Source organism: Nocardia sp. NPDC060249, assembly GCF_042728755.1.
GTDB lineage: Bacteria > Actinomycetota > Actinomycetes > Mycobacteriales > Mycobacteriaceae > Nocardia.
Genome location: NZ_JBHXAQ010000011.1, coordinates 55515 through 113185 on the forward strand (window position 1 = coordinate 55515; position 57671 = coordinate 113185).

Consider the following 57671-nt stretch of genomic DNA (forward strand, 5'->3'; position numbering starts at 1 on the left):
CTGGCTGTCGATCACCCTCGCCTACATCGCCGCGTTCGGGCTCAGCTTCCTGCTCAATCGCACGTTCAACTTCCATTCCCACGCACCGATGGGCAAGCAAGCCGCGGTGTATGTGGTGGTGGTTCTGGTGAACTACCTGGCGTTCATCCTCGGCGTCGGCTCGGGTCTCACCGCGCTCGGCCTCGACTACCATCTGGCCAGGCTGCTCGCGGGCGGCTGTGAGGCTGTGTACATGTACTGCGCGATGCGCTGGATCGTCTTCCGCCGGGCACCCGCGCCGCTCGCTGTGCGCGGGTCAGCCCCGTAGTACCTCGGTGCGATCGCCGTCGACCAGGACGACGTCGTCGTCGGTGAGTGCCCAGTGCGGGATGCCCTCGGCGACACAGTGGGCCAGCATCGCGGCGGACTCGCCGTCCGGGTCGGTGGGGGAGTCCAGGTGGACGACCAGGCGACGATCCACCACACCCAGTCCGTCCCACCGTGGTTCGATGCCGGTGGCGGGCAGCACCTCGGCGGGGTCGTCCATGGTTTCCAGCCCGTGCAGGTCGGGTCCGAGCAGGCACGCGCCGGCACTATAGCCCGCGTAGACCAGCGCGTCCTCGCGCAACAACGCGGGCAGCACGGAATCGGCGCCACTGCGGGCGAACTGGGCGCGCAGCACGAAGGTGTTGCCGCCGCGTACCCAGACCATCGGGAACCCACGCAGATGCCGTTCCAGCCGCTGCGGTTGCCCGGCGTACTCGCGCAGATCCAGCACATCCGGCGAATAACCCTGCTGCTCCAGCGGTTTCACATCGCTCATCACCGCTGACGACCAGGCATCGGGCCACGCGTCACACGCGTTCGGAATCACCGCGACCCGTCCCGGCGCGCCGACGAGCCCGGCGAGCCGGTCGGCGAAACCGCCGAACCGGTACGACGCCAGGAAAAGCCGCATCAGATGGTGAACGCCAGATTCCGCACGAGCCGCTCACCGAGCGCGGTATCACCCTCGACGACGACCTCGCCGGGGTGGCGGTCCGCGGTGGTGCGGCCACCGCGCAGGCGCGCGAAAAGCCCGGAGTCCATGCGGATCACGGTCGTCGGCTCGTCGGATACCTCGTCGAGAACCGACCCGCGGCCACCGGCTACCGACAGGTGCACCTGCCTGGTCACCGGACCGGTCAGATCCAGCGTGATCAGCGAACCATCCGGCGCCTTGGCGCCTTTCACCACCGCACGGCCGAGACCGAGGGTCAGTTCGGTGAACGCGGCCTCGGCCCGCGCGCCACCCTCGGGCACGCTGCGCCCGATCCCGTCGGCGAGGTCGTGTTCGTGCATCCAGCAATCGAACAGCCGCACCCGCATGAACCGGCCGTAGGGGACCTGCCCCACCGGCGAGACGGTCGGCGCCTGCCAGGCGTCGTCGTCCATGGCGGCCAGTGCCGCCCGGCGACGCTCGGTGGTCTCGTCGAACAGCGCGAGCAGCCGCTTGCCGGAGAGCGGGCGCAACCGGTCGACCCAGATCTCGTTGAGCACGGCCACTTCGTTGCGCACATGCGGCAGCGTCCGCACGTCGGTCTTGGGGCGCAGGGGATCGTGCGGCGGCGGTGTCTCGCCGAGCAGCCACGACTCGGTGCCGATCACGTGCGCGACCACGTCGAACAGGGTCCAGCCGGGCAGCGGAGATGTTCGGCGCCACGCCTTTTCGTCGAGGTCGGTGACCAGCAGCGCGATGGCTTCCCACTGCTCGGCGAGCAGATCGGTGAGTTGTTCGCGCCCCGGCGTCTCGATCATCCCTGTGCTCCTTCTGCTTCGCTCTGGTCGAGCGCGGTGAGGCCGGCGCGGATCGCCGCTGCGGTCGAATTCGGTTCGTGCGGGCGACGCAACAGGAAACCCTTGGCGAAGGTGAGTTTGTCACCGTGTTTGCGGGGCACCACGTGCAGGTGGACGTGGCCGACGGTCTGGAACGCGGCGGTGCCGTCGTTGAGGATGAGATTGGCTCCGTCGCTCGCGAGCCCGCTCAGGCGCAGGGCACGGGCCAGCCGGTGGCCGGTGCGGAAGATCCGGGCGCCGAGGTCGGGGTCGAGATCGTCGAGCTCGGTCGCGTGGACCTTGGGAACGATCAGGGTGTGGCCACGGGTGATGGGACGGATGTCGAGGAACGCGCAGACCGCGTCGTCGGAGTAGACCATGGTCGCCGGTGCGGCACCCGCCACGATCAGACAGAAGGCGCAGTCGTTCACGGCCTCGACCCTACGGTGTGATCTGGGTCGCGCAACAGCCCGAAGGGGCCACTACCATGACGCGCATCACGTCTGGCCGGATGTGGGGGCGTCCGGCCTCGGTCCGGACGTCGAGGTAAGTAACCGACTTCGATGTGCGGTCTTGTCGTCCTCACCTGCGGCGACGAATCTCGGTGCGGGCGCCGACCGGTGTCTGCCGGGCCGGGAGCTCGTTGTCACCGCTGACGAGGGCCGTGGTGTCCGTTTTGTGGTCGTCAGTCCAGTTCTCCGTTGTGACGGGCATCTCCGCTAGGCTCACCGCGAGCCGAGTACAGTTGCCAGGATTTCAGTCGAACTTACTCACAGGTAACTTCGGCTGCCCCGTTGTTCCCAGGCTCGAAGCCAGCACGAAAAGGAAGTCTGACTAGTGGAGACAACGCAAAACGTGGGCGAGGGTTCGCCGCGCGGAGCGCGTGTCGGAGTCGTTCGCGAGTCCGGCCCGGGTGAGCGGCGGGTCGCATTGGTACCCAAGATCATCCCCGCCCTGTCCAAGCAGGGTGTCGAGGTGATCGTGGAAGCCGGTGCCGGCCTCGGCGCACTCATTCCCGACGCGGCCTATGTCGCGGCAGGCGCGACCATCGGTGACCCTTGGTCGGCCGAGGTCGTCGTCAAGGTCGCCCCGCCCAGCGATGCCGAGGTGGGCAAGCTGTCCTCCGGGCAGACCCTGATCGGTTTCCTGGCGCCGCGCAATGCCGAGAACCAGATCGGCGCGCTGAAGTCCGCCGGTGTGCAGGCTTTCGCCGTCGAGGCGATTCCGCGTATCTCGCGCGCCCAGGTGATGGATGCCCTGTCCTCGCAGGCGAACGTGGCCGGATACAAGGCCGTGCTGCTCGCCGCGTCGGAGTCGACCCGGTTCTTCCCGATGCTCACCACCGCCGCGGGCACCGTGAAGCCGGCCACCGTGCTGGTGCTCGGTGTCGGCGTCGCCGGTCTGCAGGCGCTGGCCACGGCCAAACGTCTCGGCGGGCGGACCACCGGTTACGACGTGCGGCCCGAGGTCGCCGATCAGGTGCGCTCGGTCGGTGCGCAGTGGCTGGATCTGGGGATCGACGCCGCCGGTGAGGGTGGGTACGCCCGCGAACTCACCGATGAGGAGAAGGCCCAGCAGCAGCAGGCGCTCGAAGACGCCATCAAGAGCTTCGATGTCGTGATCACCACCGCGCTGGTGCCGGGTCGCCCCGCACCGCGCCTGGTCACCGCCGCCGCGGTCGAGGGTATGAAGCCAGGCAGCGTGATCGTCGACCTGGCCGGGGAGACCGGCGGCAACTGCGAGCTCACCGAGCCCGGCGAGGTCGTGGTCAAGCACGAGGTGACCATCGCCTCGCCGCTGAACCTGCCCGCCACGATGCCTGAGCACGCGTCCGAGCTGTACTCGAAGAACATCTCGGCGCTGCTGGAACTGATGCTGGTCGACGGCAAGCTCGCCCCCGACTTCGAAGATCAGGTCCTCGCGGATTCCTGTGTCACTCGTGAGGTGGAAGCCTGATGTACACCGAACTGCTCGCCAATATCGCGATTCTCGTTTTGTCCGGCTTCGTCGGCTTCGCGGTGATCTCCAAGGTCCCCAACACCCTGCACACCCCTCTGATGTCAGGCACCAACGCCATCCACGGCATCGTCGTGCTCGGCGCGCTGGTGACCCTGGGCAATGTGAAGGACCCCTCGCTGCTCGTGCAGGTGATCCTGTTCGTCGCGGTGGTGTTCGGAACACTGAACGTCATCGGTGGCTTCGTGGTCACCGACCGCATGCTCGGCATGTTCAAGGGTAAGAAGAAGGCGGCCGAGTGATGCACGCAGTCGACAATATGACCTACCTGGTCAACGGCCTCTACATCGTGGCCTTCTCCATGTTCATCTACGGCCTGATGGGCCTGACCGGGCCCAAGACCGCGGTGCGCGGCAACCAGATCGCCGCTGTCGGTATGGGTATCGCGGTGGTCGCCACCTTGATCTCGGTGCGCCACGCGGCCCTGCTCAACTGGATTCTCATCGCCGCCGGTCTGATCGTCGGTGTGGCACTGGGCGTTCCGCCCGCCATCCGCACCAAGATGACCGAGATGCCGCAGCTGGTCGCGGCGTTCAACGGTGTCGGTGGTGGCACGGTCGCGTTGATCGCGTGGGCCGAATTCGTCGACAGCTCGGGCTTTTCGCAGCTGCACGAGGAACCGACCATCCACATCATCATCGGTTCGCTGTTCGCCGCGGTGATCGGCTCGGTCTCCTTCTGGGGCTCGATCATCGCCTTCGCGAAGCTGCAGGAGATCCTGTCCGGCAAGCCGATCGGCATCGGCCGCCTGCAGCAGCCGCTGAACCTGCTGCTGCTCGTCGGCGCGATCGTGTGCGCCGTCGTGATCGGCCTCGGCGCCGACAACGGCGGTGTCTCGCAGCTGTGGATGATCGCGCTGCTGGTGCTCGCCGGTGTGCTCGGCCTGATGGTCGTGCTGCCCATCGGTGGCGCGGACATGCCGGTCGTCATCTCGCTGCTCAACGCCCTGACCGGGCTGTCGGCCGCGGCCGCGGGCCTGGCGCTGAACAACACCGCGATGATCGTCGCGGGCATGATCGTCGGCGCTTCGGGCACCATCCTCACCAACCTGATGGCCAAGGCCATGAACCGTTCCATCCCCGCGATCGTGGCCGGTGGCTTCGGTGGCGGCGGCGCGGTCGCGGGTTCGGGTGACGGCGAGGCCAAGACGGCGAAGGCGACTTCGGCCGCCGACGCCGCGATCCAGATGGCCTACGCCAACCAGGTGATCGTGGTCCCGGGCTACGGCATGGCCGTGGCGCAGGCCCAGCACGCGGTCAAGGAGATGGCGCTGCTGCTCGAGGGCAAGGGTGTCGAGGTCAAGTACGCGATCCACCCGGTCGCCGGTCGCATGCCCGGTCACATGAACGTGCTGCTGGCCGAGGCCGAGGTGTCCTACGACGCGATGAAGGAAATGGACGACATCAACGGTGAGTTCAACCGCACCGATGTGGTCCTGGTCATCGGCGCCAACGACGTCACCAACCCGGCGGCCCGCGACGACAAGTCCAGCCCGATCTACGGCATGCCGGTGCTCAACGTCGACCAGGCCAAGAGCGTCATCGTGCTCAAGCGCTCGATGAACTCCGGTTTCGCCGGTATCGACAACCCGCTGTTCTACGCCGACCACACCTCGATGCTGTTCGGCGATGCGAAGAAGTCCGTCGGTGCGGTCACCGAGGAACTGAAAGCGCTGTAAGACAGCCGAATACATCCGCACGAGGCTCCGCTGTTCTCGCCGAACAGCGGAGCCTCTTGTCGTTGTGCCGACCCCGCGACTCGCAATCAGACAGTCATGTCCGTGGGGAGCGGGTGTGGGTATGCCCCAGCTGAGGTGACCCGACAACGAGAGGAGTTCGGTCTCGTGGAGGAGATATTACGGCCGATCATCGTGCTGCTCGCCACGGCGGCGATCACGGTTTCGGTGGGCCTGCTGGTGGAGCGCCTGCTGCGCTACGCGGCGCGCCGCGGTTCCGGCGTCCATCTGCCATCGCTGCGGCGACTGCAACTGCCGCTGCAGGTTCTGCTCGGCACGGTCACCTTGCACGCGGTCTACCCGCTCGCCGAGCTCGACCTGCGCCAGGACGTGGTGATCCGGAACTTCCTGGCGACGGCGGCCATCATCGCCGCGGTGTGGTTGGTCATCCGGGCCACCGATGTGGTCGCCGAAAGCCTGCTGGGCCGCTACGCGCAACGCGCCAGCGAGATTTCGCGCGTGCGCCAGTTGCGCACCCAGCTCGGACTGGTGCGCCGCATCATTACCTCGGTGCTGGTGGTCACCACCGCCGCGGTGGCCATCATGTTGCTGTTCCCGAGTCTGCGGACCCTCGGCACGTCGATGCTGGCCTCGGCGGGCGTGATCGGCATCATCGTCGGCGTTGCCGCCCAGTCGACGCTGAGCAATCTCATGGCCGGGTTGCAGATCGCCTTCGGCGACTCGGTCAAGATCGGCGATACCGTGGTGGTGGAAGGGGAGTGGGGAACCGTCGAGGAGATCACGCTGGCCTTCTTGACCGTGCGGATCTGGGACGACCGCAGGCTCACCATGCCGGTGTCCTACTTCAACAGCAAGCCCTACGAGAACTGGTCGCGGGGCGGCTCGCAGGTCACCGGCACAGTACTGCTGCACCTGGACCACAGCACCCCGGTGCCCGCGCTGCGCGAGCACCTGCACACCTACCTGCGCGAGTGCCGGGAATGGGACGGCCGCAACTGGAATCTGCTGGTGACCGACAGCACGCCGACCGACATCGTCGTGCGTGCGACGATGTCGGCCGCCGACGCCGACGATGCGTGGGCCCTGCGCTGCGCGGTCCGGGAGGAGCTGCTGACCTGGATCGGTCGCCATCACGCCCACGCGTTTCCCAAGATCCCGACGTCGATCACCCACTCCGGTGAGGATGACCGCGCAGGGTTGTTCGACGCGACGAAGACGTCCGTCGGTGCGAATACCTGACGAGAGGCCCCGCCGTTCCGTAGAACAGCGGGGCCTCTTGTTCCTTCGCCGGTCGGTTCCGCTACGTCAGGGCTTCTTCTTGCCCAGCAGGGGAGCAGCGGCGACAGTCGTCAACACAACGAGAACCAGTACCGACAGCCCATAGACGACGAGAGCGGTTCCGGGAGCGAAGAATTGGCCGACCACACCGGCCACCATGGAACCGACGGCCGTGCCCGCGACGGACTGCACCATGAGCAGGCCGGACAGACGCCCGCGCAGTTCCTCGGGCGACTCCTGCTGCAGAATCGCGTAGCGCAGCACCATGTTCAGTGCTCGGGCGAGGCCGAATCCGGCCAGGCCGAGGAAGGCCAGTGCGGCGTGTGGTGCGAGTCCGGCGGCGATGACCCCGATCGGCATGAGCGCCAACGAGATCAGCAGTGCCAGGCCCGGGCGCTTGCTGCGGCCGATCCACCCGCTGGTGAGCGAGCCGAGTACCGCGCCCGCGCCCGGTGCGGCGTAGAGCAGGCCGAGAGTGGTTTCACCCGCGCCGAGCTCGTCGCCGGCGAACGCGGGCAACAAGACCAGCGGGCCGCTCACCATCATCGCCACGGCGCCGGTGAGCAGTGCCGCGCGGATGACCTTGTGCCGAGCCGCGAACCCGATGCCGATGGCCAGTTCGCGCAGCGGATGGGCGATGTCGCGCACCGGCGGCGGCTGCGGCCCGATTGAGCGGATCAGCCCGACGGTGGCCACGGTCGCGCCCGCGCAGAGGAAGAACGGCACCGCCACCCCGGTTTTCGCGATCAGCAGGCCGGCGACGGCCGGTGTGATCATGGTGCCGAGGTCGGTGGTGAGTGAGGTCAGCGCACCGGCGGCGGCCACCTTCTCCCGTCCGACGAGCATCGGGATGAGCGCCATGAGCGCCGATCCGCTGACCCCGCCCGCCAGGCCGTCGACCAGGCCGGCGGCGTAGATGACGCCCAGCGACGGATGCGGCAGCAACGCGTTCACGCCGAGCGCGAGAAAGCCGAAACCGGCCGCGCTGCGCGCCCATTGGATGACATCGCGCCGGTCGTACCGGTCCGCGATCACCCCGCCCGCCAGACTTCCGGCGAACAGGGCGATCGCGGTGACGGTGGTGACGCCGGCGACATGCAGGGACGAGCCGGTGGCTTGATAGATCTGCACGGGCAGAGCCACCATGAGCAGTCCGATACCGAGGACCGAGACCAGCCGGGCCGCGAAGGCGTTACGGAACTCCCGGCTGGAACGCAGGGGCGAGGTATCGATCAGCAGGCCGCCGACGGCTATCACTTGAAGCGCTCCGCCAACAGGTCGAGGGTCGCCATGGAAACCCGGTAGTCCGGGCGCTTGGTGTCCGCGGGCAGCTCGTAGGCCTGGTTCTTCTGGAACGCGGGCAGCAAGGACAGCGCCGGGTCCTGCTTCAGACCGGCGATGTCACGACCGCCGTCGAGCTTGATCACGAACAGCACCGGAGCATCGGCGACGGTGCTCAGCAGCTCGGGGCTGAAGGTCACGAAGTCGGCCGCCGCGGGACGGGTCGGGTTGCCCGCCTTCTGCTCGATCTTGTCGTCCATGGTGAAGCCGACCGCGGTCAGCAGTCCACCGAGCGGGGTGTTGGGCAGCAGCATGATCGGCTTGCCGTCCGCCTGGGACTGCATCACCGCCGCTGCGCCCTGCGGCAGCTTCAGCTTGGCTTTCACCTTCGCGACTTTGTCGTTGTAGGAGGTGATCATCGCGTCCACCTTGTCGGTGCGGTTCACGATGTCGGCCACCGACTTCAACAGGTCCTGCCAGCTGGTGGCGTCCGAGGGCACCAGCGCGGTCGGGGCGATGGCGGAGAGCTTGTCGTAGGCCTTGATCGACTGCAGGCCGGGGAAGCCCGGTCCGCCGCCGATGATCAGGTCCGGCCGCTGGGCGGCGATGAACTCCAGGTTCAGATCGTCACCGGAGGGCACGGCCTCGGTGCCCTGCTCCTTGGCGTCCGCCGACCACGACGGCGAGAACTCGCCCGGCTTCAGTGTGAGGCCGAGGATGCGCGGATCCGTGGCCTTCACCTTGGCGTCGAGGTCGTAGAGGTATCCGGCGAGAGCGCCGTTGAGGACCACGATGCGCTGTGGATCGGAGGGCACCGTCACGGGCCCCTTGACGGTTTCCACCTGGCGAGTGCCGGTGTCGGCCGCCTGCTCGGAGGTGGAGCTGCCGCAGCCCGCTGCCGTCGCGGCCACCGCGACGATCAGGAGTGCGACGCCGGCACGCATGCGTGCCGTCATTCGGTGAACTGACATGGAAGTTGTTCCTCTTTCTCTTTCTTCTACGGGAGGTTCAGGTGCGGATCGCTGGATCCACATCGAGGAGCGCCGCGACTTCGACCCAGCCGGTGGGCATCGCGATGTCGTTGTGCGAGTAGGGGAGCCGGCGGATCACCAGCTGGGCGCCGGCTGCCTTCCACCCGGTCAGCTGGGCGTGCACGCGTTCGGGTTCGTCACCGGCGTCGGCGCAGTACAGCGCCATCGGGCCGCTGTAGTTCGGCGATTCGGAGTGCGTGACCATGCGCAGCAGCTCGGTCGCGGCATTGCGGACGACGACCGCCAATTCCGGCGCGTATTCCGCGATTTCGGGCAGCAGCGCGTCCATTCCGGACGGGTCGGCCAGGGTCGCGGCGGCGCGATCGGTCAGATTCGACAGCGGGTGCGAGTCGAGCAGCCCCACATAGCCGATCTGCTCGCCCTCGGCTTCCAGGATGGCGGCCATCGCGTGGGCGAGATTGCCGCCGAGGGAGTAGCCGAGCAGATGGTAGGGCCCCTGCGGCTGGATGCGGCGGACGGCGTCCAGGTAGAACCGGGCCAGCTCGTCGAGCGTGCGGGTCTGCTTGTCGGGCTCGGTGAGCTGGGGCATCTGCAGGCCGATGATCGGTCGTTCGGCCCGCAGCAGCCGGGCCAGCGGCGCGTATTTCCATGCGGTGCCGCCGATCTGATGGATGCAGAACAGCGGTGGGACCGACCCCTCGGCGCGTAGTTCCAGCACCGGGTCGAGGCGGCTGCCCAAGCTGGCGAGACCGTCTGCCGCCGGTCGAGGCGTGCTGGGATCGACCGCGCCGATCCGTGCCGCGAGCGCGCGCGGCGTGGGAGCGGCGAAGACGTCGTCGAGGACCACCGGCAGTTCGGCGCGGGTCAGGCGCCCGACCAGCCGCACGGCCAGCAGGGAGTGTCCGCCCTTGTCGAAGAAGTCGTCGTCCGCACCGATCTCGGCGACCGACAGCACCGCTGCCATGGCCTGACAGACCGTGTCGAGCAAGCCTGAATCCGGTTCCCACGCGGGATCACTCGACACGGAAGCGGCGGTGATGCGGCCGGGATCCGCGACCGTCTCGCCGGACGGCGCGGGGAGCTCTCGCCGGGCGATCTTCTCGGTCGCGGTGCGCGGAATGTGATCCAGCTCGACGAAGGCGGCGGGAATCATGTACGCGGGCAACGCTGTTCGCAACTGCTCACGTACCGCGTCGATATCGAGCACGGTCGCGGACTTGGCGATGAGATAGGCGACCAGGCGCTGATCACCCGGTGTGTCCTCCCGGAGCAGCACCACCGCGTTGGCCACACCGGCACAGGTGAGCAGGGCGGATTCGATATCGCCCAGTTCGATGCGCTGGCCGCGCAACTTCACCTGGCTGTCGGTGCGGCCGACGTAGTCGAGTTCGCCGCGCGAATTCAGTTTCACCAGATCGCCGGTGCGGTACATCCTTTCGCCGTGGCCGTCCGGATCGGCCACGAAGGCGGCGGCGCTCAGATCGGGACGGGCCAGATAGCCGCGGGAGAGCCGGACACCGGTCATGTAGAGCTCGCCGATGGTTCCCTCGGGGACCGGTCGCAACTGGTCGTCGAGGATGCGGACCGCGTCGGCGGGTGCGCCGACCGGCACCGAGGCGGTATCGGCGTCGACGGTCTCGTGGAAGGTGAAGCCGATGGCGGCTTCGGTGGGACCGTAGAAGTTGTAGACGGCCGTGCCGGTCAGTGCGCGCATGCGCTGCGCCGTCGCGGGCGGCAGCACCTCACCGCCGGTGAGGACCACGCGCAGATCCGCGCACCCCGACAGGTCGGCCTCTTCGGCGAGCACGGTCAGCATGGAGGTCGTCATCCACATCGCGGTCACCCGCTCCGCGCTCATGAGCCGCGCCTGATAGTAGGGGTCGCGATGACCGCCGGGCCGGGTCAGCACGATCCGGGCGCCGACGTGCAGCGGCAGGAACATCTCCATGAGCGAGGCGTCGAAGATCGGTGGGGTGCGGAAGAGCATCGCGTCGCCCGGACCGAAGCGGCATTCGCGGTGCAGCCACTCGAACGTGGAGATGATCGCGGCGTGCGACAGGCTCACGCCCTTGGGCACACCCGTGGAGCCCGAGGTGAACAGCAGGCAGGCGGTGTTGGCGGGGCGCAGCGGCGCGAGCCGGTCGGCGTCGGTGAGCCCGGCATCGGCGAGTCCGCTGGTGTCCACGTCGTCGAGCGAGCGCAGAACCAGGGCGGGTGCGGAGGCGTCGAAGATCTTCTCGACCCGCTGCTCGGGCTGTTCGGGGTCCACCGGCAGGTACACGCCACCGGCGCGGCAGATGGCGTGCGCGGTGACGACCGAGTCGATGGTGCGCGGCATAGCCACGGCCACCACGGTTTCTGGACCGACGCCGCGCGAGATGAGCCACCTGGCCAGGCGATTGGCCCTGGAATCGAACTCCCGGTGGTCGATCGTGACGCCTTCGGCCGTGATGGCGGGCGCCGCCGGATCGATGGGCGTGCCCCAGACCGCCAGGGTCTCGCCCCGCGGGTCCGGCTGTTCGGCGCCGGTGGATCGTGCGATGGCGGCGGCCGATTCGGCGACGAGCGGGTCGAGGAACATCGCGGGGGTGGGATCCGTGGCGGCCGTGACGGCGGTCAGGATCGCGCCGATCCGATCGGAGATCCGGGCGAGCGTGGTGTCGTGGACGGCGGCGCGGTCGTACCAGATCACCAGTTCCAGCCGGTCGCCCGGCGGAGCGATCAAGGTCATCGGATAGTGCGTGGTGCCGTGATTGTGGAAGTCACCACGGCGCAATTCGTGCGAATCAGGTTGCCCAGGACCGGAATTCGGGAAGTTCTCGAAGGCCACCAGAGTGTCGAACAGGGTTCCGGTACCGGCGATCCGTTCGATCTCCGCCAGTCCCGCGTAGTCGAACTCCTGCATGGCGAACTGGTTGTCCTGCAGTTGCGCCAGCTGCTCGAGCAGCGGGCGTTCCGGATCGAAGGCGCAGCGCACCGGCACGGTGTTGGCGAACAGGCCGACCATGCCCGCCACGCCGGGCAGTTCCGCGGGCCGACCGGAGACGGTGGCGCCGAACACGACATCGGTGCGTCCGGTGAGTGAGGCGAGCACCAGTGCCCAGGTGCCCTGCACCAGGGTGTTCATCGTCAGGCCGCGCCTGCGGCCGAGCTCGGTCAGCGCCGTGGCGAGCGCTGCGGGCAGCGGAACCTGCCACTGCCGGAACTCGCGTTCGCGCGAGGTTTCGGTGCGTACCAGCGTCGGCTCGGCGAGGCCGTGCAGTCGCCGCGACCAGGCCGCGCGGACGGCCGCGTGGTCGCGGGTAGCGATCCACGCCAGGTAGTCGCTGTAGGGGGCGGCCGACGGCAGTTCGTCGCCGTGGTAGGTGGCGAGCACCTCGCGCAGCACGATCGGCGTCGACCAGCCGTCGATCACCAGATGGTGGGTGTTGAGGACCAGCCGGTGCGCCGCGCCGGGCATGCGAATCAGGGTGGCGCGCAACATCGGCGAGCGGTCCACCGCGAACCGGTGCCGGGTCGCTTCGGCTTCCAGCCGGTCGGCGGCGGCCTGCGCGGCGCGCAGCGGCAATCCGGACAGATCGATCTCACGCCACGGCATGCCGACCGACCGGGGAACCGCCTGTACCGGCTGGTCGAGGCCCTCGAAGTGGAAGGCCGCGGCCATGGTGGGGTGTCTGCCCACGACGGTGTCGAAAGCCGCCGACAGGCGGGGGCCGTCCAACGGTCCGTGCAGGTCGACGCGGGCGCTCAGGGCGTAGACGTCGTCGTCGCCGTCGCGAATCGCGTGGAACAGCAGCCCTTCCTGCAACGGCGACAGCGGCAGCAGCTCGGCCAGTGGGCCGTGCGACGCCTCCAGCGTGTCGATGGTCTCCTGGGTGACGGCGAGGCCGGGGGAGTCCGACGGCGTGAGTCCGCCGGGGAACAGCATCGCGTGCGCGGCGAACGCTTCCAGCGCGAGTTCGAAGTGCCGCTGGATCTGCGCGACCTGGTGCGCGCCGAGAACGCGGCTCGCCGCGGTCCACTCCACGGCCAGCCGGGCGGGACCCGGCTGCGCGGTGGTGGGTTCGTGCACGAAGACGTTGAGCGACAGCACTTCCGTGAGTGCCTTCTCCGGTGGTTCCGTCACCGCGAACGCGTCGTGTTCGGGCAGGCTCCAGCCGGCCGCGCCACCACCGCCGAAGCGGCCGAGGTAGTTGAGCAGCACCTCGGGTGCGCGGCGTCCGCGCAATCGCGGCGCGGTCTCCGGGTCGAGCCCGCGCAGCACGCCGTATCCGACGCCGTTACCGGGGACGGCGCGCTTGGCCTCCTTGACCGCGCGCAACAGCCGTCCGGCCGCCGCGCCGCCGGCCAGTGCCTCGGCCAGCCCGGTCGCGTCGTCGATGCCGGTCGCGGGCGTCCATACCGGGAACTCGCTGGTGAACCAGCCGATGGTGCCGGCGAAATCGGTATCGGCACGCAGGGCGTCGCGCCCGTGTCCCTCGACGGTGACGGGCCGACCGGTCTCTAGCGCCTCGCCGCGCTCGTGCCGCCAGGCGTTGAGCGCCAGCACGAGGGCCGCGAGCAAGACCTCGTCGGTCTTCGCCCGATAGGCGGCGGGCAGCGTGGTCAGCAGGGCCTCGGAGATCTCCGGCGCCGCGAAAGTTCGTGTCTGCTCGGCGCTCTCGACAAGGTCTACGGCATGGTCGAGGGGCCGTTCGCCGAGTGTCGCGACGGTGTCGTCACCGAGAGCACGCTCCCAGTGCGCCAGTTCCCGGCGATGATCGCCCGCCGTCCCCGCCTCGGTGAGCAGGGTCGCGTAGCGCCGCCACGAACTGCCTTTCGCGGACAGCCGGGCCGGTCGCGCGTCCCGCGCCGCCGCACACGCTTCGTACAGCTCGGGGACCAGGATTCGCCAGGAGACCCCGTCCACCACCATGTGATTGGCGACCAGGATCAAGCAGTCGGCGTTTCCCGGCGCGGTGCGTACCAGCGCGGCGCGAATCTCGACACCGGCGGCGGGATCCAATTCCGCTGCGAGCGCGGTCGCCACCGAGTCGATCAGCGCGTCGTCGGCGGACTCCGAGGGTCTCGACTCCGTGCCCGTGGCGTCGATTTCCGCTGTCGCGCCGACGGCAGAATCGGGGGTAAGCGCACGGCTCGAGCGTGATTCGTCGAAGGGCAGCTCGCGAACCAGGTCCGACGCGCGCACGGTTCCAACGCCCGCGACTTCCAGCCGATCCGATTCGTCGAGGATCAGGCGCAGGGCGTCGTGGCGGTCGAGCACCGTTTGCAGGCCGGTGGTCAGGTGGTCGAGCGCGAGATCCTCGTGCAGGGTCAGGGCGGTCCACTGGGCGTATCCGGCGACGGCGCCACGGCTCGGGTTCGCTGCGAGCAGTGCCGCCACCATGGGCGGGACCGGGACGGAGCCGGTCGCCTCGTCCGGAGCCGGGGCGTCGGCCTGCTGGTCCGTCACCTGGGCCGCCGCGGCGATGGCCGCCAGATCACGTTGGGCCAGCAGAGTTTTCGGCTGGACTTCCCAGCCCAGCGCGCGCAGGCGGCTGCTCACGCCGATGGCGGTGATGCTGTCGCCGCCGAGTCCGAAGAAGTCGTCGGTGGCGTTGACCTGGGGTACGCCGAGGACATCGGCGACCACACCGCACAGCGCGCGCTCCTGCTCGGTGCGGGCCGGCCGTCCGGTCGAGGTCAGCTGGGGCGCCGGGAGGGCCGCGCGATCGAGTTTGCCGTTCACGGTGGTCGGCAGGGCATCGAGCACCACCAGCGCCGAGGGCACCAGGTGGTCGGGCACCAGGGCGGTCAGCCGGTGGCGCAGCTGGTCGGCGTCGAGCGTGCGGCCGGTCTCGGGGACCAGGTAGCCCACCAATCGGGTACTGTCGCCGGACTTCCGGATGGTGGCGGCCGCGGCGGCCACCCCGGGCAGTGCGCCGAGCGCGGCCTCGACCTCGCCCAGTTCCACGCGGTAGCCACGCACCTTGATCTGGGAGTCGGCGCGCCCGAGGTAGTCGTAGCCGTGGCCGGGGAGCCAGCGCGCGCGGTCGCCGGTGCGATACATGCGCTCGCCCGGCGTGAACGGATCGGCGACGAACCGGTCCGCCGTCACCGCGACACGGCCGAGGTAGCCGCGCGCCAATTGTGGCCCGGCCAAATACAATTCGCCGATCTCGCCGTCGGGCACGTGTTGCAGCGCACCGTCGAGCAGATAGGCGCGGGTTCCGGGGAGCGGTCCGCCGACATGGGGGAGCGCGCCGGTGACCGGCGCACTGAGCGCGTCGACGGTGGCCTCCGTCGGGCCGTACATATTGCGCGCGGCCACCTTCGACGCGGCGATGACCGACCACAGCGCGGGCGGGGTCGCCTCGCCGCCGAGCAGCAGCAGTTCGGGACGATGCGCGCTGCCGAGCAGTCCGTTGTCGATCAGGGCGGTGGCCATCGACGGGGTGGTGTCGACGACATCGATGCGATCGCCGCGCAACGCCGCGATCTGCGCGGCCGCGTCCTTCTGGATGTCGATGTCGTACAGGTGGATCCGGTGCCCGCACCACAGCCACAGCAGCTGGTCCAGCGCGGCGTCGAAGGCGAAGGAGTACGTGTGCGCGATGTGGAGCTGTCGCCCACCCACGCGCTCGGCGGTGTCGGCGTAGACGGTCGATCGGTGGTGGTGCAGCAGCTGGGCCATCGCCCCGCAGGAGATCTGGACGCCCTTGGGCTTTCCGGTCGACCCCGACGTGTACACGACGTAGGCCAGATGCGCGGGCGAGCGCGGTGCGGCGAGTTCGGCCGAAACCAGTGGACCATCGGGGAGCGCGGCGACGGCGTCCCGGATCCCGCTGTCCGAAAGCCGGATCAGCGCATCCGATCGATCGGCGAACACGGTGTCCGCCACCGCGTCGTCGGTGAGGATCAGCGCCGGGGCGGCATCGTCGACGATATCGGCGAGGCGCTGCGCGGGATGCCCGATATCGAGCATCAGGAAGGCCGCTCCGGCGTGCCGCACCGCGAGCAGGGCGACCACCAGGTCCACGGTGCGCGGCAGGGCGATGCCCACGATGTCCTCGGGGCCGACACCGCGACCGCGCAGGTACCGCGCCAGCCGGTGCGCCCGCGCTCCGAGTTCGGCGGCGGTGAGCCGGTCGGTGCCGCCGACGAGCACGACGTCGTCCGGCTGCGCCGCGACCATCCGATCGAAGATCTCGACCGCGTCCTGCGGGGTGCCGGGCAGTGCCGCACCGGCCCGTTCGTCGGCGATGCGCGCACCGGTCTCGGCCGGGTACAGGGTGATCGCGCCGATGGGCTTGTCCGCCGCGTCGACCAGTTCGGTGAGCAACGCGACCAGCGCGTCCATTCGCCGCCGTACGGTGTCGGCGTCCAGCGATCGGGCGTCGACCTCGAATCCCAGCTGGATCCGATCCTCCGACAGTGGCGTGACCGTCAGGCCCAGGTCTTCCGGCGGACCACCGGCGACATTGCGCAGGGTGCCGGTGGCGCCGTCGAAGTCGAGGGCGAAGTCGAACGCCTTGAGGTTGATGCCGATGCCGTGCAGCAGCGCCCCGGTCTGGGTGCCGCCGAATTCGCGGGCCAGGTCCTCACCGCGGAATCGCTGATGAGCGCGGACCTCCCGGAGCGCGCCCGCCACCCGTTTGCCGAGTTCGTCGAGGCGATCCTGGCTGGACACCGAGATCCGCAGCGGCAGCACATTGACCGCCATGGACGGTGTGGTGAGGGCGGTCTTGCCGACTCGCGCCATCACCGGCAGGGCGATGACCACATCGGTCTCGCCGAGCACTCGGTGCACGAATCCCACATATCCGGCGACGAGCACGTCGGCCCAGGTGATGCCGGCCGCGGTGGCCGCCGCCTTGACGCGTGCCACCAGTTCGGTGTCGAGGACGGCGCGGACCTCGTGGGTCTGTTCGACCACGCCCTCGGGAGCGCGGCCGCGACCGTCCAGCGGCGGCAGCGGTGTGAGCCGGTCGCGCCAGTAGTCGCGGTCGTGCTGATGTGCCTGGCTCGCACGGTATTCCAGGTCTTCGGCGACGAGCGTCTCGATCGAGCCCCAGCGCAGGCGCGGCACGTCACCCCCGCGACGCAGCGCGGTGTAGTGGGCGGCGACCCGGCGCGACACCATCGCCGCGCTGTAGCCGTCGATGATCAGATGATGGTAGAGCTGGATGCACCACACATCGTTGTCGGTGAGGCGCAGCAGCGTGTAGGTGTAGAGCTGCCGGTCGACCATGGCCCGGCAATAGGTGGCGGAGCGTTCGCGTTCGGTCGCGACCAGCCGGTGCGCGGCGGCGACCGGGTCGCTCTCGCCGCGCAGATCGACGAGCGGACGAAGTTCCGGTTCCGTCGAGGTGATCCGCTGACGCGGTCCGTCGGCGGTGTCCTCGAAGCGCAGTCGCATGGTGTCGGTGTCGGCGATGGTGCGGCGAATCGCGGTGTCCAGCGACGCCAGATCGAGCGGATCGGGTCCCGAGATCTCGAGCACCTCACCGACCATGTAGCTGAGCGAGTCGGGGTCGAGGCGCTGGGCGTTCCAGATGCCCAATTGCGCTCCGGTGAGCGGTAATCCGGGATCTTCGGCGCTCACGTCGTCCCGTTCCACCGAACTCACAGCAAAACTCCTTCACCGTTCAACCCTCACCGACCCTCTCGTACCGCTCGGTCTCGAGGGGAGCCCAGCGGAAGAGAGGTGGGGAGAAGGTTAGCCTAACTTCAGTTTCAAATGTAGATTGTGGCCCGCGTCACCGAGCGGCGCTTCCGATGCCGGAACGGCCGGCTTCCGCGAGGTCGCGGGTGAGCGGAATCGCCGGTGGCGCAGCGTGTTCGGTACCGGCACGACGGTGCCCTGCCGTTCACTTGCGACGGCAGGGCACCTCTCGGCGGCACCGATCAGGCGGATCGGCGCTCGGTGGATTCCACGGTCGCGCTGCCCAGCTGGCGGATCAGCTCGTCGGTGCCGGTGACGGCCCCACAGCGACGGGCCACGTAGTTCAGCGCCATGATGTGCTCGTCACGGCTGAAGTCGGCGGTGGCGTCGTGGACGAGGAAGGGGCGCACGTCGCCCATGAAAGCCTCGGCGGCGCTGAGCATGCAGCCCATGTGGGTGTAGACGCCGGTGATGAGGAGTTGGTCGCGGCCGTAGTAGCCGAGCAGTTCACGCAGGTCGGTGCGCTGGAAGGCGGAGTAGCGCCACTTGGTGACCTGGATGTCCTCCGGATCGGGGGCGATGGCGCTGACGACCTCGGTATCGGCGCCTTCGGCCATGCCGGTGCCCCAGAAGTCGGCGAGGATGCCGCGCCGCGACGGATGCTGGTCGCCGGGCTGCATGGTGTAGATGACCGGGATGTCGAGCTGGTGGCAGTGGTCGCGCAGTCTGGCGATATTGGCGATCAGGGTGCGGGCGGGATCGCGGTACAGGTCGTAGGCGTCGAGGAAGTACTGCTGCATGTCGTGGATCAGCAGCGCGCTGCGGCCTGGCTCGGCGATCCAGTCGACCTGGTCGGCGGTGAACTCGTCCGTGGTCGGCATCGGATAGGGCGCGATCGGGGGGATAGGCATGGGAAGTCTTTCGTTGGCGTAGTGGTCGGCAGGGTCAGCCGACGGTGACGGGCAGGTCGGCGATACCGAGCGGCCCGAGGATGCGCTGGAATTTGCCGGTGGTCTCGGCCAATTCGGCGGCGGGGTCGGAGGCGGCGACGATCCCGCCGCCCGCGTGCGCGAGCAAGGTGGTGCCGTCGGCGGACAACTCGGCGCAGCGGATGCTCACCATCCACTCGCCGTTGCCGTCGGCGTCGCACCAGCCGACCGCCCCGGCGTAGAAGCCGCGTTCGCCCTCGAGTTCGGCGATCACGCGAGCGGCCGCGGCGGTGGGGGTGCCGCAGATCGCCGGAGTGGGGTGCAGGGCTACCGCCAGTTCCAGTGCCGATGGTCCGGCGAGCGGGACGGTGGCGGAGATCGGCGTGCCCAGATGCCACATCGCCGGGGTGGCGGTGAGTTCCGGTGCGGGAGTGTGTACGTCGGCGCACCGGTCACGCAGCACGGCGGAGACCTGATCGGTCACGAAGCGGTGTTCGGCGTGGTCCTTGGTCGAGGCGAGCAGGGCGTCGGCCGCGGCGCGGTCGGCGTCGCTGTCGTCGAGGATGCGCCGGGCCGAGCCTGCCAGCGGGTGACTCAGGACCTGACTTCCGTTGCGGCGTACCAGGATCTCCGGGCTGGACCCGACGAGATGATGACCGGGGAACCGCCCGCCCGCGGCGGAGAGGTCGACGAGGAAACCGTTGGACATCGGGTCCGAGGCCACCATCACGTCCAGGATGTCCAGTGCGCGAACCGGTTTCGGCGCACGAGCGCGAACTGCACGAGCCAGCACCACTTTTCGCAAGGGATGCGCGGGGCTACCGAGCAGTTCGACGGCGGCGGCGACGCGCTGGCGGTGTTCCTCCGGCGCGGGCAGCGCGGCGTCGAGTTCGAAACCGGGCAGCGCCCGGGAGCCGGGCTGGTGCGGCGCCTCGGTGATCGTCACCGAGTCCGGCGCCCACAGCGCGGTCGGTGCGCCGGGGGTGAAGGGCAGCGCGCCGACGATGTGGCTGATCCGGCCGCTGCGCAACGCGGTGATGGCGTCGTGTGCCGAGCGAAATACCGTCCCGCCCGCGGTGGCGGACACGGTCCGCTGCGGACGGGACAGTAAGAAGGCGGGGTCTGAGCTGTCGGTACTGATGGTGATCATTCCTCTCGGTCACATGTCGAGCGTTGCGCCACCGTCGACCCGCAGGTCGTGCATCGTGATGTGGCGGGCGTCCTCGGACGCCAGGAAATGGACTGCGCCCGCGATATCGGCGGGGGTGGCGATGCGCCGCAACGGGATTCCGAGGCGGTAGACACTCGGATCGCCGTCGAACAGGGCATTCTCGGCTGCGTCGTCGAGGGCGGTGCCGCCGAACATGTCGCGCAGCATCGGGGTATCGGTGGAGCCGGGCGAGACGAGGTTGACCCGCACGCCCAGCGGTGCCACCTGGAGGGCCAGCGACCGGGTGAACGAGGTGGCGGCGGCCTTGGCGGCGCCGTAGGCGGCCATCGCGACGCGTGGCGTCGCGGCCGCGTTCGAGGAGACGACCACGATCGCGCCGCGACCGGCGCGGGCCATGTCGGCGGCGGCGCGTTGGCTCACGAGCATCGTGCCGGTGGCGTTGACGGTCAGACAGCGTGTCCAGTCCTCGGGATCGAGCTCGAGCGCGGAGCCGCCGACCATGAGTCCGGCCGCGTGCACCACCACATCGGGCGTTCCGTACTCGGCACCGAGGTGGTCGAAGGCCGCCCGCACGGCGGCGCCGTCGCTGACGTCCAGCTCCACGCCGTACGCGGATCGCGCCGGAAGGTCGGCGGCGATCTTGTGTACGGCTGGATCGCGGTCCCACAGGGCGAGCACCCCGGCTTCGTCGGCGAAACGGGCGGCGATGGCGGCGCCGATACCACCGGCCGCGCCGGTGACGACGATGATTCGCCGACTGAAATCACCATTTAACATGAGGTTAGCCTAACCTGATTCTGTCGTCGGATGGTTACCTTCGCGTACTTCAACCGGCGAGACTGTTCGAAGATCCGCTGGAAAGAGGTGCTCGACTTGACCGACCCCGTGCTCCCCGGCTTCACCCCGTGGCCCGCTGACCTCGCACGACGATATCGAGAGCAGAACTGTTGGACGAGTGAGACATTCGGTGCGGTGCTCACCGCGCGCGCGGCCTCGGCACCGGAGCGGATCGCCGTTCTCGACGACGCGAACAGCTGGACCTACGCCGAACTCGACCACCGTTCGAGCTCGCTCGCCACCGGCCTGGCCCGGCTCGGAATCGTGCCCGGCGACCGGGTGCTGGTGCAGCTGCCCAACCGCGCCGAATTCGTCGAGGTGATCTTCGCCCTGTTCAAACTCGGCGCGCTGCCGGTGTTCTGTCTGCCCGCGCATCGCAAGGCCGAGCTGGTGCCGATCGCCGGTGCCGCCGCGGCGACGGCCATGATCACCTGCGGCACACATCAGCGTTTCGACTACGCGGCGCTGGCCACGCAGGTGCGCGAGGAGGTCGAGAGTCTGCGCCACCTGCTGCTCGTCGACAGTGAGTCGCTGCCCGACGGCGCGCACCATCTCGACGAATACCGGGACACCCCCACCGAATTGGCGGGTCCGTCGGCGAGCGATGTGGCGTTCTTGCAACTGTCGGGCGGCAGTACCGGCATCCCGAAGCTCATCGCACGCACCCACGACGACTACCTCTACAGCGTGCGCCGCAGCGCCGAGATCTGCGAACTCGATCACGACACCGTCTATCTCGCGACGCTGCCTGTCGCGCACAACTTCCCGATGAGTTCGCCGGGCATCCTCGGCGCGATCTGGGCGGGTGGCGCGGTGGCGATGACGCCGGATCCGACTCCGGCAACGGCCTTCCCGCTGATCGAGCGGTTCGGGGTCACCATCACGGGTCTGGTGCCCCCGCTGGCCCGGCTGTGGACCGAGCGCGCCGAAGCGGGCGCCACCCCCGACCTGTCCAGCCTGCGAGTACTCCAGGTAGGCGGGGCACGGTGCCAGGACGAACTGGCCCGCCGGATCGGCCCCGCGCTCGGCGTGACCTTGCAGCAGGTGTTCGGCATGGCCGAGGGCCTGGTCTGCTACACCCGGCTGGACGATCCGATCGACGTGGTGGTGAGCACCCAGGGCAGGCCGATGTCGGAGCACGATCAGCTCGCCGTCGTCGACGACAACGGCGTCGAGGTCGCGCCGGGCGGCACGGGCAACCTGATCACGCAGGGCCCGTACACGATTCGCGGCTACTACAACAACCCCGACGCCGACGCGCGCAGCTTCACCGCCGAGGGCTGGTACCGCACCGGCGACATCGTGTCCGTGCGACCCGACGGCAACCTCGTCGTCGCGGGCCGCGCGGGCGACTGGGTGAATCGGGGTGGGGAGAAGGTCTCGGCCGAAGAGCTCGAGGCGCACCTGCTCGAACACCCCGCGGTCCGCGACGCGGTCATCGTCGGTACCCCGGATCCGGTGCTGGGGCAACGTATCTGCGCCTTCGTCCAGCCGGTCGACCCCGCGCAGCGCCCCACGCTGATCTCCGTGCGTTCGTTCGTCCGCTCGCGCGGCGTGGCGGCCTGGAAGATGCCCGACACGGTGGTGGTCATCGACGAATTCCCGGAGACCGGGGTCGGCAAGACCAGCCGCAAGGATCTGCGGCAGGCGCTCGCCGACGGCGCGCACGGCAACTGACCGTGCTGGGGGTGGCACCGATGACCAGCCACCCCCAGCCGCGATCACACGATCAGGCCAGCAGTTCGATCCACGACCCGAGTACGGGATCACCGGCGAGCGTGGGGAAGTCGATATCTGCATGTCCGGCCGACCGCCATTTCTCCACGAGCGACATGATGCGTACCGAGTCGAGCCCCGCGTCGAGGAGATCGGTGTCGGCGGCCAGTTCCGATCGGTCGACACCGAGTGCGGCGGCCACGTCTGTGATGATCTGTTCGTCGGTCATGGTTCATTCCTCTCGATCGAAGTCGGCGACGCCGCGCTTCCAGTAGCCGGCGATCAGCGAATCCTTGGGTCCGATGCCGAGATCGTTGCGGACCACCTTGCGGATTCCCCGCAGGCATCCCGCCTCACCCGCGACCCAGGCGTAAACACGTTCTCCAGCAGGGACTTCCACCCCGCGCACGGCCTTCTCCAGCGCGTCACCGGTGCCCGGCGCCAGGTCGCCGCGATGCAGCCAGCGCACCTCGATGCCCTCGGGCGCGTCGATCTCGATCTCTTCCTCCGGGCCGGCCACCTCGATGAACGCCCAGCCCTGCGCGGTGCGCCGGATCCGTTCCAGCCAGCGCGCGATGGCGGGCAGCGCGGTGATGTCACCGACGAAGAGGAACCGGTCGTAGGACTCCGGGACCACGACGCCCCCGGGCGGGCCCGCGATGTGGATCTTGGTGCCCGGGGTCACCGTGCTCGCCCATTCCGAGGCCAAGCCGCCGGGGTGGATCACGAAATCGATGTCGAGTTCGTTGTCGGCGATGCTGTGGCGGCGCACCGTGTACTCGCGCGACACCGGGCGCGGGTTGCCCCACTCGAGTGATTGGCCGTCGAGCTTGGGCAGCCGCAGCACCCCGTCCTCGCTCGGAAAGACCAGGCGCACATGTTCGTCCGGCACATAGCTGTGGAAGGACGCGATATCGGGCCCGCCGAAGGTGATCCTGAGCAGTCCGGCCCCGACCTGGGCCGTGCGGATCACCTCCACTTCTTGCAGGCCGATCGGATACGGAACCTTGTCACCGTGCTCACTGGCGAGCACTTCCGCGATGCGCGCGGCATAGCCACTTCGATCTGTCATTTCTGTTCCTTTCCGTGCAGCGGCCCGGTGGCGAGCGCCACCGGGCCGATGAGTGCCGAGACCACGCCGTAGGTCACGCGCTGTGGTCGCCGGCCGCGGTCACTTGAAGCGTTCGACGAGCAGATCGAGCGTGGTCATGACCGTGCGGTAATCGGGACGCGAGCTGGTCGCGGGCAGTTCGAAGACGGTGTTGGCCTTGAACGAGGGCAGCGACGCGTACATCGGGTCGGCCCGCAGCTCATCCACGCTGCGGCCGCCGTTGAGCGGGATCATGAACAGCACCGGGGCGTCGACGGCGGCGTTGAGCAGCTCCGGGCTGAAGCTGATGAAGTCGGCGCTGGCTTCGCGAGCGGGGTTGCCCGCCTTGCTCTCCAGCTGCAGGTCGAGGGTGAACCCGACCTCCGACAGCAGTGTGGGCAGTGCGGCGGTGGGCACGAACGCGGTCGGCTTCTGGCTCTTGAGCGACTGCATGACGACGGTGTTGCCCGCGGGCGCCTTGATGGCACTCTTGGCCTTGGCCAGCTTGTCCTTGTAGTTGGCGATGAGCTGGTCGACCTTGGACTGCTTGCCGACCACATCGGCGATCACCCGCAGCTGGTCCTGCCAGTAGGTGGTCTCGGTCGGCACCAGCACGGTCGGGGCGATCGCGCTGAGCTGGTCGTAGGCGTTCACCGACTGCTGGGCCGGGTAGCCCTGGCCGCCGCCGATGATCAGGTCGGGGCGCTGGGCGGCGATGAACTCCAGGTTGATGTTCTCGCCGGTCGGCAGGGCCTTGGTGCCCTGTTTCGCCGCGTCCTCGGCCCAGCCGGTCGGGAACTCGCCCGGCTTGCTGGCGACGCCGAGCAGCCGGGGATCGGCGGCGGCGACCGGCACATCCAGGTCGTAGAGGTAGCCGGCCAGGGTGCCGTTGAGCACGACGATGCGCTGCGGGTCGGCGGGTACGGAGACGGTGCCCTTCGGCGTCTGGACCTCGCGCGGACCGGTGGGCGAGGCGGTGTCGCCCGAGGAGCTGCTACAGCCGGTGAGCGCCGCGATGAGCGCGAGAACCAGCAGGGCGAGGGTGGCGCGGAGCCTGCCCGATGATCGAGTGGTGAACATGGAAGGGGTTGTCCTCATCTTTCTTTTCGAACGGTGAAAAGCGGTGTGCTGTGAGCTCATCCGCTGATCACCGGGTCTGTGTCGAGAAGCGCCGCGACCTCGGCCCAGCCGGCGGGCGACACGATCTCGAAGTGTGAGTAGGGCAGTCGGCGCACCACCGGCCGGGCGTGGGCGGACCGCCAGCCCGCCAGTTGCGCCTCGGTGCGGCCGGGTGTGGTTCCGGTGTCGGCGGCGTAAAGCGCCATCGGGCCGTCGTACTCGGCCGGGGTGGAGGCGGTGACCATGCCGAGCAGTTCGGTCGCGGCGTCGCGCAGTTTCGTCGCCAGTTCTGGTGCGTCGTCCGGTATTTCGGGCAGCAGCCGGTCCAGGTCGGCGGGGTCGGTGAGCGCGCGGGTCGCCTGTTCGGTGAGATCGGACAGCGCGAAGGCGTCGACCAGCCCCGTGAAGGCGACCTGCTCGTCCTCCGCGATCAGTTCGGCGGCCATGGCGTGGGCGATGGTGCCGCCGAGTGAGTAGCCGAGCAGGTGGTAGGGGCCGTGCGGTTGGATTCGGCGGATCGTGGCGACGTAGTGCGCTGCCAGTTCGTCGACGGTCTCGGCGCGGAAGGTGTTGTCGCTCAGGGTCGGCAGCTGCAAGCCGACGATGGGGCGGTCGGCTCGCAACAGGCGAGCGAGTGGGCCGAACTGCCAGGCCGTGCCGCCGACCGGATGGACGCAGAACAGGGGTTCCCGTGATCCGGTGGTGCGCAGTTCGAGGACATGATCCAGTCGCGAACCCCAGGGGTTGTCGGTCCCGGCCGTTGCGCGAGACTCGCTGTCGCTCTGCGTGATTCGCGCGGCGAGGGCACGCGGCGAGGGCGCCTCGAAGATGTCGTCGAGCACGACGGCCAGGCCCGCTCGCCGAAGCCTGCCCATCACGCGAACGGCGGTGAGCGAGTGCCCACCCGCCTCGAAGAAGTCGTCGTCGGCGCCGAGGTCGGCCGTGGACAGCACACTCGCCATCGCCGTGCGAACAGCGTCGACCAGTTCGCCTGTTCGACCATCCCTCTGCGGGCCGACCCCGATCGCAGCCGCCGGCATCGAAGAGTGATCGCGGGTGCCGGGTGACGTCGGCGAATCGTGGTCGCCGACGGTGTCCGCGGAGATGGGCTGCCCTGCGGTGTAGGCCGGGACCGGCAGGGCCTTGCGATCGATCTTCTCGCTCGTCGTGCGAGGGATGTGGTCGAGGACGACGAACGCCGCCGGGACCATGTAGGCGGGCACCCGCGCGCGCAAACCCGAACGAACTGCGGCGAGGTCGATCTCGGTACCCGCTTTAGGGACCAGGTAGGCCGCGAGACGCTGGTCGCCGGGGGTGTCCTCGCGCAGGATCACCGCGGAGTGGGCGACACCGGGGCAACTCAGCAGGGCGGCCTCGATTTCGCCGAGTTCGATCCGCTGACCACGCAGCTTCACCTGGCTGTCGGCACGGCCCACATAGTCGAGTTCGCCGTGCGGACCCCAGCTCACGAGATCGCCGGTGCGGTACATCCGTTCGCCGTCACCCTGCGGATCGGCGACGAACGAACCCGCGGTCCGGGCCGGGCGCGCGAGGTAGCCGCGCGCCAATTGTGTTCCCGTGAGATACAACTCGCCGATCATTCCGACCGGAACCGGGCGCAGCGCGGCGTCGAGAACCCGCACGTCGGCACCGGTGGCGGGCAGGCCGATCGGGACGTTGCCGCTGTCGGCGCCGGAGGTCTCGTGGTGGGTGATGCACACGGCGGCCTCGGTGGGCCCGTACAGGTTGTGGACGCGGGCACCGGTGATCGCTCTGATTCGCGCCGCGGTCGGCGGCGGCAGCGGTTCGCCACCGGTGATCACACAGCGCAGGGCGGCGCAGCCGCTCAGGTCGGCTTCCTCGGCGAGCACGGTGAGCATCGACGACGTGAGCTGGACCATACCCACCCGCTCGTTCGCCATCAATTCGGCGAGGTAGTGCGGATCGCGGTCGAGCCGACCCGACACCGGTGCGGCGACGACGCGCGCACCGACCAGGAGCGGCAGGAACAACTCGAGCAGGGAGGCGTCGAAAGTCGCCGCGGTGCGGTAGAGGACGGTGTCGCCCGCGCCGAACCGGTGCCGTCGCTGCATCCACTCGAAGGTGTTGACGATGGCCTCGTGGGAGACGTTCACCCCCTTGGGTTCACCGGTGGAGCCCGAGGTGAACAGCAGGTAGGCGGCGTTGCGGGGGAGCAGCGGCGCGAGCCGGTCGAGATCGGTGACCGAGGTATCGGCGTAACCGGACAGGTCCAGTGTCTCGACCTGGGCCACGGGTGCGCGATCGGTCTCGAAGCCGTCGGCGGCGGTGGTGAGAACCAGTACGGCGGACGATGTCGCGAGGATTCGATCAACTCGCTGCGCGGGACTGTGCGGGTCGATCGGCAGGTAGACCCCGCCCGACCGGCACACCGCGTGCGCCGCGACGATCGACTCGATGCCGCGCGTCATCGCCACCGCGACCACAGTTTCGGTCCGAACTCCCCGGCCGATGAGCCATCGCGCGAGCCGATGGACCCGGCTGTCGAATTCACCGAACGAGATCGTCACCTCGTTCGCGGTGAGGGCCGGAGCATCGGCGGAGATCGTCGCCGTCGCCGACCACTCGGCGAGGGTGCTGCCGCGTGTTTCCGGCGGCATCGCAGCGGTCATGGCGGCGCCGACGGACCGGTCGAGATCGGCTGCCAGCGTGGACAATACGGCGCCGAGCCGATCACTCAGGCGGGTGGCGACCGGGCCCGGCACCGCAGCCGGATCGTGGTGCAGCATCAGCGCGAACTCGGCTCCGGGCAGTGCGGTCACCGTGACCGGGAAGTCCGTCGACCCGTCCACATCGACGTCCACCACCTGAACCCCACCGGGATCCGGCTGCAACAGGCCGGCTTTCGGGAAGTTCTGGAACACGACGAGCGAATCGAACAACCGCCCGATCCCCAGCGCCCGCTCGATGGTGGCCAACCCGAGGTATCCGCGTGACTGGCCGTCGAAGGACGTGTGTTGCAGCTCGCCGAACTGTGCGGCCACCGGGCGACCGGCCTCCAGACAGACGCGCACCGGCACGGTATTGCTGAACAATCCGACCATCGCGCCGACACCGTCGAGATCGGCGGGCCGTCCGGACACCACGGTCCCGAATACCACATCGGTCCGCCCGAAGTGATCCGCCAGCACCATCGCCCACGCACCCTGTAGCACCGTGTTCATGGTCAGCCCGTGCTGCCTGGCCTTCTCGGACAATGTCGTCGCCACCGCATCGGCCAGCGGAATCCGCAGTCCGGCAGGGCGCTGTCGCCGGGCAGAAGGCGAATCGGACGAGCGCGGCGTTCGCAAACCGGTCGTGGCCGATTCCGGTGGCGAGCCGTTGCCGACGGCCGTTGCCGTCGGAGCGGTCGAGGTGTCGGGGCCGATCGGTGTGAGCGAAGCCGGATCGGTCGCGGAGGTGGGGGCGGCGAACAGGGTCGGTGCGCGCAGGCCGGTGAGGTTGTCGGTCCACCAGCGCAGGGTGGCCGCGGTGTCGCGGGTGGCGAGCCAGGCGAGGTAGTCGCCGAAGTAGGCGGGGGCCGCGAGGGTCTTGCCGGTGTAGAGGGCGAGGGTTTCCCGGACCATGGTCGGCACCGACCAACCGTCGGCCAGGAGGTGATGGGCGATCAGGACCAGCCAGTGCGAGGTGTCGGTGAGGCGGATCAGGAGGCCGCGGATCAGCGGGGGCTGATCGATGTCGAACGGTTCGGCGCCCGCGCGCCGCACCGAAAGCCGGGCTTGCGCCGCGGAATCGGGAGCCGCGCGGAGATCTTCGACCCGCCACGAGGCCGCCGGTGCTCGCGGCACGATCTGCACCGGCTGGTCGAACTGTTCGAAGCTGAACGCCGCACCGAGGTTCGGATGCCGCCGCAGCATGCTCGCGAACGCCGCACCCATCCGCTCCGGATCGATGACGCCGTCGAGGCTGAACCGGGCCGTCATCGTGTACACGTCGTCGGCACCGTCGCGCAGCGCGTGGAACAGCAGTCCCTCCTGCAACGGTGACAGCGGGAGCACGTCGGCGACCGGGCCGTAGGTGGCGCTGAACGCGTCGATGTCGGTCTGCGAGAGCGCGGGGATCAACCGGCCGGGCACTACCGGCAGGGGCGACGCGGTCTGAGTGTTCGATTCCCGAATTGATCCGAAACTCGGCGACGAGTCCCGGGGTTCGGCGGGAGTGCCGCCGGGGAGAAGTCCTCCGGCGGGGGAGATCTCGCCCGTTTCGGCAGCCTCGGCGGCCAGCACGGCGAGGCTGCGGCGGGTCAGTAGTTGCTGGGGAAGCAGGGTCAGCCCCTCGGCACGCAGGGTACTGCTGACGGTGATGGCGGTGATGCTGTCGCCGCCGACGGCGAAGAAGTCGTCGTCCATGCTGACAGCGTCGAGACCGAGGGTGGTCGATATCGCTTGGTGGACAGCACATTCGGCAGCGGTGACCGGTGCGCGTCCGGAGTCGTCGGTTGCCGGGTCCGGCAGCGCCGTGCGGTCGAGTTTGCCGTTGACCGTGGTGGGCAGGGCGTCGAGGACGACGAGCCGCGCGGGCACCATGTGCTCGGGGACCAGGTCGGCCAGCCGGGTGCGCGCGGCCGAGGTATCGAGGGTGCCGCTCGCGGCGACGACGTAGCCGATCAGCGTGGGCCGACCGGCGATCTCCCGGATATCGGCAGCCGCGGTGCGGATCTCGGGCAGGCCGTCGAGGGCCGCGGCGACATCACCGAGTTCGACACGATGGCCGCGGATCTTCACCTGGTTGTCGACCCGGCCCAGGTATTCGTACCCGTGTCCGCGGACCCAGCGCGCCCGGTCGCCGGTGCGATACATCCGCGCTCCCGGCGGGCCGTACGGATCGGCGACGAAAGATTGTGCGGTAGTGGCGAACCGGCCGAGGTAGCCGCGCGCGATCTGTGGACCGGCGAGATACAGCTCGCCCACCTGTCCGTCGGCGACGATCTGCAATCCGTTGTCCAGCAGGTGCACTCGCGAGCCCGCGACCGGCAGCCCGATCCTCGGACCGGCGGCGTCGATCGGCGCCCCGATCACATCCACCGTCGCTTCGGTTGGGCCGTACAGATTGACCGCCGCGAACCCGCCACGATCGATCGCGCCCCAGAGCTGCGCCGAGCAGGCGTCGCCTCCGATCACCAGCATCAACGGTGGTTCGCTGGTCAAGCCGTGTTCCAGCAGGGCGGCGACCAATGACGGCGTGCCGTCGACGATGTCGATGCCGTCCCGGGCGAAGGCCCTGACCAGGGCTGCGGGGTCGCGCCGGGTGTCGCTGTCGTACACGTGGATTCGGTGTCCGGCGGTCATCCAGAGCAGCGGATCGAGCGAGGCGTCGAAGGCGAAGGACGTGGTGTGCGCGATGGTCAGCTGACGGTCGCCCGCACGGGTCGCGGCGGCTCCGTAGATTCCGGCGCGGTGCGCGGCGACGAGCGCTGCCAGGGAGCCGTGTTGTACGACAACACCTTTCGGCGAACCGGTCGAGCCGGAGGTGTAGATGACGTACGCCGCGTGCTCGGGCCGCACCGCGAGATCGACGTCGATGCCGGTGCAGTCGTCCAGCTTCGCGCGGAAGTCGGCGCCGTCGATCGCGACCGCGTCGGCACCGAGCTGGGCCGCCAACTCGCCTGCGCTGAGCACCATCGCCGGCGACGCGTCGGCGATCGTCGCGCGCAGCCGAGCGACCGGATGTTCCGGATCCAGCGGCAGATAGGCGCCACCGGCTCGCCAGACGGCCAGTAGCGCGACCACGAATTCCCCATCGCGAGGCAGTGCGAGGCCGACGATCGAGTCCGGACCGACCCCGGCCGCGCGCAGGAATCGCGCGAGGCGGTGCACCCGGAATCGAAGTTCGGCGGCGGTGTACTCGTGCGCTGCCGAACTCAGCACCACGGCGTCCGGTCGCTCGGCGAGCACCTGTTCGAGAATGCCGGGGACCATCGCGGGCGACGGCTCGTCGAGCGGAGTCCGGGTTTCGCTGCCGGGCAGCCGCATTGCCGGAGATCGAGTGTCCAGCAATCGCGTGCGCTCGGCCGGATCGAGCAGTTCGAGCGCGCCCACCGCGAGCTCGTCCGACCCGGTGAACGCCTCGATCACCCGGACCAACCCGGCGATCCGCCCGCGCACCGTCTCCGCGTCATTGGTGCGCGCGTCGGATTCGAATCCGGCCAGCACCGAGCCGTCGGGCAGCGGGGTGACGGTCAGCCCGAGGTCTTCCGGGGGGCCGCCCGCGACATTGCGCAGAACGCCGCGCGCGCCGTCGAAGTCGAGGGTGAAGTCGAAAACCTTGAGGTTGATGCCGATTCCGTGCAGGAGTTCGCCCGCGCCGTGGCCGTGGAAGTCACGGGCGAGATCGTCGCCGCTGTAGCGCTGGTGCTTGCGGACCTCGCGCAACGTGTCGGCGATGCGGGTGCCCAGCGCGCCGAGCCGGTCACCCGCGCTCACCGTGACCCGAAGGGGGAGCACGTTCACCGCCATGGCGGGGGTGCGCAGGGCGGCGCGGCCGACCCGGCCCATCAGCAGCATCGAGACCACCACGTCGCCGGTGCCGAGGAGCCGGTGCAGGAACGCGGCGTAGCAGGCGACGAGCGCGTCGGCCCAGGTGATGCCGTGCCGGTCGGCGCTCTCGCGCAGTGCGGCGAGCAGTTCGGGGGACAGGATCGCTTCGGCGCGGATCGTCCGCTGCACCGCACCGCCCACCTGGCGACCACGACCGTCGAGATCGGGCCACGGGGTGAGCTGGTCTCGCCAGTAGTCGCGGTCGGCCTCGAATTCGGGACCGGCGCGGTAAGCCTGCTCCTCGGCGATCAGGTCGGCGATGGTGCCGAAAGTTTGTTTGGGCGAGGGCTTTCCGCGTCGCAGCGCGGTGTAGTGAGCGGCGACTCGGCGCGAGAGCAACGCCGCGCTGTAGCCGTCGACGATGAGGTGGTGGTAGAGCTGCACGCACCAGACCACACAGTCGGAGATCCGGATCAGCGTGTAGTTGTACAGTTGCCGGTCGACCATGCCGCGGCACCGTTGCGCGGCCTGCGCGCGCTCGAGCGCGACCGCCTCGTAGGCGAGGGCCAGCGGTTCCGCGGCGGCGCGCAGGTCGACGGTCGGCCGCAGCACGGTCGCGGCCTCGCTCACGAATTGCCGTGGCCCGTCGGCGGTGTCGATGAACCGCAACCGCATGTTCTCGGCCTCGGTGACGGTGCGACGGATCGCCTCGCTCAGCAGGTCGACATCGATCGGCGCGTCCCCGGTGATCTCGAGGACTTCGCCGACCAGATATCGCCCGGACTCGGGATCGAAGCGCTGGGCATTCCAGATGCCGAGCTGCGGTCCGGTCAGTGCCAACTCGCGACTATCTGTCACGGCAACTCCCTCCCTCGTCGCGTTCACATAATTAGGTTAGCCTAACTTAATAAATTTGGGGGACTTCGCTTCCGTCCATGGCATCGCCGCAGGTCTAGCGCACCTTGGCGGCATCCTCGGCGAGGGGAACCACCAGCGGTGTACCGGTTTCCGGGTCGTCGACGATCCGGCACCGCAGCGAGAAGACCTCGTCGACGAGTTCGGCGGTCACGATGTCGGCGGGTGCCCCGGTGGCGACCACCCGTCCGTCACGCATGGCGATGAGGTGATCGGCGTAGCGGAAGGCGTGGTTGAGGTCGTGCAGCACGGCCACCACGGTTCGCCCGGAATCCCGGTTCAGCGACCGGCACAGGTCCAAGAGCTGGATCTGGTAGGCGATGTCGAGGTAGGTCGTCGGCTCGTCGAGCAGGATCAGCGGGGTGTCCTGGGCGAGCACCATCGCGATCCACACCCGCTGGCGCTGACCGCCCGACAGTTCGTCGACCATCCGCGCCGACAGCTCGGTGACACCGGTCGCCGCCATCGCCGACGTGACGGCTTCCTCGTCGGTCTTCGACCACTGCCGCAGCAGCGTCTGATGCGGATAGCGGCCCCGGGCGACAAGATCGGCCACCCGGATGCCGTCCGGTGCGGTCGAGGTCTGCGGTAGCAGGCCGATCTGCCTGGCCACCTGCTTGGCCGGGTAGGAGCCGATCGGTTTGCCGTCGAGCAGTACGGTGCCCGACTCGGGGGTGAGCAGCCGGGCCAGCGCGCGCAGCAGCGTGGACTTGCCGCACGCGTTCGGGCCGATGATCACCGTGAACTTGCCGTCGGGGATATCCACCGACAGCTGGTCGCTGATCGTGGTGCCCTTGTAGCCCAGGCGGACCCGGTCGGCGCGCAGTCGTGAAGTGTCGTTCATCTTTTCGCTTTCCTAGTTCCGTCGCGCCTCGGCGACCAGCAGATACGCCAGGTACAGACCGCCGACCGAGACGGTGACGAGGCCCACCGGCACGGTGGTCGGCGCGAACGCGTGCTGGGCGATCCAGTCGCAGGTGATCAGCAACATCGCCCCCATCGCCGCCGAGGGCGCGAGCGCGATCGACGGCGTGCGGGCCAGTTTGCGCGCCAGATGCGGTGCGGCGAGGGCGACGAAGGCGATCGGGCCCGCGACCGCCGTCGCCACCGCGGTGAACGCGACGCTGAGCACGATCAGCCACAGCATCGCCCGGCTGACATCGAGGCCGAACGCCTTGGCGGTATCGTCACCGAGTTCGAGAATCTGCAAGCGGGGAGCCGCGGGGATCAGCGCGATCGCCAGCAGCGCGAGGATCACCACCGCGGGACCGACCTGCGGCCACGAGAGCCCGTTGAGCGTGCCCGCGCCCCAGGCCGCCGCCGACATCGCCGCGTCCAGGTCGGCGCGCAGGATCAGCCAGGTGTTGATCGAGGCGAGCATGGCGCTGACGCCGATGCCGACGATGATCAGCCGGAACCCGGCCACGTTGTGCCGGAACGCGAGTAGATGGATGACCAACGCGGCGCCGAGCCCGCCGATCACCGCACCGGTCGCGGTCTGCAGGTGCCCACCGCCCAGGGCCAGGATGGCGATCAGCGCGCCGGTGTAGGCGCCGGTGTTGAACCCGACGATGTCCGGGCTGCCCAGCGGATTCCTGGTCACCGATTGCAGAATGGCGCCGCTCACGCCCAGTGCCGCGCCGAGGATCAGCGCGAGCAGGATGCGCGGCAGCCGCCAGTCCCACACCACCAGCCGGTCGAACCGCTCGTCGCCGATCACCAGCGCGCGCAGCACCCGCATCGGCGGGATCAGATAGTCGCCGCTGCCCAGTGCCAGCACCGCTGTCACCACCGAGATCGTGAGCAGGACAGCGCATACCACCAGGGTGCGCACGCCGATCCGGGCGGAGAAACGGGTTCCGCGCGGCCGGACCACCAGCATCGCGCGGCCGAAATCGATCGTCGAACTCATGCGGCGGCTCCTACTCTTGCGCGACGGGCCAGCCAGATCAGTACCGGCGCTCCGAGGAACGCGGTGACCAGGCCGGCGGGAACTTCATCGGGACGAATGATGAGGCGCCCGACGATGTCGGACGAGAGCACCAGGATCGGCGCCAGCAGGAGCGAATAGGCGAAGATCCAGCGTTGATCGGGTCCGATCAGCCACCGCGCCACATGCGGAACCGCGAGACCGACGAACGCGATCGGGCCCACCGCGGCGGTCGCGGTGCCGCACAGCAGCACCACCGCCAGCGCGGTGAACAGGCGCGTGCGCCCCACGTGCACACCCAGCGAGTTCGCCAGATCGTCGCCGAGCGCCACCGCGTTGAGCGAGCGCGCGCACAGCGCCGCGATGATCAGGCCCGCCACGATGAACGGGGTCGCGCCGAGGAGAATGTCGAACCCGCGTCCGGCGAGGTCGCCGGAATCCCATTGGCGCATCTCGTCGAAAGCCTTGGGGTGCATCAGGATCAAGCCTCTGGTGAGGCCGCCGAGAACCGCGGTGGCGGCGACACCGGCCAGCGTCAGCCGCACCGGATCGGTGCCGGATCGCCCGGCGGTGCCCACGCGGTAGACGACCACCGATACCAGGGCGGCGCCGAGGAATCCGAACCAGACATACGATGTGATCTCGCTCACGCCGAACATCGCGACGGCGATGGTGATCGCGAAGGCCGCGCCCGCGTTGACGCCGAGCAGGCCGGGGTCTGCCAGAGGGTTGCGGGTCAGGCCCTGCATCAAGCAGCCCGCGACGCCGAGCGCGAGTCCGACCAGCAGTCCGAGCAGCGTACGTGGCACGCGGTACTCGGTGACGGTCACATGGTCGGGGGTGGTGGTCTCGCCGAACAGTGCCTGCCAGACATCGCTGACAGCAATAGCTTTCGTGCCGACCAGCAGGCTGAGAGCACATACTGCGACCAGCACGAAGACGGCAAGAAGCCACCCGCGCCAACGCGGATTTCTCATCAGGGTTCTCTCTCGCGGCGAAACTGGGTCTACTGGAGGTTAGCCTAAGCAAGGTCTTGATAGGTGAGGCTTGCCTAGCTATGGTCACATCTCGTTCGGTCCGCAGCTTGTGCGCCGCGCATCTCACCACGAGGAACACGAAAGGTTCACCCCCGTGAAAATCACCAAGTTCGCTCTGCTGGCCTCCACCGTCAGCGTTGCCCTCGGCATCGCTGCCGGAACCAGCCACGCAGCACCTGCCGCGGATGAGCCGATCAACTACACGTCCACCACCACCGAGACCTCCACGATCATCGGCACCGACTCGGGCTCCATGGTGGTCGAGGACGGCGTCTTCAAGATCAAGGCTGCCAACGGCACCACCGTAGCGGGCACCGAATTGGCCTTCCGTGTGGACGAATTCGTGTTCCCGATCGCCGCCGACATCTCGGGCCGCAACGCCACGCTGACGCCGCAGTTCGACCTGGCGCACGCCGCCTACAAGCCGGTCGCGCTGCCGTATGAGGACAAGGCGCCGTGGAAGAGCGAATACGACCGTGAGCAGGCGGCGTGGAGCCGTCTGGGCAGCACCATCTCGCTGGGCGCCAGCATCGCCACCCTGGTCGGCGGTCTCGGCGGCGGCGCGATCGGTTGTGTGCTCGGCGGCATCGCCGGCGCCACCATCGCCTCGGCGACCATCGTCGGCATGTTCGGCCCGTTCATCCCGGCCGCGGCCGTCGGCTGCATCGCCGGCATCATGGCGATCGGCGCGCTCGGCACCCTCGCGGGCCAGATCTTCATCACCGCTCCCGTCGCGATCATGGCCGCGGTGCAGTACTTCACCACCATCAACTCGCCGATGCCGAACACCGCGCCGGCTGCCAAGTAGGCGATAGACCTCGGCCGAATCGGCCGAACGAACCTCGCGGAGGGGACAACTCAGCGAGAGACGAATCCCGCCCGATCAGCATCGGGCGGGATTTGTTGTGTCCGAACCACCTAGGTCATTCGGTGCCGGATGTCTTCTCGTTCGGCGCGGGGATCTGCCGGAGCAGACCCATCACCAGTCCGGCGGCGACGGCGGTGAGGCCGATGCCGACCACCGAGTTCACCTGCAGCGCTTGGGTGTAGGCCTCGCGAGCGACCGTGGTCAACTCGGCGCCGAGCGTTTCGGGCAGTGTCGTCGCGACGTGCAGGGCGCCCGCGAGCGTGTCCTCGGCGACCTGCGCGACCTCCGGCGGAAGTCCGGCGGGCAGCTGCTGCGACATCTGTCCGCGGTAGACGGCGGTGCCGATGCTGCCGATCACCGCCACGCCCAGCGCCGCGGACAATTCCTGACCGGTTTCGGAGATGGCCGAGGCGGCACCGGCGCGCGCCGGATCGACCGCACCGACGATCAGATCGAGACCGAGGACGAACATCGGGCTCAAGCCGAGGGAGAACACCACCATGCCGGTGACGATCAACGCCAGGTCGTCGGCCCCGGAGAGCTGCGTGAACAGCGCGTACCCGGCCATGGCGATGATCAGGCCGCCGGCCATCAGGTACGCGGGCCGGATCTTGGGCGCGAGCGCGCTCACCACCCCGGCCGCCACGACCATCGCGGCCGCCTGCGGCACGGTCCACAGACCTGCCTGGAACGCCGAAAGGCCGAGCACCAGTTGCAGATACTGCGCGAGCAACAGGAACAGCCCACCCATGGCCAGCATGGCGACCATCAACGCGACCAGTGACCCACTGAACCGGACATTGCCGAACAGGCGCAGGTCGATCAGCGGATTGGTCAGGCGCTGCTGGCGCAGGACGAACACCGTGCCGAGCACCAGACCACCGACCAGGACGCCGACAGCCTCGATCGACACACCGTCCTTGGCGAGCTCCTTGATGCCGTAGATGACGCCCATCACCGACAGCAGCGACAGGACCGCGCTGAGAATGTCGAGCTTGCCCGGGTTCGGGTCCTTGTACTCGGGCAGCAGGAACGGCCCGGTCGCCAGCAGCAATACCATCGCGGGCACCGCTACCAGGAATACCGAGCCCCACCAGAAGTTCTCCAGCATCGCGCCACCGACGAGCGGCCCGATCACCATGCCGACCATGAAACTGGTCATCCACACGCTGATCGCGGCGGTGCGCTGGCGGTCGTCGTGGAACATGTTGCGGATCAGCGCCAGCGTGGACGGCATCAGCGTCGCGCCCGCGATGCCGAGCAGCGCGCGGGTGCCGATCAGCATGTTCGCGCTGGTCGAGTACGCGGCGATCACCGAGGCGACACCGAAGGCCAAGGCGCCGATCATCAGGAGCTTGCGTCGGCCGATGCGGTCGCCGAGGGTGCCCATGGTGATGAGGAAGCCGGCGACCAGGAAGCCGTAGATGTCGAGGATCCACAGCAATTGGGAGCTGCTGGGTTGGAGTGCTTCGCTGATGCGGGGGATCGCCAGGTAGAGCACGCTCAGATCCATCGAGATGAGCAGTGTCGGCAGGGCGAGCACGGCCAGCCCGACCCACTCCTTGATCCCGGCCTGCGTGGCGGATTCCGGCGGGGACTGGTCGCGCTGGGTGGACGTCACACTACGACCGTACCGACGGATTCGCCTTCGGTGCCAGCGAGTTTTCCGGCGGTGCGCCCCGTAAGTCATTGGACATTCCGGGCCGGGGCCCACGATCATGGGCTCGGTGTCCACACGTAATGAACAGCTCAGGCTCGTCGATTCGCCGCGTCAGCCGCAGGATCAGGGCGAGCCGTTTCCGTGGTCGGCGACCATCGACTCCACCTATTCGACCCGCGATGCGATCGACGCGCTCGCCCTTGCCCCGTTCCTGCGCGGTGACCAGCCGTTCGCCCGCCAGGCCCACCTCGACCGGGTGCGCCCCGACGCGGCGCTGCGGCCCGCCGACTCGCGGATCGTGCGCTCGGTCGCCGACGACGACAGCAGTGCCCTGCTCGCGGCCGGTGACGGCTGGGCGCTACGGGCCGTGCGGTGGGCGAGCGGGTCGGCCACGGTCGAAGTGACCGCCGTGAGCGACGAACTCGCCGTCGACGTGCTGGCTAAGGCTACCGATGGGGCTTCATTGTCACGTGACAGTGAAGCCACGGTCGAGATGGGATTCTGGCACATGGACGTCCGGCGCCCCGCGCGCAGGCGACGCCAGATCGCGGCGCCCGCGTGGGCGGAGATTCGCGGCAACTACACCGGCTCGGTGTCCGCGAGCATGGAGCGATTGATGGGGCTCGGCGTCGCCGATATCAAGGGACGGCTGGTGTTGCTGCACGGTGAGCCCGGCACCGGCAAGACCACCGCGCTGCGTGCGCTCGCACGGTCATGGGCGCCGTGGTGTCAGGTCGACTGTGTCGTCGATCCGGAGGAATTGTTCAGCAATCCCGGCTACCTGATGGAAGTCGCGGCGGGCGCCGATGGCGACGACGAGGACGGCCGCTGGCGGCTGCTGGTGCTCGAGGACTGCGACGAACTGATTCGCGGCGAGGCGAAAGAAGCGGCGGGGCAGAAACTTTCGCGTCTGCTCAATCTCACCGACGGCATGCTGGGTCAGGGTCGCAATGTCTTGATCGCGATCACCACGAACGAAGACCTCTCGCGGCTGCACCCCGCCGTGGTTCGACCGGGCCGTTGCCTGGCTCAACTCGAGGTCGGCCGGCTCTCGGCGACGGAGGCCGATGAGTGGCTGGCCCGCCAGGACGGGGCCATCGCCGAGTCGAGCTTTCCCGACGGCGCGACCCTCGCCGAACTGGTCGCCCACCGCGACGGCGGGATTCAGATCCGGTCGACCATCGACCACTCGGCCGACGTCGGCATGTACCTGTAAGGCACCCGTAGACCGACCTTCCCGGCCTCGCCCGGCGTGCCGGTCACGACGTGCCGACCGGCCGGATGTGTGCCCTGACCAGCTCGGTGAGGTGACGGCCGACGCGATCGAGCGGCTCGGTGCTGTGCTTGGCGAGCGACATCACCACCGCGCCCTCGATCGTGGCGATGACGGTTGTCGCCAGGGAGCTGGCGGTGTCGGGGTCGATGTTCTCCGCGCGTAGCCGGGTCTCCAGGGTCCGCTCCCAGTCGCCGAACGCCTCGCCTGCCGCGTCGGCCGCCGCGGGCGACTCCGAGCGCCCCAATGCCGCGGCCACGATCGGGCAGCCGGCGAGGAAGTCGCTGGACTCGACGACCTGTTTCCACGCGTCGGAGAACGAAGCGATGGTTTCCTCCGGCTTGGCGTTCTTGCTGAAGGTCTCGATCAGCGTGGTCATCGCCCGGCCCGCGACGCGGGTGGCCTCGGTGATCAACTCGGACTTGCCGCCGGGGAAGTTCAGGTAGATCGTCCGGCGGGAGAGCCCACTGTGGTCGAGCAGGTTCGCGACACCGGTCCCGGCCACGCCGTTGCGGCGCACCAGGTCGATCGTGCTCTGGACGAGTCCGTCGCGTGCTGCCATCGACATCCTTTCGGTCGGTCCGATTGAAGTATACCGATCGGTGTACTACCGTCGGGTAAGTACACCGATCGGTGTACTCGACGCGATGCGCGGAGGAGCCGACCATGACAGCCCTGAGCGATCCGCTCGCCCTGCCGTGCGGCCAAGTGCTGCCCAACCGCCTGATGAAGGCCGCGCTCAGCGAGGGGCTCGGCACCTCCGCCGGCGCGCCGGACGAACGGCTCGAGCGGCTCTACAGCCGGTGGGGCACCGGCGGTTTCGGACTGGTGGTCACCGGCAATGTGATGGTCGACCACGACCATCTCGGTGAGCCGGGCAATGTCGTGATCGCCGACGAACGTCACCTCGACGACCTGCGCCGCTGGGCGCGCACCGCCAAGGACGGCGGCGCCCGGCTCTGGATGCAGATCAATCACCCCGGCAGGCAGGCGAATCCGCTCGCGACGCGGTCGCAGCCGGTAGCACCCTCGGCGATCGGGCTTGGTCTGCCCGGTATCCCGGCGCCACGCGCGCTCGCCGACGCCGAGATCGTCGACATCGTGCGCCGATTCGCCACCACCGCGCGGATCGCCGAGCTCGCGGGCTTCGACGGTGTGCAGATCCACGGCGCGCACGGGTACCTCGTGTCACAGTTCCTCTCGCCACTGGCCAACCAGCGCGACGATCGCTGGGGTGGCGACCCGGACCGGCGGGCGCGATTCGTGCTGGAGGCGGTGCGCGCGATCAGGGCCGAGGTATCGACATCGTTCGCCGTCGCGATCAAGCTCAACTCCGCGGACTTTCAGCGCGGCGGCTTCACCGAGGACGAGTCACGCGAGGTGGTGCGCCGCCTCGCCGCCGAGCAGCTGGATCTGATCGAGATCAGCGGCGGCAGTTACGAATCGCCCGCGATGATGGGCAGGCCGGCGGCGCGTTCGGCGAGCACCGTCGCGCGTGAGGCGTACTTCCTCGAGTACGCCGAGTCGGTCCGGGCGGCCGCCGGGTCGGTGCCGCTGGCCGTCACCGGCGGATTCCGTTCGCGCGTGGCCATGGTCGACGCGGTCGAGTCGGGCGAGTGCGATGTCGTCGGCCTCGGCAGGCCCAGCGCCGTGTCACCGAATGCCGCGGGTGAGATCCTGCACGAGCGCACCGCGCGACTGCATTCCCCGCAGATCTCGCTGCGCCTGCCCGCGCGAGTGTCCACCCTGTCCAACGTCAAGAGCCTCGAAGGCGCCCTCGACCTCCAGTGGCACACCGATCAGCTGCATCTGCTCGGGGCAGGCGACGAGCCGGACCCCGGCCGCACACCGTGGCTCACGGTGGCGGCCATGCTGAAACATCACGGCGTAGACGCGTTTCGTAGTAGAAGGGGATCGACAATGAACAACAAGGACCCGAAGCGGCGCAAGTTCGAGGTCGAGCGGGCGGTGGGTCGCTATGTCGCCAACCCGGCGGTCCGCGCGCTGAGCCGGATCGGCATCCGCACCTCGTTCGCGACCGAGCTCGAGACGACCGGACGCAAGTCCGGGCAGGCCAGGGTGGTGCCGGTCTCGGTGGCGTTCGACGACAGCGGCGCGTGGGTGATCAGCCAGCACGGGACCAGGTCGGGGTGGGCCGCCAATATCGGCGCGGAACCGGCAGTGCGGGTCCGCCAGGGGAAGCGGTGGCGGACCGGGACCGCTGAGCTGCGCCCGGCCGACGACGTCGTCGCTCGGGCTCGCACCTTCGCACCCAATCCGGTGTTCGCCGGGCTGACCGCGGCGACCTTCCGCGCGTTGCAGAGCACGCCGGTCTCGGTCCGGATCACCTTCACCGACTGACGACGTTCGCCGTGGCCGCGCAGGCCAGGGTGAGCACCAGCGGAACGGCCAGCGCCGCGGTCAGCGGGATCGCGGCGGTGAGCCAGCCGATCATCGCGGGGCCCGCGAGCAGCCCGAGGTAGCCGATGGTGAAGACGCGCGACATGTCCGTGGCTGCTGTCGTGCCGCCGAGATTGCCCGCGGTGGAGAAGATCTGGGGGACACCGCCCGCCAGGCCGAGGCCGCACATCGCCCAGCCGAGCAGGGTGAACGGCAACCAGGGTGATCCGATGACCACCGCGAATCCCGCTGCGGCGAGCAGACTTCCGTACCGCACGATGGCGACCGGGCCGATCGCCGCGTTCACCCTGTCCGCGAGGAAGCGTCCGAGGGTCATCGTCGCGGAGAAGGCGCCGAAGGCAAGGGCGGCATCGGCTTCGGAAGTATCGAGGCGCTCGCGAACCTGGAGCGCGCTCCAGTCGGCCGCCACACCCTCCGCGAGCAGCAGCACGAACGCGACGGCCCCGAGCGAGAGCACTTTTCGTGCCCGCTGGTGTCGTTCGCTGCGCTGGTCGGTGCGGTATTCGGCGCGGGGCCGAACAGAAGCGGCGGGACCGGCGGTTCCGGTCGGCGAACCTGTCGAGTCGCTCGCGTCGGTGAAGTGCCGCAGGTCCGCCGGTTCGCCGGCTGTCGGCCGCTCTCGCGCGCTGTTCGCGGATCGCGCATCCTCGTTGTCGTAATCTTCGAGGTGCGAGGGTGATTCGGGCTGTTGACGGCCGAGCAGGTGCGGCACCAGGGCGGCGGTGACGACCAATCCCGCGATCCCGGCGCACGTCAACGTCAGCTGCGGCGGCCACTGCGCGTACTGCGCGGCCGCGCCCGCCAACGACCCGACGAACCCGCCCGCTGAGAACATCGCATGGAAGGCGGACATGATCGGCCGGTGATACGCCCGTTCGACGTACACCGCCTGGGTGTTCATCGATACGTCGAGGGCGCCCATACCGAATCCGAAGCACGCCACAGCGATCGCCAAGGTGATCGGGCTGGTCGCCAGTCCCGGGCCGAGCACGGTCACCGAGATCGCCGACGCGGCCGAGGCGACCAGCGTGCGGCTGCCGAACCGGTCGGCAGCCGGGCCGGCGAGCCGCATGCCGACGAGCGCGGCGCCCGCCATCAGCAGCACGAGCACGCTGAGCATCGAGGTCGACACCCCGGCCCGGTCGGTGATCGCCGGGATGTGGACCACCCACATCGCCAGCAGCACCCCGTTCAGCGTGAAAGCCGCGAACACGGCGGCGCGGGCCATCCGAAACCTGCGGTCGATCGTCGCTGAACCCACCACTTCGACGGTACCGCCTCGGCGTGGGGGTACCCGGCAATTCACGATCACCAGGCCCTGGCGGTTCGCCGCTCGGGCGTTGCCTCAGTGCGGGCCCGGTGATCAACTGTCCGGCTACTGCCGAGGCGTCCAGGCGCCGGTGGCGGCGGTCTCCTTGGCGTAGTCGGTGAAATCGCGCGCCTCGCGACCGAGGGCGCGGCGGACACCGTCGGCGGTGGGGGTGTTGCGACCGTCGAGGATGGTGCCGAACAGGTAGTCGAGCAGGCTGATCACGTCATCGGGGACCTGGTATTCACTCAGGGCCGCAACGAATTCCGTCCGGGTCACCGGAATGAAGGCGATCTCGCGACCGGTGGCGGCGGCGATCTCGCCGACCGCGTCGGCGAAGGACAGGGCGCGGGGACCGGTGAGTTCGTAGAGCTGACCCGCGTGGCGCGCGTCGGTGAGCGCGGCCGCCGCCACCTCGGCGATGTCGTCGACGTGCACGAACGGTTCGGGCACATCGCCGTTGGGCAGCGCCACGGCACCGGCGAGTACGTCATCGACGAAGGCGCCTTCGCTGAAGTTGTGCGCGAAGAAGGCGCAGCGCACGATGGTCCAGCTCAGGCCCGAATCCCGCACGATCTCTTCGCATTCCAGCGCTTCGGGTTCGCCGCGCCCGGACAGCAGCACCACCGAGCGCGCGCCCGCGGCTCGTGCGGCGGCGGTGAACGCGCGGATGATGTCCGGGGCGCCGGGCACGGCGAGGTCGGGCTGGAAGGCGAGATAGACGGAGTCGACGCCGGCGAGGGCGGGCGCCCAGGTCTGCCGGTCGGTCCAGTCGAAGGGGATCGCGGCGGTGCGCGAGCCGTGACGGACCGGCAGGCCCGCGGCTTCGAGGAGGGCGGCCACCCGGCTGCCGGTCTTGCCGGTAGCGCCGGTGATGAGGGAAAGCTGCTGGTGAGAAGCGGTGTTTGTCATGAGATAAGTACACCGTCGCGCGGTCCGCGGCAACATCGTCGTGCCGCTCACGAACATGCGCTGTCGTCTACAGGTTGTCGTCTACTGTGGAGAGGTGGATGCGTTAGCCGGTCTGCTCGAAGGTCCACGCGCCCGCGGCGCGTTCCTCATGTGTTCGCTGCTCAACCCGCCGTGGTCGCTGCGCGTGCAGGACGAAGCCCCGCTCACGGTGCTCGCGATGATCCGCGGAAAGGCTTGGGTCAGTACCGATTCCATGCCGCCGCGGCAACTCGGCGCGGGCGATGTCGCGGTTTTCCGCGGGCCGCAGCCGTATACGGTGGCCGACGATCCGGCGACCGAACCCCAGGTCGTCATCCAGCCGGGGCAGGTCACCACCACGCCCGAGGGTGAGATCCTGTGCGAGACACTGAGTCTGGGCGTGCGCCAGTGGGGCACCGATATCGACGGTGAGACGCTGATGGTCACCGGAACCTACGAATCGGCGGGCGCGGTGAGCAGACGATTGCTGCGTGCGCTGCCGCAGGTCGCGGTGCTGCCGCGCGGTGAGCTCGATACCCGGCTGCTCGATCTGCTCGTCGACGAGGCGACCAAGGACCTGCCCGCGCAAACCGCCGTCCTCGACCGCCTGCTCGACCTGCTGCTCATCGCCGCCCTGCGTGCCTGGTTCGCCCGCGACGACGCCCCCGCCTGGTACCACGCCTACAGCGATCCGCTGGTCGGCAAGGCATTGCGCCTGCTCCAGCACAATCCTGCCCACCCGTGGACAGTGGTCGCCCTGGCCGAGGCGGTCGGGATGTCCCGGGCCGCGCTGGCCCGCCGGTTCAGTGAGCTGGTCGGGGAACCGCCGATGAGCTTCCTGACCGAATGGCGGCTCTCGCTCGCGGCCGATCTGCTCGCCGAATCCGACGCGACGGTGGAAGCCATCGCGCACCAGGTGGGATACGGCAGCGCCTTCGCCCTCAGCACCGCCTTCAAACGGCACTTCGGAGTGAGCCCGCGCGACCACCGGCAGGGCAGCGCGGCATGATGGCCCGATGAGCTATCCCGTCCTGTGGCCGATGCCGACCCGGTGGGCCGACAACGACCAGTACGGCCACGTGAACAACGTGACCTACTACTCCTACTTCGACACCGCCGTGAACGCCTGGCTGATGCGCGCCACCGGCACCGACATCACCGAGCTGCCGGCGCTCGGCGTCGTCGCACAGACTTCGTGCCGATTCCACGGCTCGGTGAGCTTTCCCGACCAGCTCCAGGTCGGCCTGCGGATCGCCCGCCTCGGCAACTCGAGCATCACCTACGATCTGGCGATCTTCCGTGCGGGCGACGACGGTCTCGAGCTCGCCGCCACCGGCGAATTCGTCCACGTCTATGTCGACGCCGACACCCGCAAACCGGTGGCGATCCCCGAGGTGGTGCGGACAGCGGCCGCGGAGCTCGTCACCGACTAGCGCTCAGGAGGCGATCACGCCTACCTCCGGCCACTCGCTGCCGCGGCGGGCGCGCAGGATGATCTGGCCCGCGGGCGAGTCGGGTGGTCCGGGTAGGGCGGCGAAGGTCCGCTTGTCGATCACCAGGGACGAGTCGAGTTGTTCTCGGCTCGGCCCCCAGAGGTACTCGACCTCGGTGAGCTCCTCGCGAATCTTTTTGAAGTACATCAGGTGCGCCATCGCCAGATCTCCGCGTAGACCTCCACCGATCAGCGGATCGTGACCGGCGGCTTGGAGACTATCGTGGCAGGAATCGAGCGATCTCGCCGCTACCTCGCCGAATTTTTTCGGGCGCACCTCGGGTTGTTCACGCGCGCAGCATGGTCTGGAACCGGCGCATACCGGAAATCCACCGGTCGTAGTCCGCACCCTTGTTGCGGTACATCTGCAATACCTCGGGGTGCGGCAGGATCAGGAAGTGTTCGGCGGCCATCGCCTCGACGACGGTGTCGGCGACTTCCTCGGGGGAGAGCACCGCGCCCGCCGTCTTCACGGCCTTGATCGCCAGCGCGCCCGCCGCCGGGTCGCCGGGGATGAGCGCACCGGTGAGCAGCTGGGTGTCCACGCCCATCGGGCACAGGCAGCTCACGCGAATACCCTTGTCGCCGTAGGTAACCGAGAGCCATTCGGCGAAGCCGACCGCAGCGTGTTTGGTCACCGAGTAAGGGGCGGAACCGATTTGGGTGAGCAGTCCCGCGGCGGACGCGGTGGAGACGAAATAGCCGCTGCCGCGCTCCAGCCAGCCGGGTACGAGCAGTTTCGCCGCCCGCACGTGGGCCATCACGTTCACTTCGATGGTGTTCGCCCACTGGGCTTCGGTGCTGTCGAGGCCGGGTCCGCCGCCGATGCCCGCGTTCGCGAAATACAGGTCCACTGGGCCGAATTCGCGCTCGGCGGTGGCGATCAATTCCGCCACCACCCGCTCGTCGGCCACATCGCCACCGACCGCGATCGCGTTGTCGCCGAGGTCGGCCGCTACCTTCGCCGCGCTGTCCGCGTCGAGATCGGCGACGACGACCCGCGCGTCACCAGCGACGAGGCGATAGGCGAGCGCGGCACCGATACCCGCGCCCGCGCCGGTGACGACCGCGACCTTGCCTGCTATCTCCATCCCCGCACAGTAACTTTTGGAGCGCTGGCGCGCTCGAGTTCGCGCCCCTGGCGGTCGACGGGACGGGCGCGAACCGCCGACTTCGTCGGCGATCCCTCCTCGAGGTCGGGATGTGCGGGGTTGGGAATGCGGTCATGGCGGTGCCGTGGTTGGTTTATGGCTCGATCAGGTGGCGACGGCGGGGCTCGGGGTGGTGGTCGTTGGTTCGGCTTCGGTGGCGGGTTCTTCCGTATCGGCCGGTTTGACGATCGCGGCGCGGGCCATCGCGCCGAGCGGGGTGTGGTTGAAGGCCAGGTTCAGCAGGAACGCGGTGGCCGCGCCGAGGGTGACGCCGCTGTCGAGAAGGATCTGGGCCGAGGTGGGGAATTTGTCGAACATGTCCTTGGTGAACACCGGCAGCAGGCCGATGCCCAGGGCGGTGGCCGCGACGGTGGCGTTCACCCGGTCCGTCAGGTCGGCTTCGAGCAGCGTGGTGACGCCGACGACGGCGACCGTCGCGAACAGCACCAGCCCGACCCCGCCGACCACCGGCTTCGGAATCACCGCGACCACCTCGCCGATGCGGGGCACCAGTCCGAGCACCACCAGGATCGCGCCGCTCACCGCGGTGACATACCGGCTGAAGACCTTGGTCGTGGCGACCGCGCCGACGTTCTGATTGAAGATCGTGTCGACGAACGCGGTGAAGATGCCGCCGAGCACACCCGACAGGCCGTCGCCCACCAGGCCGCGCGCGAGATCGCCCTTACTGAGCGGTTTTCCGGTGATCTCGCTGATCGCCAGCATGCTCGCGGTCGACTCGGCGAACACCACGGCCATCACGATGCTCATCGCCACCACCGCGGTCACCGGGAACTGCGGCGACCCGAAGTGGAACGGCTGCGGAATCCCGATCCAGTCGGCGGCGCCCACGCCCGCGGTCGTGATCAAACCCATCGGCAGCGCGATCGCGATGCCCGCGACCAGCGCGATCAGCACCCCGAGCTGCGACCACACACCACGCCCGAGACACACGAACCCGACCGCGATCAGCACGACCACCGCCGCCAGCCCGATATTCGACGGCGAGGCGAAGTTCGCCGACTTCGGATCGGTCCCGATGATCAGGCCGCCGGCGACGCCGATCAGCGACACCCCGACCACGGTCAGCACGGTCCCCGTGACCAGTGGCGGGAAGAACCGCACCACCCGCGCGAACGGCCACGCCAGCGCCACCCCGACCACCCCACCGATCAGCATCGACCCGTACACGGCGTCGAGCCCGTATTCCTTGGCGATGAGAATCATCGGATTGAGCCCCACGAAGGTAGCGCCACAGACGATCGGCAACCGCGCACCGGCCAGCTTGCCGATACCGAGGCTCTGCACCAGCGTGATGATGCCCGCGACCAGCAGATCCGCACTGATCAACAGCGCGATCGTCGCGCGGTCCAGCCCCGCGGCCGCGCCGAAGACCAGCGGCACGGTGATACAGCCGGTGTACATGATCAGGACGTGCTGAATGCCGAAAGCCAGTTGCCGAGCGAACGGCAACCGGGTGTCGACGGGATGCGCCTCACTCATGTAACAGGTTGTAGTCCCCGTTTTTTACCGTGAGTGAGCGCCGTGTTTCGTCGGCGTTGCGGGTCGGATATATCACCCGGCGGGTTCAATACTGCTGGTAACCGCCCTGCGGGTAGCTCGGTCGCTGCTGTGCTGCCCGGATCCAGCGCCCGGTCGACGGTGCCGCGGCGAGGCTGAGCATCAAGACCGCGACGGCGGCTTGGACGAGCCCGATGGCCACACCCGCGCCGGATGTCAGGGAGGACGACGCCGGAGTCACGAGGGAGCCGAGGCTGCCGAGTGCGCTGAGCGCCGCCACGATGATGACGATCACCCGGCCCGCCGTCTTGCGGAGGAACAGCAGGATCGAGCCGGTGAAGAGCAGCAGGCCGATCGCGGCGCCGATGACGACAAAGGTCATGATCACCGGTGATACCGAAGTGCTCGCACACCCGAAGGTGCCATCCGACTTCTGGACGAGTTTGCCGGAGCACTCGTACGCGCTCGTGGCGTTGTAGCTGATCACCGCCCCCACAATGGAAACCAGCGAAAGTACAAGGGCTAGAACGGCAGCGATGATTCCGGTAGCGCCGGAGGCCGCGGGCTGGGGATAACCGTAGCCGGGTCCGCCGGGGCCGGGAACCCCATACCCGGGAGCTCCATACCCGGGAGCTCCATACCCGGGAGCTCCGTAGCCGGGTACACCGGGCCCAGGAGCGCCGTACCCGGGAACGCCGGGGCCCGGTGCCGCGTACCCGGGGGCGGCTTGGCCGTACGGGTTGTAGCCTTGCTGCCCGACAGGCGGATAGCCCTGGCCTTGCTGCTGCCCATACGGATACCCCATGACGCCCCCTGTTTCCTCGGATACACCTGCCGACATGCGTTCGCGCGGTGCGCAGTCCGGTCGGACGCGCACCGGCCCGAACTATACGGCCGGGTCCCGACGCGTGCTCAGATGCGGCTGAGCAGCGTCAACGGGTCCTCCAGGAAACCCGCGGTGGTGGCGAGGAAGCGGGCGCCGAGTTCGCCGTCGACCATGCGGTGGTCGAAGCTGAGGCCGAGGGTGGTGACCCAGCGGACGGCCAGTTCGTCGCGGAAGACCCAGGGGCGCTTGCGGATCGAACCGAGGCACAGGATCGCGGCCTCGCCCGGATTCACCAGGGGGACGCCGCTGTCGACACCGAAGACGCCCACGTTGGTGAGGGTGAAGGTGCCCCCGCGCAGGTCGTTCGGGGTGGCGTTGCCGGAGCGGGCCGTGTCGGCCGCCCAGCTGATCTCGCGGCACAGCTCGCGCAGGCTCAGCGACTGCGCCTCCTTGAGATTGGGCACCATCAGGCCGCGATCCGAGGCGACCGCGATCCCCAGGTTCACATAGTGCTTGGTGACGATCTCCTGGTTCTGCTCGTCCCACGCGGTATTGATCCCCGGGTACTCCGCGATCGCCGCCAGCGTGGCTTTGGCGACCAGCGCCAGCGGGGTGAGCGTGAGCCCCTCAAAGGATGTGGTGGTGCGCAGGTGGTCGAGCAGTTCCATCGAGGCCGTGCAGTCGACGGTGACGAAGGTGCTGGCCTGGGGAATCGTGCGCGAACTGGCCTGCATCGCGGCGGCGGTGCGTTTGCGGATGCCCGAGACGGGAGTGCGGACTTCGCGCGCGGTCGGCTCGATGAGGCCGTCGCCGTCGGTGACGTGGCCGTTCGACGGCGCCGGCACGACATCGCCGAGGCGGGCGGGGGTGCGCGGCTGGGTCACCGGCACGGCCGAGCGCACATCATCGACGGTGACCGCGCCCTCCGGCCCCGACCCCGCGACGAACCACAGGTCGATGCCGAGTTCCTTGGCCAGATTGCGGGCCGCGGGGGTCGCGGCGGCGCGATGGGTGCTCGGCGTGCTCGAGGCCATCGACGGCGTGGCTTTCCTTCTCCGCGAGGTCGATTCGGCCTCGGGTCCATAACCCACCAGCACGTTCGAACGGGGCTCCGCGGTCGGCGGGGCCGACACCTCGAGATCGTTGCGCACCCGGATCAGCGGCGCGCCGACCGGCACGGTGTCACCGGGCTGAGCCAGCAGTTCGACCACGACCCCGGAGAACGGCGACGGCAGCGCGACCACCGCCTTCGCGGTCTCCACCTCGGCGATGGTCTGGTTCAGTTCCACCGTGTCGCCGACTGCGACGGCCCAGGACACCAGGTCGCCGTCGGCCAGGCCTTCGCCCAGGTCGGGGAGGCGGAATTCGAGAACATGACCGTCGTCGTCGGCGGCTGGTTCCGGCACGGGGGCACCTTTCGTCACGCGGCTAGACAGCGGTCGACCGCCGCCAGAATGCGGTCGGGGTCGGGCAGGTGGTGCTTTTCGAGCTTAGCCGGGGGGTAGGGGATGTCGTAGCCGCCGACGCGCAGCACCGGTGCCTCGAGGTGATAGAAGCAGCGTTCGGTGACGCGGGCCGCGATCTCGGCGCCGAGCCCGGCGAACACGGGTGCCTCGTGCACGATGACCAGCCTGCCGGTCTTGTCCACCGATTCCGCGATCGTGTCGACGTCGATCGGCGAGAGACTGCGCAGGTCGATCACTTCGAGCGAATGTCCTTCCTCGGCGGCGATCTTCGCCGCGGTCAGCGCGGTGGCGACGGTGCCGCCATAGGCGACGACGGTGGCGTCGGCGCCGCGGGTACAGACCCTGGCCTTGTGCAGGGGCAGATCCGGTTCGCCTTCGAAATCTACGTCGGCCTTGTCCCAATAGCGACGTTTCGGTTCGAAGAAGATCACCGGGTCGTCCAGTGAGATCGCCTGGCGAATCATCGAATACGCGTCGGCGGGCGTACTCGGTGATACAACCCGAAGACCCGCGGTATGCGCGAAATACACCTCGGGCGATTCCGAATGGTGCTCGACCGCGCCGATGCCGCCGCCGAACGGAATGCGGATCGTCAACGGTGCCTTCACTTTTCCGCCGGTCCGGTTGTGGATCTTGGCCACCTGCGAAACGATCTGGTCGAAGGCCGGGTAGACGAAACCGTCGAACTGGATCTCCACCACGGGACGGTATCCGCGCAACGCCATTCCGAAAGCCGTTCCGACGATGCCGGATTCGGCCAGCGGCGTGTCGATGACGCGGTTGTCGCCGAAGTCCTTCTGCAAGGTGTCGGTCACGCGGAACACGCCACCGAGCCGGCCGATGTCCTCGCCGAGCAAAACGACCTTGGCGTCGTCTTCCATCGCGTTGCGCAGGCCGACGTTGAGGGCGGCGGCGAAGGTGGTGATCATGACTGCGCTCCTTCGGCGAGGTAGGCCGAGAGCTGGTGGCGCTCTTCGGTCATCAGTGGGTGCTCGGTCGCGTAGACGTTGTCGAACATCCGCACCGGATCGGGGTCGGGCATCTCGATCGTCGCGGTGCGCAGCCGGCGGGCGACCGCGTCGGCCTCGTCGGTGACCTGCTGGGCGAATTCGGGGGAGAGCTCGCCCTCGCGGTCGAGGAGCACGCGCACGCGTTCGATGGGATCGCGCTGGGCCCAGTACTCGGTGTCGGCGGCGGTCCGGTAGCGGGTCGGGTCGTCGGCGGTGGTGTGCGGGCCCATCCGGTAGGTCATCGCCTCGATGAAGGTGGGGCCGCCGCCGGTGCGCGCGCGTTCGACGGCCTGGCGGGTGACGGCGAGGACGGCGAGCACATCGTTGCCGTCCACCTGCACGCCGGGAATCCCGTAACCATCGGCGCGGCGGGCCAGCGGGATATGACTCTGCACGGCCACCGGTTCGCTGATCGCCCACTGATTGTTCTGGCAGAAGAACACGACCGGCGCGCTCCACGCCGCGGCGAATCCGAGTGCCTCGGCGAGATCGCCCTGGCTCGTGGCACCGTCGCCGAAGTAGGCGATGGTGGCGATATCGGCACCGTCGAGGTGGGCGGCGAAGGCGTATCCGGTCGCGTGCAGCCCCTGGGATCCGACGACGATATTGGCGTTGGTCATCTTGACCTCGGCGGGGTCCCAGCAGTGGTGGGAGACGCCGCGCCACAGGGCGGTGAGCTGCTCGGGCGGGACGCCGCGGCAATAGGCGACGGCGGTTTCGCGGTAGGAGCAGAACACGTAGTCGTCGGGGTGCAGCGCGTGCGCCGAGCCGACCTGCGCGGCTTCCTGGCCGAGCAGCGGCGGCCACAGTCCGAGCTGGCCCTGGCGTTGCAGTGCGGTCGCTTCGACGTCGATCCGGCGGGTGATCACCATGTCGCGATACAGCTGCCGCAATCGCCGCGCATCGATGTCGGCGACCAGCGCGCCGTGCTCCTTGTCGAACACCCGGCGGCCGTCGGGCTGAACCAGCTGGACCGGGTAGGTCTGCTTCTGCGACATCGTGATCGCCTCCTCGCTACCGCGCCTTGTGGGCCGATGCAGGTACGCCACTCCGCTGAGTGCGATGTGTATCACTCAGCATCCACGATAATGCGGTGTGCGCAAGCTGTACACACCCAGCTGAGCAGAATGCATGGTCGCTGAGGGTCGTCCGCTGTCATACTGCGTTGTATGACCAGTCGCGAACCCGACGTGACACTCGACGCCACCGACGCGCGTCTGCTGCGCGAGTTGATCGCGAATCCCCGTGCCACCGGGGTGGAGCTCGCGGCGCGTCTCGGTCTGTCGCGCAACACGGTGCAGGCGCGGCTGGCCCGGTGGGACAGCGGTGGGGTGCTCGGCAGCTTCGAACGCCGGGTGGAACCGCGCGCCCTCGGCTATCCGCTGGCAGCGTTCGTCGCGGTCGTGGTCGACCAGCACCGGCTCGACAGTGTGGTGGACGAGCTGGCCGACGTCGCCGAGGTCACCGAGGTCTGCGGTATGACCGGCGCCACCGATCTCACCGTCCGCATCGTCGCCCGCGACGCCGACGATCTCTACCGCATCGCGGGCCGAATCCTGAAGATCCCCGGCGTGGAGCGCACCAATATGGCTCTGGTCATGCGGGAGCTGGTGGGACCGCGCACCGGACCCTTGCTCGACCGGCTGGCAGGCCCGAACTGAACTCGGCCCCGCCGCGGGGCCCTCAGGTGCCGGTGGGCAGGAAGCGGCGCACGACGAGGCCGGCTACGAGGGCCCAGAAGGCGCCGCCGATGCCGAAGAGGGTGGTGCCGGACGCGGCGACGAGGAAGGTGACCAGCGCGGCCATGCGGTGGGTGGGGTCGCTGAGGGCGCCGGTCAGGGCGGCGGCGAGGGTGGCGAGCAGGGCAAGGCCCGCGACGGTTTCGATGGTGCCCGCGGGCGCGGCGGCGATCAGGGTGACCAGGGCGGCGGAGGCGAGCCCGAGGACGAGATAGCCGGCGCCCGCTGTCGCCGCGGCGATCCACCGGCGCTTGGGGTCGGGGCTCGCGGACGGTGCGGCGGCGAGGGCGGCGCTGATGGCGGCGAGGTTGATCGCGTGGCCGCCCGCTGCCGCGCCGAGGACGGTGCCGATCCCGGTGACGAGCATGGCGGGGCGCCACGGGACCTGGAAGTCGAACGAGCGCATCACCGCGACGCCCGGAATGTTCTGCGAGGCCATCGTGACGATGTAGAGCGGGATGGCGATGCCGATGACGGCTTGCCAATGCCACTGAGGGACAGTCCATTCCACCGTCGGAACCATGGCGGACAATTCCAGGTGCCGGTTGTGCACGACGATGTCGACGCCGGTCCCGACGGCTGCGGTAGCGAAGGCGACGAGCACGGCCCACTTGGGGGCGAACCGCTGCAGGACCAGCCACACGACGATGACCGGGACGACCACGGCGGGCGAGGTGCGCAGCGCCTGCACCGGGGCCAGGCACAGTGGAACGAGGACACCGGCCAGCATCGCCTGCGCGATCGGCACCGGGATCGCGGCCACCAGCGAGCCGAGCCGTTGCCACAGCCCGGTGATCACGATCAGCACGCCGGTCACCGCGAACGCCGCGACCGCGCCGGGCCAGCCGCCCGCGACCAGTCCGGTGCTCGCGAGCAGAGCGGCACCCGGGGTGGACCAGGCCAGCGTGATCGGGATTCGATACCGCACGCTCAGCAGCAGAATGCCGATGCCCTGGGTGAAGCACAGGATCAGCAATCCCGATGCGGCCTGTACCGGACTCGCCCCCACCGCGCGCAGACCACTCAGCACCACCGCGAACGAGCTCGTGAAGCCGACCAGTGCGGTGACAGCGCCCGCGCCGAGCGGCTGGGCGATGCCCGCCGGTTTGCCGGCGATATCGGGAGAAGGGGTGCAGACCTGCGACATTGTGCCGATACTGCCCGACGAAGCGGGGGTCGTCGCCTGCCAGTCCCGTGAAAGTGGACTGATTCATGCGGGATACGGTCCGGTCCAGTTGGGCGATCGGCCTGCGATCGGCTCCACATTCCGATCGGGGCGAGGCCGGCGTGCTCGCACGCGTGCGGTGCTGTCGCCGGATGCGCCGGTGATCGTCGTGCGCCGATAGGTGCCGCGAAGTCGGCCCGGTGCGTAGGGTGTCGGGAAGGTTTCGCAGGCGGGGGCTTGGACGAGGAGTGAGATTGGGCGCGGTGTTGATTTCGTCGGCTGAGCTTCGGGAAGAGCTGGCGGACAAGGCAATTCATCTGCTCGATGTTCGGTGGGCGCTGGGTGATCCCGATGGTCCGCAGCACTATCTCGACGGCCATATTCCGGGCGCGGTGTTCGTCGACCTGGAGACCGAGCTGGCCGCCGCGCCCGCGCCCCTGCGTGGCAGGCATCCGCTGCCCGATCCCGGCACCTTCGAGAAGTGCGCGCGCAGTTGGGGATTGAGCTCGGGCGATCCGGTGGTGGTCTACGACGCGACCGGTGGCATGGCGGCCGCGAGGGCGTGGTGGCTGCTGCGCTGGGCCGGTGTGGACGACGTGCGCATCCTCGACGGCGGGCTGCCCGCGTGGATCGCGGCCGGCGGGGAACTCGCGACCGGTGCCGAATCGGATCCGGTCGGCGGTGACCTGGTGGTGCGACCCGGCGGGCTGCCGGTGCTCGACGCCGACGCCGTCGCGAAATGGCCGGGCGTGCTGCTCGACGCGCGTGCGGGCGAGCGGTATCGCGGCGAGGTCGAACCGATCGACCCGCGCCCCGGACACATCCCCGGCGCTGTCAGTGCGCCGACCGCCGAAAACCTGGACGGCACAGGGCATTTCCGAAACATCGAAGAACTTCGCGCCCGCTTCGCGGGATTCGGCGCAGGCCCGGTCGCGGTGTACTGCGGATCCGGCGTCACCGCCGCCCACCAGATCGCGGCTCTCGCGCTCGCGGGCATCGACGCCGCCCTCTACCCGGGCTCCTACTCGCAGTGGTCGAACGACCCGAAACGGGCCGTCGCTACCGGAGCGTGAGCACGAGTCGCCGACCTCGACTGGGCGAAGCCTCGGGTCGATCGGCTGCGGCCTCACGGGCAGCCACGGGCGATGTCGTGCAGCGTCGCGTTGTCGGCGGCGGTGATGGGTAGGTCGTAGTCGACTGCCACGGTGAGGTACTTGGCGGCGTAGAAGCAGTGGTTGGGTCGCGCGGGCGGCAGCCATTCGGCGGGGGTGTCGTCGCCCTTGGCCTGGTTGGTGGCGGCGCCGGTCGCGAGGAGATTCACCGCGAGGTCGTTGGCGAAGCGGCGGCGCTGGCCGGGGGTCCAGGTGGCGGCGCCCATGTCCCAGGCGGCGGCCAGCGGGTACACATGGTCGATCTGGATCCGGCCGCCATCGGACTTGCTGAAGCGGATATCGGTGGCGGTGTAGGGGTCGGTGAGAATTCCCTCCACCACCACGCAGCGGCCGCGATGCACCACCTCGCGCAACTGCGTCGCCAGCACATTGTTGCGGGTTATCTCTAGTGCCGAACCATGTCCGAGGGACAAGAGAATCGGTGTCACCACCCATCCGTGCCTCGCTGTTATCCGAATGCATTTGTGGCACAGGAGGGACAAGCGATGGGTGGGCTGATGGCGGTCGTTGTCGAGAAGGTGGTATCGCCCACGACGGGGCGAGTGAGCTGGGTGATCGTTGACGAGGAATCGTGTCGGCCGGTCGCGGAGGTGGCCGAGTGGGTGCTGTTCCTGCACGGTGCGGGGCGATCGCCAAACACTGTTCGTGCGTATGTCCCGCGGGTGTGTTGGTTCTTGAACTGGGCTTCGGGACTCGGGTTGGATTGGCGGACAGTACGGGTTGGTGACTTGGCTCGATTCAAGTTCACGGTGGAACAGACGCCGAAGATCCACGGCGGGACACGGGCGGGCAAGTCGGTGAACGCTGTGTTGATCGCAGTGTGTGAGTTCCTGCGGTTCTGCGCTTCCCGGGGGTTCGTCTTGTCCGAGACGATCGCGGGGTTGTCCCAACCGAAATATTTGGCTCATCTCCCCACCGGTTTCGACGTCGGCGAAGGTGGCCAGTTCCGGATGATCCGCAGTCGAGCGCTCAAGGCGCCAGAAGTTGAGGTAGCACCGAAAACTGTTACTCCCGACCAGCTTTCGGCGGCCCTGACGCAGGCGCGGACCGCGCGTGACCGGTTCCTGGTTTTGCTGCTGGTGCGGGCCGGGCTGCGGATCGGCGAGATGTTGGGCCTGCGCCGCGAGGACATGCATCTGCTGCCGACCTCGACGCATCTGGGATGCGCCCATACAGGAGCACACGTGCATGTGGTGCCCCGGCAGAACAACTCGAACTCGGCCCGCGCCAAGGGCGGCCGGGCACGGGTCGTTCCGGTGGAAGGCGAGGTCGTGGCCCAGTATCGGGAGTATCTATTCGAACGTGACCAGGTTCCGGCCGCAATGGACAGTGATCTGGTGCTGGTCAACCTCGTCGGTGCGCAGGCCGGGGCGCCGATGTCGTATTCGAATGCCAAGCAAATCGTCGAACGAATCGGCAATCGGTGCGGATTCCGGTTGCGCCCGCACATGCTCCGCCACACCGCCGGAACAACGTGGACCCGCGCCGGCGTCGACATCGATGTGGTGCAGGCTCTGCTCGGCCACGTCAGCCGGGCCTCGACCGCGATCTACCAGCATCCCGACCCCCAGGATCTGCGCGCGGCTGTGGAACGAGTGGGCGTGTGAGCGCCCCGGCAACGGTCACTACGTGGAGCCCGCCGACGGTTGAGGACCGGCCGAGCTGGCAGCAGTGGTTAGCCGCGCAGCTGGATCCGGATTGGCGCGCCGGGGAGTGGGACTCGCAGCGGCGGGTATTCACCGGCCGGATCGGGAACCCGATGACGTCGGTGTTCGCTTGTCGCGTCGAACGCTGTAACACCCAGGTCGAGAACCACAACCGACGTTGCTCGCGCTGTCGGCGCTACTGCAATCGAAGCGGCGACCAGGACAGTTTCGACCGGACCTTCGACCCGGACGCACATCCGCGCCCCGGCCCGGAGCCTGCCATCGTCGGCCATTTCGATCTCAGCGGAGTCGATGCGGTACTCGCGGAGGAACTGCTCTACGGGCTTTCTCAGCGTGACCGTGACAACCTCGCCCTGGTCCCGGCTCGGGTTCGCCGCATCGTTGTCGAACTGCCGCCCAGCTGCGAGTCCTTGCTGCTGCTGGCCGGTGACGCCGGGTTCGAGAACGCGCTGCCCGCCGACGCACGAGGAGTATTTCGGTCGATCGTCACGCATCTGTTGCGAGCGCACACCGTGTTCACCGGCACCGACCCGACACTGGGCGACATCTGGAATCCGGCGGTGGTGGGCCTGCAGGCTGCAGCAGACCGTCACTACCGCGCGGTTGGTGGTGTCGTGGACTTCCGTGGCATCGACCAGCTCTGGCTGCGCGAGGTGACCAAGCGGTTCGCCCGCGAGATCCGACCACCGGTGACGGTGTTACGGCAGACCATCCACGCCGTCGAAATCGCCTCGCGGCAACTGTCTTTGCGTTCCAACGGCGACCGCCATGACCTGCTGGACATCGGCGACATGAGCGCGGTCATCGACGGTTTCCGCGGCGGCGCCGACCGCAACGGCGTCGCGTACTCGGTCTCGCATCAGCGCGGCCTGCTCGGGTGCTGGCGCCGGATGATCGAGCACTCCCGCCGCAGCGGCGCCATGGACGCCGTTCCCGGCGGGTTCGCGATCGACCCGCGGTTTCATTCCATCGCGCCCGTCGAGATCACCGAGGACGACCTCGGCCGAACGATCCCCGAACACGTCATCGCCCAACTCGACG

Annotated in this window: 45 protein-coding genes (2 of these 45 cut by a window edge); 15 read left to right on the forward strand and 30 right to left on the reverse strand. The window is 68.9% G+C overall.

Going from position 1 to position 57671, the window contains the following annotated elements; translation table 11 throughout:
* A protein-coding gene (locus ACFWFP_RS28220) for a GtrA family protein (RefSeq protein WP_379299955.1) crosses the window boundary here: on the forward strand, positions 1 to 307 show its 3' portion. 200 nt of this gene lie to the left of the window's left edge; only the last 307 of its 507 coding nucleotides appear in the window; its start codon lies off the left edge, out of view; it ends in the stop codon at positions 305 to 307.
* On the opposite strand, the gene ACFWFP_RS28225 is transcribed toward ACFWFP_RS28220, so the two are convergent.
* The 4 genes from ACFWFP_RS28225 to ACFWFP_RS28240 form a co-directional block, all read right to left on the reverse strand.
* On the reverse strand, positions 296 to 937 hold the full coding sequence (locus ACFWFP_RS28225; protein WP_379299957.1) for a Type 1 glutamine amidotransferase-like domain-containing protein: 642 nt from the start codon (positions 935 to 937) through the stop codon (positions 296 to 298). The genes ACFWFP_RS28220 and ACFWFP_RS28225 overlap by 12 nt on opposite strands.
* Positions 937 to 1776: a maleylpyruvate isomerase family mycothiol-dependent enzyme gene (locus ACFWFP_RS28230; RefSeq protein WP_379299959.1), complete on the reverse strand. Its 840-nt coding sequence runs from the start codon at positions 1774 to 1776 to the stop codon at positions 937 to 939. The genes ACFWFP_RS28225 and ACFWFP_RS28230 overlap by 1 nt, the downstream gene beginning before the upstream one ends.
* A complete protein-coding gene (locus ACFWFP_RS28235) occupies positions 1773 to 2225 on the reverse strand; it encodes an HIT family protein (protein WP_378635626.1) in 453 nt (150 codons plus the stop codon). The genes ACFWFP_RS28230 and ACFWFP_RS28235 overlap by 4 nt, the downstream gene beginning before the upstream one ends.
* 151 nt (positions 2226 to 2376) lie before the next feature.
* Entirely contained in the window at positions 2377 to 2508 is a 132-nt protein-coding gene (locus ACFWFP_RS28240; protein WP_379299961.1) for a hypothetical protein, read from the reverse strand.
* 123 nt (positions 2509 to 2631) lie between these two features.
* Between ACFWFP_RS28240 and ACFWFP_RS28245 the strand changes: the two genes are divergently transcribed.
* The 4 genes from ACFWFP_RS28245 (at position 2632) to ACFWFP_RS28260 (ending at position 6745) form a co-directional block, all read left to right on the forward strand.
* Positions 2632 to 3750, forward strand: coding sequence for a Re/Si-specific NAD(P)(+) transhydrogenase subunit alpha (locus ACFWFP_RS28245; protein ID WP_379299963.1), 1119 nt, complete (start codon positions 2632 to 2634; stop codon positions 3748 to 3750).
* The gene (locus tag ACFWFP_RS28250) at positions 3750 to 4052 is read left to right on the forward strand and encodes an NAD(P) transhydrogenase subunit alpha (RefSeq protein ID WP_056818017.1); all 303 of its coding nucleotides are present in this window, start codon (positions 3750 to 3752) and stop codon (positions 4050 to 4052) included. The genes ACFWFP_RS28245 and ACFWFP_RS28250 overlap by 1 nt, the downstream gene beginning before the upstream one ends.
* 17 nt (positions 4053 to 4069) lie before the next feature.
* Positions 4070 to 5488: an NAD(P)(+) transhydrogenase (Re/Si-specific) subunit beta gene (locus ACFWFP_RS28255; RefSeq protein WP_379300120.1), complete on the forward strand. Its 1419-nt coding sequence runs from the start codon at positions 4070 to 4072 to the stop codon at positions 5486 to 5488.
* A 165-nt stretch (positions 5489 to 5653) separates the two neighbouring features.
* Positions 5654 to 6745 carry a mechanosensitive ion channel family protein gene (locus ACFWFP_RS28260; protein WP_379299965.1) on the forward strand — a complete coding sequence of 364 codons (1092 nt, stop codon included), beginning with the start codon at positions 5654 to 5656 and terminating at the stop codon, positions 6743 to 6745.
* Positions 6746 to 6811: 66 nt separating this feature from the next.
* Here ACFWFP_RS28260 and entS read toward each other — a convergent pair whose 3' ends face one another.
* The 6 genes from entS to ACFWFP_RS28290 all read right to left on the reverse strand — a co-directional run bounded on the left by entS (position 6812) and on the right by ACFWFP_RS28290 (position 20578).
* Complete coding sequence (gene entS, locus ACFWFP_RS28265; RefSeq protein ID WP_379299967.1) at positions 6812 to 8041, reverse strand: enterobactin transporter EntS; 1230 nt, start codon at positions 8039 to 8041, stop codon at positions 6812 to 6814.
* A complete protein-coding gene (locus tag ACFWFP_RS28270; RefSeq protein ID WP_379299969.1) occupies positions 8038 to 9036 on the reverse strand; it encodes an ABC transporter substrate-binding protein in 999 nt (332 codons plus the stop codon). The genes entS and ACFWFP_RS28270 overlap by 4 nt, the downstream gene beginning before the upstream one ends.
* 37 nt (positions 9037 to 9073) lie before the next feature.
* Positions 9074 to 17665: an amino acid adenylation domain-containing protein gene (locus ACFWFP_RS28275; protein WP_379299971.1), complete on the reverse strand. Its 8592-nt coding sequence runs from the start codon at positions 17663 to 17665 to the stop codon at positions 9074 to 9076.
* 278 nt (positions 17666 to 17943) lie between these two features.
* Positions 17944 to 18612: an isochorismatase family protein gene (locus ACFWFP_RS28280; protein ID WP_379299973.1), complete on the reverse strand. Its 669-nt coding sequence runs from the start codon at positions 18610 to 18612 to the stop codon at positions 17944 to 17946.
* Between the two features lie 34 nt (positions 18613 to 18646).
* On the reverse strand, positions 18647 to 19780 hold the full coding sequence (locus ACFWFP_RS28285; protein ID WP_379299975.1) for an isochorismate synthase MenF: 1134 nt from the start codon (positions 19778 to 19780) through the stop codon (positions 18647 to 18649).
* Positions 19781 to 19789: 9 nt separating this feature from the next.
* A complete protein-coding gene (locus tag ACFWFP_RS28290) occupies positions 19790 to 20578 on the reverse strand; it encodes an SDR family oxidoreductase (protein WP_379299977.1) in 789 nt (262 codons plus the stop codon).
* Positions 20579 to 20608: 30 nt separating this feature from the next.
* Here ACFWFP_RS28290 and ACFWFP_RS28295 point away from each other — a divergent pair, with 30 nt between their 5' ends.
* On the forward strand, positions 20609 to 22315 hold the full coding sequence (locus ACFWFP_RS28295; RefSeq protein ID WP_379299979.1) for a (2,3-dihydroxybenzoyl)adenylate synthase: 1707 nt from the start codon (positions 20609 to 20611) through the stop codon (positions 22313 to 22315).
* A gap of 52 nt (positions 22316 to 22367) precedes the next feature.
* Here ACFWFP_RS28295 and ACFWFP_RS28300 read toward each other — a convergent pair whose 3' ends face one another.
* From ACFWFP_RS28300 to ACFWFP_RS28330, 7 genes are all read right to left on the reverse strand, one after another.
* A complete protein-coding gene (locus ACFWFP_RS28300) occupies positions 22368 to 22583 on the reverse strand; it encodes a phosphopantetheine-binding protein (protein ID WP_379299981.1) in 216 nt (71 codons plus the stop codon).
* A gap of 3 nt (positions 22584 to 22586) precedes the next feature.
* Entirely contained in the window at positions 22587 to 23426 is an 840-nt protein-coding gene (locus ACFWFP_RS28305) for a siderophore-interacting protein (protein WP_379299983.1), read from the reverse strand.
* A 99-nt stretch (positions 23427 to 23525) separates the two neighbouring features.
* On the reverse strand, positions 23526 to 24524 hold the full coding sequence (locus ACFWFP_RS28310; RefSeq protein WP_379299985.1) for an ABC transporter substrate-binding protein: 999 nt from the start codon (positions 24522 to 24524) through the stop codon (positions 23526 to 23528).
* Positions 24525 to 24580: 56 nt separating this feature from the next.
* A complete protein-coding gene (locus ACFWFP_RS28315) occupies positions 24581 to 31936 on the reverse strand; it encodes an amino acid adenylation domain-containing protein (RefSeq protein WP_379299987.1) in 7356 nt (2451 codons plus the stop codon).
* A 94-nt stretch (positions 31937 to 32030) separates the two neighbouring features.
* Positions 32031 to 32837 (reverse strand): ABC transporter ATP-binding protein, encoded by an 807-nt coding sequence (locus ACFWFP_RS28320; RefSeq protein ID WP_379299989.1) that lies wholly within the window; start codon positions 32835 to 32837, stop codon positions 32031 to 32033.
* A gap of 12 nt (positions 32838 to 32849) precedes the next feature.
* Positions 32850 to 33905, reverse strand: a complete 1056-nt coding sequence (locus tag ACFWFP_RS28325) for a FecCD family ABC transporter permease (RefSeq protein WP_379299991.1) — start codon at positions 33903 to 33905, stop codon at positions 32850 to 32852.
* On the reverse strand, positions 33902 to 34900 hold the full coding sequence (locus ACFWFP_RS28330) for an iron chelate uptake ABC transporter family permease subunit (protein WP_379299993.1): 999 nt from the start codon (positions 34898 to 34900) through the stop codon (positions 33902 to 33904). Before ACFWFP_RS28330 ends, ACFWFP_RS28325 begins: the two co-directional genes overlap by 4 nt.
* Positions 34901 to 35054: 154 nt before the next feature.
* Here ACFWFP_RS28330 and ACFWFP_RS28335 point away from each other — a divergent pair, with 154 nt between their 5' ends.
* Positions 35055 to 35768 (forward strand): hypothetical protein, encoded by a 714-nt coding sequence (locus ACFWFP_RS28335; RefSeq protein ID WP_379299995.1) that lies wholly within the window; start codon positions 35055 to 35057, stop codon positions 35766 to 35768.
* A 115-nt stretch (positions 35769 to 35883) separates the two neighbouring features.
* On the opposite strand, the gene ACFWFP_RS28340 is transcribed toward ACFWFP_RS28335, so the two are convergent.
* Positions 35884 to 37449, reverse strand: a complete 1566-nt coding sequence (locus ACFWFP_RS28340; RefSeq protein ID WP_379299997.1) for an MFS transporter — start codon at positions 37447 to 37449, stop codon at positions 35884 to 35886.
* A 97-nt stretch (positions 37450 to 37546) separates the two neighbouring features.
* On the opposite strand from ACFWFP_RS28340, the gene ACFWFP_RS28345 reads away from it, so the two are divergent.
* Positions 37547 to 38704 carry a DUF5925 domain-containing protein gene (locus ACFWFP_RS28345; RefSeq protein WP_379299999.1) on the forward strand — a complete coding sequence of 386 codons (1158 nt, stop codon included), beginning with the start codon at positions 37547 to 37549 and terminating at the stop codon, positions 38702 to 38704.
* A gap of 43 nt (positions 38705 to 38747) precedes the next feature.
* Here ACFWFP_RS28345 and ACFWFP_RS28350 read toward each other — a convergent pair whose 3' ends face one another.
* The gene (locus tag ACFWFP_RS28350; RefSeq protein ID WP_379300001.1) at positions 38748 to 39323 is read right to left on the reverse strand and encodes a TetR/AcrR family transcriptional regulator; all 576 of its coding nucleotides are present in this window, start codon (positions 39321 to 39323) and stop codon (positions 38748 to 38750) included.
* 104 nt (positions 39324 to 39427) lie between these two features.
* Between ACFWFP_RS28350 and ACFWFP_RS28355 the strand changes: the two genes are divergently transcribed.
* On the forward strand, positions 39428 to 41122 hold the full coding sequence (locus tag ACFWFP_RS28355) for a nitroreductase family deazaflavin-dependent oxidoreductase (protein ID WP_379300003.1): 1695 nt from the start codon (positions 39428 to 39430) through the stop codon (positions 41120 to 41122).
* Here the strand turns inward: ACFWFP_RS28355 and ACFWFP_RS28360 are convergent.
* Together ACFWFP_RS28360 and ACFWFP_RS28365 are read right to left on the reverse strand one after the other, a co-directional pair.
* Positions 41112 to 42443, reverse strand: a complete 1332-nt coding sequence (locus ACFWFP_RS28360) for an MFS transporter (protein ID WP_379300005.1) — start codon at positions 42441 to 42443, stop codon at positions 41112 to 41114. The genes ACFWFP_RS28355 and ACFWFP_RS28360 overlap by 11 nt on opposite strands.
* A gap of 114 nt (positions 42444 to 42557) precedes the next feature.
* The gene (locus ACFWFP_RS28365) at positions 42558 to 43403 is read right to left on the reverse strand and encodes an NAD(P)H-binding protein (RefSeq protein WP_379300007.1); all 846 of its coding nucleotides are present in this window, start codon (positions 43401 to 43403) and stop codon (positions 42558 to 42560) included.
* A gap of 94 nt (positions 43404 to 43497) precedes the next feature.
* On the opposite strand from ACFWFP_RS28365, the gene ACFWFP_RS28370 reads away from it, so the two are divergent.
* Positions 43498 to 44430 (forward strand): AraC family transcriptional regulator, encoded by a 933-nt coding sequence (locus ACFWFP_RS28370; protein ID WP_379300009.1) that lies wholly within the window; start codon positions 43498 to 43500, stop codon positions 44428 to 44430.
* Positions 44431 to 44437: 7 nt separating this feature from the next.
* Positions 44438 to 44854, forward strand: a complete 417-nt coding sequence (locus tag ACFWFP_RS28375) for an acyl-CoA thioesterase (protein WP_379220519.1) — start codon at positions 44438 to 44440, stop codon at positions 44852 to 44854.
* A gap of 3 nt (positions 44855 to 44857) precedes the next feature.
* On the opposite strand, the gene ACFWFP_RS28380 is transcribed toward ACFWFP_RS28375, so the two are convergent.
* The 7 genes from ACFWFP_RS28380 to pdhA all read right to left on the reverse strand — a co-directional run bounded on the left by ACFWFP_RS28380 (position 44858) and on the right by pdhA (position 51885).
* Complete coding sequence (locus tag ACFWFP_RS28380; RefSeq protein ID WP_379300011.1) at positions 44858 to 45073, reverse strand: hypothetical protein; 216 nt, start codon at positions 45071 to 45073, stop codon at positions 44858 to 44860.
* A gap of 127 nt (positions 45074 to 45200) precedes the next feature.
* Entirely contained in the window at positions 45201 to 46004 is an 804-nt protein-coding gene (locus ACFWFP_RS28385) for an SDR family oxidoreductase (protein WP_379300013.1), read from the reverse strand.
* Positions 46005 to 46169: 165 nt separating this feature from the next.
* A complete protein-coding gene (locus ACFWFP_RS28390) occupies positions 46170 to 47567 on the reverse strand; it encodes a nucleobase:cation symporter-2 family protein (protein WP_379300015.1) in 1398 nt (465 codons plus the stop codon).
* Between the two features lie 85 nt (positions 47568 to 47652).
* Positions 47653 to 48072: a hypothetical protein gene (locus ACFWFP_RS28395; RefSeq protein ID WP_379300017.1), complete on the reverse strand. Its 420-nt coding sequence runs from the start codon at positions 48070 to 48072 to the stop codon at positions 47653 to 47655.
* Positions 48073 to 48497: 425 nt separating this feature from the next.
* Positions 48498 to 49817, reverse strand: a complete 1320-nt coding sequence (locus tag ACFWFP_RS28400) for a dihydrolipoamide acetyltransferase family protein (protein ID WP_379300019.1) — start codon at positions 49815 to 49817, stop codon at positions 48498 to 48500.
* 14 nt (positions 49818 to 49831) lie between these two features.
* Entirely contained in the window at positions 49832 to 50806 is a 975-nt protein-coding gene (locus ACFWFP_RS28405; RefSeq protein WP_379300021.1) for an alpha-ketoacid dehydrogenase subunit beta, read from the reverse strand.
* A complete protein-coding gene (pdhA, locus tag ACFWFP_RS28410; protein WP_379300023.1) occupies positions 50803 to 51885 on the reverse strand; it encodes a pyruvate dehydrogenase (acetyl-transferring) E1 component subunit alpha in 1083 nt (360 codons plus the stop codon). Before pdhA ends, ACFWFP_RS28405 begins: the two co-directional genes overlap by 4 nt.
* A 171-nt stretch (positions 51886 to 52056) precedes the next feature.
* Between pdhA and ACFWFP_RS28415 the strand changes: the two genes are divergently transcribed.
* Positions 52057 to 52548 (forward strand): Lrp/AsnC family transcriptional regulator, encoded by a 492-nt coding sequence (locus ACFWFP_RS28415; RefSeq protein ID WP_378663135.1) that lies wholly within the window; start codon positions 52057 to 52059, stop codon positions 52546 to 52548.
* Positions 52549 to 52570: 22 nt separating this feature from the next.
* Here the strand turns inward: ACFWFP_RS28415 and ACFWFP_RS28420 are convergent, their stop codons facing one another.
* Positions 52571 to 53773: a benzoate/H(+) symporter BenE family transporter gene (locus ACFWFP_RS28420; RefSeq protein WP_379300025.1), complete on the reverse strand. Its 1203-nt coding sequence runs from the start codon at positions 53771 to 53773 to the stop codon at positions 52571 to 52573.
* 284 nt (positions 53774 to 54057) lie between these two features.
* Between ACFWFP_RS28420 and ACFWFP_RS28425 the strand changes: the two genes are divergently transcribed.
* The gene (locus ACFWFP_RS28425) at positions 54058 to 54864 is read left to right on the forward strand and encodes a sulfurtransferase (protein ID WP_379300122.1); all 807 of its coding nucleotides are present in this window, start codon (positions 54058 to 54060) and stop codon (positions 54862 to 54864) included.
* A gap of 53 nt (positions 54865 to 54917) precedes the next feature.
* Here ACFWFP_RS28425 and ACFWFP_RS28430 read toward each other — a convergent pair whose 3' ends face one another.
* Entirely contained in the window at positions 54918 to 55391 is a 474-nt protein-coding gene (locus ACFWFP_RS28430; RefSeq protein ID WP_379300027.1) for an HNH endonuclease family protein, read from the reverse strand.
* A gap of 69 nt (positions 55392 to 55460) precedes the next feature.
* On the opposite strand from ACFWFP_RS28430, the gene ACFWFP_RS28435 reads away from it, so the two are divergent.
* Entirely contained in the window at positions 55461 to 56570 is a 1110-nt protein-coding gene (locus tag ACFWFP_RS28435) for a tyrosine-type recombinase/integrase (RefSeq protein WP_379300124.1), read from the forward strand.
* Positions 56567 to 57671: the 5' portion of a tyrosine-type recombinase/integrase gene (locus ACFWFP_RS28440; RefSeq protein WP_379300029.1), read on the forward strand. The gene runs 1103 nt beyond the window's last position; only the first 1105 of its 2208 coding nucleotides appear in the window; it begins with the start codon at positions 56567 to 56569; its stop codon lies beyond the right edge, outside the window. Before ACFWFP_RS28435 ends, ACFWFP_RS28440 begins: the two co-directional genes overlap by 4 nt.

Bases quoted from the DNA above. Each gene is read 5' to 3' on its own strand.
- ACFWFP_RS28225 (WP_379299957.1), bottom strand. From the start codon at position 937: ATGCGGCTTTTCCTGGCGTCGTACCGGTTCGGCGGTTTCGCCGACCGG.
- ACFWFP_RS28230 (WP_379299959.1), bottom strand. From the start codon at position 1,776: ATGATCGAGACGCCGGGGCGCGAACAACTCACCGATCTGCTCGCCGAG.
- ACFWFP_RS28240 (WP_379299961.1), bottom strand. From the start codon at position 2,508: ATGCCCGTCACAACGGAGAACTGGACTGACGACCACAAAACGGACACC.
- ACFWFP_RS28250 (WP_056818017.1), top strand. From the start codon at position 3,750: ATGTACACCGAACTGCTCGCCAATATCGCGATTCTCGTTTTGTCCGGC.
- ACFWFP_RS28255 (WP_379300120.1), top strand. From the start codon at position 4,070: ATGACCTACCTGGTCAACGGCCTCTACATCGTGGCCTTCTCCATGTTC.
- ACFWFP_RS28270 (WP_379299969.1), bottom strand. From the start codon at position 9,036: ATGTCAGTTCACCGAATGACGGCACGCATGCGTGCCGGCGTCGCACTC.
- ACFWFP_RS28280 (WP_379299973.1), bottom strand. From the start codon at position 18,612: ATGCCTATCCCCCCGATCGCGCCCTATCCGATGCCGACCACGGACGAG.
- ACFWFP_RS28285 (WP_379299975.1), bottom strand. From the start codon at position 19,780: ATGATCACCATCAGTACCGACAGCTCAGACCCCGCCTTCTTACTGTCC.
- ACFWFP_RS28290 (WP_379299977.1), bottom strand. From the start codon at position 20,578: ATGTTAAATGGTGATTTCAGTCGGCGAATCATCGTCGTCACCGGCGCG.
- ACFWFP_RS28295 (WP_379299979.1), top strand. From the start codon at position 20,609: ATGGTTACCTTCGCGTACTTCAACCGGCGAGACTGTTCGAAGATCCGC.
- ACFWFP_RS28300 (WP_379299981.1), bottom strand. From the start codon at position 22,583: ATGACCGACGAACAGATCATCACAGACGTGGCCGCCGCACTCGGTGTC.
- ACFWFP_RS28305 (WP_379299983.1), bottom strand. From the start codon at position 23,426: ATGACAGATCGAAGTGGCTATGCCGCGCGCATCGCGGAAGTGCTCGCC.
- ACFWFP_RS28310 (WP_379299985.1), bottom strand. From the start codon at position 24,524: ATGTTCACCACTCGATCATCGGGCAGGCTCCGCGCCACCCTCGCCCTG.
- ACFWFP_RS28320 (WP_379299989.1), bottom strand. From the start codon at position 32,837: ATGAACGACACTTCACGACTGCGCGCCGACCGGGTCCGCCTGGGCTAC.
- ACFWFP_RS28325 (WP_379299991.1), bottom strand. From the start codon at position 33,905: ATGAGTTCGACGATCGATTTCGGCCGCGCGATGCTGGTGGTCCGGCCG.
- ACFWFP_RS28330 (WP_379299993.1), bottom strand. From the start codon at position 34,900: ATGAGAAATCCGCGTTGGCGCGGGTGGCTTCTTGCCGTCTTCGTGCTG.
- ACFWFP_RS28345 (WP_379299999.1), top strand. From the start codon at position 37,547: ATGGGCTCGGTGTCCACACGTAATGAACAGCTCAGGCTCGTCGATTCG.
- ACFWFP_RS28350 (WP_379300001.1), bottom strand. From the start codon at position 39,323: ATGGCAGCACGCGACGGACTCGTCCAGAGCACGATCGACCTGGTGCGC.
- ACFWFP_RS28355 (WP_379300003.1), top strand. From the start codon at position 39,428: ATGACAGCCCTGAGCGATCCGCTCGCCCTGCCGTGCGGCCAAGTGCTG.
- ACFWFP_RS28365 (WP_379300007.1), bottom strand. From the start codon at position 43,403: ATGACAAACACCGCTTCTCACCAGCAGCTTTCCCTCATCACCGGCGCT.
- ACFWFP_RS28375 (WP_379220519.1), top strand. From the start codon at position 44,438: ATGAGCTATCCCGTCCTGTGGCCGATGCCGACCCGGTGGGCCGACAAC.
- ACFWFP_RS28380 (WP_379300011.1), bottom strand. From the start codon at position 45,073: ATGGCGCACCTGATGTACTTCAAAAAGATTCGCGAGGAGCTCACCGAG.
- ACFWFP_RS28385 (WP_379300013.1), bottom strand. From the start codon at position 46,004: ATGGAGATAGCAGGCAAGGTCGCGGTCGTCACCGGCGCGGGCGCGGGT.
- ACFWFP_RS28390 (WP_379300015.1), bottom strand. From the start codon at position 47,567: ATGAGTGAGGCGCATCCCGTCGACACCCGGTTGCCGTTCGCTCGGCAA.
- ACFWFP_RS28405 (WP_379300021.1), bottom strand. From the start codon at position 50,806: ATGATCACCACCTTCGCCGCCGCCCTCAACGTCGGCCTGCGCAACGCG.
- pdhA (WP_379300023.1), bottom strand. From the start codon at position 51,885: ATGTCGCAGAAGCAGACCTACCCGGTCCAGCTGGTTCAGCCCGACGGC.
- ACFWFP_RS28415 (WP_378663135.1), top strand. From the start codon at position 52,057: ATGACCAGTCGCGAACCCGACGTGACACTCGACGCCACCGACGCGCGT.
- ACFWFP_RS28420 (WP_379300025.1), bottom strand. From the start codon at position 53,773: ATGTCGCAGGTCTGCACCCCTTCTCCCGATATCGCCGGCAAACCGGCG.
- ACFWFP_RS28435 (WP_379300124.1), top strand. From the start codon at position 55,461: ATGGCGGTCGTTGTCGAGAAGGTGGTATCGCCCACGACGGGGCGAGTG.